Source organism: Streptomyces sp. NPDC029044, from assembly GCF_040637495.1.
Lineage (GTDB): Bacteria > Actinomycetota > Actinomycetes > Streptomycetales > Streptomycetaceae > Streptomyces.
The window spans coordinates 111,857-167,630 of record NZ_JBEZWN010000004.1 but is presented as its reverse complement, the minus strand read 5'-3'; the positions used below and the strand labels follow the sequence as shown (position 1 = coordinate 167,630).

The window sequence follows — 55,774 nt, the reverse complement described above, 5'->3', positions numbered from 1 at the left end:
GAGCTTCATCACGCAGCACATCCTGCATCCGACCGAGCGTGAACTGTTCGACACGGACGCCCGGATGCATGCAGACCCCCGTGAGTACACCGCAACTGACGGGTCCTCAGTTTCTGGACTGAGCAGGGAGGCGCGGCAGTGAGCCCCCGTGGGGTCTCGGGTTCCCGGTCCGGGCTCGTCCCCGGTCTCCGGCTCGGTGCGATCGAGGGCGCCGCCCCACTCCAGCGCCACCCGACGGCCGGCCCGGCCACGAGTCCGGACGGCGGCTCACCGGCAACTGACGGGAGCGACCGCCTCGCCGCAGCCCGGACCGAGGAGTTCACCGACCTGTTCCGCGAGGCCGTCACGGAGGACTTCGGCGCGGTGGCCCGCCTGCATCAGATGCTCGAGACCGCCTCCGAGTGGTGTCGCGTCCACGGTGCCCGAAGCAGCGCGTCCGAGTTGGACGCCATTGCCTCCCGGTTGACCGACCTCGGCGAGGAGCTGCATCTCGTCGCGGAGAACGTCGACCACGAGATCGACTCCCGGGCGCACCAAGCGGCAGCAGCAGCCCGTCTCTCGCCAGCGGCGTCGGCCCGGGGAACCTCCCCCGGCCAGCGGAACGACGCTCCATCTCCGGTCCCACCATCCGTCACGCGCCCGCTCCCGCGTTCGCGGTGAGGCACCCGTACAGAAACGAGTAACGAACATGCCCGCCTCTCCCGACTCCTCCGCCACCCCTGACTGTCAGCCGCAAGACTCCGCCGAACGAGCGGCATGGCGGGCGCGTGTCCAGGCCCTGGCCTCCGCCGCCGACGGCATCAGGCAGGCTTCGGACCAGTGGGACGCGGTCTCCGACTCGTACTGCGACGAGGACGGCTGGCCCGTCGATGAAACCGGCTACGCCGACGGCAAGGCGGCCCGGGACGCCGCCGCCTGGGAGCACGTCGAGACCTTCCTGGCCCACGGCCCCGAAGTCCTCTCCGGTGTCCGGGCCGCCGCGCAACCGGCCGACTACCTTGACGGCCCGATCAGCGCCGACCTGCTGCGCCTGCGCGGGATCGACTCCGTACTGGAGCGAGCAGGCGAGATCCGCCGCGAGTGGGATCAGGTCATCGCGCTCATGGAGGGGTCCATGCCCGGGTCGCGGGAGCTCTACGAGGAACGAGCCCGCGAGATCCGCAACTCCGAAGGCTGGCACTACGCCGACGAACTCAGTCACAGCGGAGCGGCGTTGGCCAGGGCTGCCGATCACCTGGCCGACCGGATCGGCGATAACCGGTCCGCGCACACCGGGCGTGTCCAGGCAGCCCTGGCCCGATCCGCCTCCGGCCAGCACGGTGCCTCCGCCGCTTCGCCGCCCGCCTCGGCGACGTCCGGCCCCCCTGCCGTGCGCCGCTCGCGCTAAAGCCTCCAGCACCGACGTCCGGCGAGGCCAAACCGTCCGATCGCCGGATCCTCGACGAACACCACCACCCCTGCAGTCCCCGCCCGGCTGCGGCGTCCCGCCGCCGTCGACCGCTGGGGACGGCCGCCCACGGAGAAGCCCATATGCGCCCCGATCAGACCCTGGTCACCCTCCAACGCGAGGGCACACGCATCACGGCGCGCACCAGCGAACCCTTCACCCAGGAAGCCACCGCTGGCACGTCGGAGCATGACCACCCGTACAGCCACGTGACCACGCCGCTTCGGCAGCGCGGCCTGGCCTGCACCGTCGAGTACGGCCTCAGCGACTACATCGTCCACGCCGAACTCCCCGACGGCAGCGCCCTGATCATCTCTCCGCCCCAGGAACCGCCCACCGACCACCCGTCCGGGTATCCGGAGAGCTGGTTGGTGACGCGTCGGCATCCCGACGACTCCACGCTCCACGAAGTGATCTACGACTCGGAGCCCGACGGTCCCCACGCCCAACACGGCGGCAGCATCCCCCGTCTGCTCGACGCCATCGACACTCGCCTGGACCAGCTCGGCCTGCCGACACGACCGGAACCGCGGCGACCTGCCCAGGAGAGCGACACCGACGCGGTGCTCCACCGTGCGGGCTTCGTCCCCGTCGTGCTGTTTCGCGAGCGCTTCCACCGGCTGCCCTCCGCCATGACCGACCCGGTTGAGCAGCGGCAGATGGTGACCCGGGCCGTCGACATGCTTCAGGCGGAGGGCTTCGACGTCTCGTGCGATCCCAGCCTCCTAGACCCCAGCCTGCCGCCTCCCGGCCATCAAGGGCTCAGCCTCGGCGACCGGCTCGACCACCTGGCCCAGTCCATCCAGTCGGCGGCGCACACGGGCGAAGTCGTCGCCGCACTGAGCGAGCTGACCGCTCCCGGTGACGGCGTTCTCCAACGCGTCGTGGACTCCCTCAACACGACGGCCGACTGGTGGGAAGGCCTGGGCGAACCCGCCGATCCCCACTACGCAAACCGGCTGCGTTACATCGCCCAGAAGGTCGACTCCTACGCGTTGGACATTCGGTCCATGCGCGGCGTGCTGGCCGACCGGCACACCGACCACCCCGGCAGGCTCCAGGCCCGGGTGGACCAAGTCACCCCGGAGGAACCGGCAGCGTCCCGGGTCGCCGCCGCTCTCTCGGTCTCCCCAACCGCACGGCGCACGACCCCAGCCGCGCTGCCGTCAGCTTCAGCCGCGCCTCCCTCCCTGCCTCCCGCCCGGCCCTCGTCCGCGCCCGGTCGCTGACCGCCGCCCAGCTTGGAGCCCGCCATGTCCCGCACCAGCAGAACCGTCCCCGCCCTCGAAGGCCCCGCTCCCCCTGCGCCCATCGGATGGATCCGCCATGCCCACCCTCGAGCACGACCCGCTTCCCGACATCGCGGTCGGCCGCCACCCCGACTTCGGCATCGTCGCCGCCAACCCCAAGCAACTGGCGGCAAGCACCTGGATGTTGAAGGGATTCGACTTCCACCCCGTTCCCGACCACCCCAACCTGTACGCGCTGGCCAACCAGCAGAATGATGGGCAGGGCCGCACCACCCGGGCCGTCGCGCTACTGCGCAAGGCCGGCTACCGGGTCGACGTGGACGCCGCGTTCGACCCCTCGCTGACCTCCCGACCAGCGCCCGCCCTCGACCGGCCCCCGCGCGTTGAGCCGGACGTCGCGTTCGCCGAGCACCCGCAGCTCGGTGTGGTCGCCGCCACCGCCGACGGTTCTTCCGCTCTCGGCGGCCCGTTCGTCCTGGAAGAGCACGGCTGGCGGCACTACCCCGGCCTGGACATCTACACGCTGCCCATCACCACGCACCGCAGCGAGGCGCTCGACAAAGTCGCTACTGCCACGCTGGCGATGCACCGGGCCGACCTCCAGGTGGCCGTGCAGCCCCTCCTCGCCCAGGACATTGCCGCGCGCCACTCACCCGCGCCCACGACGGCAGCGCGCCATCAGCGCGGTCAGGGCTTCACCCCTCACAAGCTCCCCATGAGCGCCACCGCGCTCGCCGCCAGTCCCGCCCGCGCTGGCCTGCCGGGTAAGGCGCCGGTGGCCGTGCCCGCCGCCTCCGGCCCAGCGGCCCGCCCGGTGGACCCGCGCATCGCGTTCTCCTGTAACCGCTGACCCAACTCCTGTAAGAAGCAGCTCCCATGGCTGTGAAGACCCTTTGACAGGCCTCCTGACACACTCCCGACCAGGCCACCGCCCTGCGACACCACCCGCTACGGCCCAGCCGAAGCTCTCGCGTGGGACCGGATGCACCCGCGTCTGACGGCACGTGGCCCCTGGCTCGACTGCAGCGGTGAACTTCCCCACAACGGCGCATGGCCACCTGTTCGCTTCTGCGCGGACCGGGAAAGCCGCAGGAAGCTTTCGGCTGTTCCACGGGGGACACATGCCGAGGTGCTGCATCGCTCCAGCACCTCCCCTTCTGTGCAGGTTGCCCCGCGATCAGCGGGTCGCGAGCTCTCTGGGCAGGTGGTCGGTCTTGATGAAGCTGCTCACGGCAGTTCCCCAAGGGACAGCGCGTGCAAATCCCTCCGGGAGATGCGTGCAGGGGCGTACAGGCTGCAGGAAGTGGCGATCGCGGGTGAAGCCCAGCATGCGGGCCTACGCCCGCCAAAGCCGGGCGTCGGGACTGAAGCCGACAGCAGCGTGTTGCGCGGCGAGCAGGAGGGCGGGCGGCGAGAGGGTCTTCGCCGCCTGCAGTGAAAGGGCAGCGCTGTAGCTGAAGTTGATCTTCACTCAGGCCGAGACGGTGTAGCTCCCCGTGACGTCGATGGCTGGCGAGGTCGCCGGTCGCCGCGGTAGCCGACTTGGTTGCCGAGGTTGAGAACCTGGCCGCGGCCAGTGTCCGTCGCCGAGCCGACGCCGAGGGTGGCATTCGCGGTGTCGGCGGCATCCGCGGCCGTGGTGCCGCTGCTCGCGGACAGGCCCCGCGTTCCGGCCAGTTGTGCCGGTACTCCATGGAATGAAATGATCTGGCCTGCAGCCCGAAGGATGGGTGTGGTCGTCTTCGGGGAGGGGCGAACGTGTCAGCACGAGACCAGGTCGGGGAGCACTTCACCCTGCTTGAAGTCGGTTCTCGCACCGGAAGCTTCGGCGTTGTTCGTAAGGGGATCGACAGGCGCGACGGCTCCTTTGTGGCCGTGAAGTTTATCAATAGCCAGGCCGACGAACTGAGCCAGCGAGTTTTTGAGCGCGAGCGGCGCACGCTCAAGGACCTGTCGCACCCCAATATCGTTCCCTACCGCGACTCAGGCATCGACGAGACCGGCAACTACTACATCGTGCTGGACTGGGTTGAACGCAACCTCGACGACCTGCTTGCGGACGCTGGCCCATGGCAATCGTGGGATCGCCTCGCGAAAGAGATCGCGCTCCCCATCGTCGATGCGATGGCGTACACCCACCTCAAGCAGGTTGAGCATCGAGATCTGAAGCCAGCGAACATCCTGATCACATTCAGCGGGGTTCCGATGTTGGCGGACTTCGGCATCTCCAAGATCCGGGGCGACTTCGAGGAGACCACCAACACGGTCGCCGACTGGCACTCACGGCCTTATGCACCACCCGAGATCAATGCCGACATCCGCTACGTACGTGACGTCTACTCTCTCGGTGTCCTTCTGATTCAGTGCATGAGCCCCTCGCGCCTCAAGACATGGGATGACGTCGAGCAGGCCGTCCTGGACATCGGGGTTCCGCCGGAAATCCGACGAATCCTGACCGCCTGTGTGGCACGTGTTCCGGGCGACCGCCCGAAGAACGCGAGCGACCTGCTCGCAGCGCTCACCGCCGCTCAGAAGTACCGCGTCACGAACGCAGCGGCGGCATCACCAAAACCGATCTGGCTGCGCATCACGGGCAAGGCGGCAGCAGGCCTGACCGGCGCGCCCGAGAAGCGCTTGGAGGCTCAGGCCGTCGTTCAGGCCAACCTCACCGGAGACGTGCACGCAACGTTCCTGCTCGACCGCGATTCGGGAGAACCGCAGCGCGACAGCATCTTCATCATCGGCGACTCGTGGCGCTTCAACATCAAGTCTGACGCGGACGGTGCCGTGATGGTGTCAGCGCGGCAGATGGAACTGGACGCGCTGGAGGGATACCGGCGCCGAGGGCTCCTCCTGCCGAAGAGCTACTCGTGGACGTTTCATCGGCCTGCGAACCTCGAGGCTGCCAAACAGGCGATGGCCGACTTGATCCATGGACTTGACGAATTTTACGCTGAGAAGGCCGAGCAGATCGCTGCTGGCACGGTTGATCGAGCGGGCGACGACCTCTTCGATACCTGGCTTCGGATTCTGACTGCCCGTGAAGAGCTGGCGCGCGGTGAGAAAAAGCCTCTCCCATACAAAGCTCTCAAGGTCCGAAGGCGCGAGGCGACCTTCACACTTGCGGAACCGGTCGAGCAAGACCTCATCAACACCGAGTGGCGCGTAAAGGACCAGTACACCGACCGTCGTTTCGGTTGGGGCGAGGTCGTCGAACACGATGGAGACACCGTCGTCATTCTTGGCAATCGGTGGGAGAGCATCCCAGATCGCGGTGTGCTCATCCCCCACATCGGGCCGGACGAAGTGGCCATCGGACGCCAGCGCGAAGCCGTCATGTCAGTCAAGAGCGGTACGGCGGCACGGCCGGAGCTGCGGGAGTTGTTGCTACAACCGGAGACTGCCTCGGCACCGACTCCAGTTGAGGTGACCGACTGGAGTCGCGACCTTGATCAGCGTAAACAGGAAGCAGTCAGCACAGCGCTCGGCGCCAAGGATGTGTACCTGGTGCAAGGCCCGCCAGGTACTGGCAAGACAAGCTTCATCGCTGAGCTGGTGGAGCAGTGCCTGCTCGCCAAGCCTGATGCCCGCGTTCTCATCGCCTCCCAGACGAACGTTGCGGTCGATAACGCCCTTGAGAAGCTCGATCAGGGCGGCTTCGTCCGCCTGGTCCGTCTGGCCAGCGCAGATCAAAGTCGGGTAAGCGAGCCGGTGCGCCACCTTCTGCTGGACGCACAGATGAGGAAGTGGGCGCAATCCGTCCGTCGTAAGGCGGAGTCGTACCTCAGCGCGCAGGCCGAGGCTGCCGGTATATCGGGATCACACCTGCGGGCAGCGCTCGCGCTGCAGCAGCTAGCGACGACCGTCCGTGAGATCCGGGCATTGCAATCGCGGGTCGTGGAAGAAGAGGAACTTCCCGAGCAGACGGAGCTCACGACCGCGCTGGGGGCGTCCGACTCAACCACTTCAGTACAGGAACGTGTCGACGCGCTGATTGACCTCCGCGATGAACTCTTCGAGGAAGCCCAAGCAGCTCTCGCCGGCGATCTGACGTTATCGCTCAGCATGTCGTCGGAGGAGGCACTCCACGCGGTCGACGCTCTCGTGGGCGAAGGCACCGAGTCGCGGGCACTGCTGACGCACCTTCGGCTTCAAGGTCAGTGGCTCCAGCGAATCGCATCCGACCAGCGCCTCACGGCAACGTTCCTGGATCAGGTCAGCGTCATCGCTGGCACTTGTACGGGCTTCCTTCGTCATCCTGCTGTGCGCCATCTCGACATCGACGTGTGCATTGTTGACGAGGCATCGCGGGCGACGCTGACTGAGGCGCTGGTCCCAGTTTCTCGGGCCAGCCGCTGGATCTTCGTCGGTGATACCAACCAGTTGCCGCCTACCGATGAAGAGCTGCTGCGCAGTAAGGAGCTCCTCGATGAGCACCAGCTCACCAAGGCGGACATCCAAGAGACGCTCTTCCAGCGGCTCGCCACCCACCTGCCGGAGCACTCCCAGATCCTGCTGAACCAGCAGTACCGCATGATCCGCCCCATCGGCGATATGATCAGTTCCTGCTTCTACGGCGGTGAGCTGGTCTCGCACCGGCAGACCGGTCTATCGGGCTACGTCCAGGCGTACGGCAAACCCGTCCTGTGGATTGACACGTCGTCGCTCGGCGGACAGCGTCGCGAGTCAGCGCCGCAGGGCACTGCGACCAGCTACGCCAACCGCGCTGAAGTGCGCGTGCTCACCGACCGGCTCAAGGTGCTGAACAAGGCCATCGAACATAACCTCATTCAGCCTGCGAAATCCGGCACACCCTTGGACGTGCTGGTGATCGCGCCCTACGTCAGTCAGGTGACGGAGCTGAACGTGCAGCTCGCCGCAATGCGCCAGCGGCTCCCCTATCTCGCCATAACCGTGATGTCGGTTGATGCGGTTCAGGGTCGCGAGTCCGACGTCGCCATGCTCTCGATCACCCGAAGTAACAGTGCCGGGCAGCTCGGTTTCCTTGGTGCGGACTACTGGCGCCGTATCAACGTCGCGCTCTCCCGCGCTAGGTATGGCCTGACCATCGTCGGCGACGCCGGGTTCATCAAGGGCACGCCCGGCGCCCTTCGAAACGTGCTGTCCTACATCGAGACGCACCCCGATGACTGCGAGATCAGGATGGCTGACCGATGAGCCTCACCGCGTCAGAACAGATCCGGCGGCGGTTCGGGAACCAGAGGCCTGGACTGGAGCTGCTCGGGCTCGTCGAGGCCGCCGTGCCCGTCACAGTCCTCCGCGTGGACGTGCTTGCCCAGGAGCGCAAGCAACTGCCGCTGCTCGACGAGTTCATCATCCAGTTCGTATACGAGGGCGTGCAGACGATCGATAAACTGGCGGCGCTGCTCGGGCTTGAACACGAGCAGGTGCTCAACGCCACCGCTGAGCAGGTCAGCGAAGGCAACATCCGCCGGAGCGACGGGCGTCTCGCCCTGACAGCGCAGGGGATGGAGGTTGCTCGCAACGTCGTGGCCATCCAGCCGGTGTTGAAGCAGCTGCCCGTCCCGTTCGACCGCATCGTCTGGAGCATCAAGAACTACGCGCAGATCAGCTTGATCAAGAAGAAGGTGGCGGAGGAACGTGGTTACCTCCTGCTCCCGCGTAAGAAGCAATCCAGCGTCGCATTGACGGACCTCACGGTCGAACAGTTCAATGAGCTGATCCGCCACCGCGAGGACCGCGAGCGGCTTATCGAGATCCTCCGCATCCGTAAGATCGCGTCCCAGACTCAGCACCTCTACTTGCCGGCACAACTTCTCGTCTACGGCAACCCCGAGCAGGGCGAGGCTGAACTGGAACTGTGCATCGATGGCGAGCTCCAGTCGGCGCATGGGCTCGAGCTTGCGGCCATTGGCGCCTCCGAGAAGCTGGGGTTCCAGGTCGGTCAGCCCGAGCCCCGGCCAACGCTCAGCCCGGAGCTCGAAGAGGTGCGTGTCCCGGCCGAACAGATCGAGGCACTCGTTCAGGGCGGTGTGAAGACGCCCGACGGACGCACCCCTGCGACCGAAGCACCGCAGACGGTGACGGAGATCCCCGTCCGGAGCGTCAGTATGTTGGAGCACCCCGATCACCTGACCGCTGCGCTCGACTCAGCCCGCAAGCGGATCCTCATCATCTCCCCGTGGGTCAAGGGTGGTGTTGTCAACACCCACTTCATAGAGCGGCTTGAGCGTCGGCTACGTGCCGGCGTCGAGATTCACATCGGCCATGGCATCGGTCCCGACGACCGAGGCAGCGACGAGTGGGTACTTCAAAAGCTGCGCAACCTTGCCCAGCGCTACGAAAACAGGTTCCACTTCGTGCGGCTGAACAACACCCACGCCAAGATCCTGATCTACGACGGGATCTGGATTAACACCAGCTTTAACTGGCTCTCCTTCAAAGGCGACCCGAACCGGACCTTCCGTATGGAGGAAGGCACGCTCGTGCAGATCCCGAGCGAAGTCGATAAGGCATACAGGCAGTACGTCGAAGTGCTAGAGACTGACGCCAAGCCGTAGCCTGACCGAGCACCGCACACCATCGTCGGCGACGGCGATGGGTCGCCTCACTCGCTTCCCGGATCACACTAGCCAGCTCAGTCACACACCAGCCACCGTAATGACTTTTCAGCCTGTCGGGACATAAAAGGAACAGTTCCCAATCTCGCTACCGGCCCAAGCACGACGACGAAGACTGGTTCGAGCTGACGCGCGAGGTCCTCGACGTCACCGGCATCGAGCCGGCCGGCGGCCCTTGCGCGCCACGACCGACGGACTCCACATCGGCGCCGCCGGCATCCGCCAGGACGGCCGCTGTGCCCTTGCTGCACAACGACGCCTACTTCTCCCGCTTCGCCAGCGCGGACTTCGCCTACGATCACGGCCTCGACAAGCCGAATTGACTCGGGGCGTCTACCAGCCATCTCCGGCCGGGCCAAGTGGCGGATTCTGCGGATCCTCTCTCCCTGAAGGCCCGGCCACCCGGGTTCCCGTTCGCCACCCCCTTCGAGGTAGACGTCGTGATCGCCCACCTGCAGCGCGCCAGCCATACCGCGAGTCTGTTCACGTGTCTGTACGGACCGGGCGAGCGCGGCAACCAGACCAACCCTCGCCTGATCGCGGGACAACCCACGGGACCCCGATCGAGATGCTCGCCCAGCTCGACGCCCGCCGTAAGTGGTCCACGTCGTCGACGCACCCGTCGAGCGCCTCGGGGCCCGCATGCCCGAGCGGCCGGTGTGGGTCTGCTCGGTCCGCTCCGACCTGACCTGGGCCCAGGTGGGCCGCCGGGTAGTGGTAACCACCGGCGTCGCCCCGGACGCCTGCCGGTTAGACGTCGTGCGCAACCAGTCCCGCTTGGTGCACGTCGTGGCCATCCTCGTCCGCGAGAACGGCGGCGTGCACCACGCTTACCGCGACGCCTTCCAACTGCAGACTGAGTGCCACCGCATCGCCTGCGAACTCGGCCACCTGCCCCGGCCCCACGCCCAACACCCCGCGCCCAGGAGACCCACGTGCCTGCCCCCCTGCATCACCATCAACATCGAACCCAGCGGCAGTGTCTCGGCGAAGGACGCCAGTGACGACTTGTCCGCCACGCTCCTCAAGCACGCCGGTCTCCAGCAGTTTTGAGGACACGGCCAACGCCACCGCTTGCTGGCCACCACCCCGCAAGCCGCCACCCAGCGGGCCACGCCGTCCTCCGGCGCGACATCCGAACCAGCTGCCAGCGCCCGATCGCCCCGGTTACCGCGCACCCGATGACCTCGGCCTGACCTCGACTGCCGCCCCCTTCCCGGAACAGGAGCTACCCCGATGACCACCAGAAGAGCGCCGCGCGCCCCGCCTCGCCCTGTCCGCTCTCCCTCCTTGGACCCGCCATGCCCGCCCCGCGTACCAGCGCGCCCTCGACCACCACCGGCTCCGACGCGCTCCTCTACCTCCTGTTCGGCGTCCTCGGCGTCGGCATCGCCTTCGGCTCCCTCGCCTGGCTAACCGGCAACCTCACCAACGCCCTCGTCGGCGCCGGCCGTTGGGCGCCGTTCGAGGCCACCAATGCGCTGCTGCACCCCGACGCGCTGTGGCCGCACCTGAGCCACACCGCTCTGCTGCTCGGCGCGCGGCTCGTTCCTGGGCTGCTCTCCGTCTGTCTCACCGTCACCGGCCTGGTTGTGTGGCTGCGGCTGCGCGGCGGTGCGAAGAACGGCCTCGCCCGAAGGCGGGATCTCGCCCCTCTGATGAACAAGGAGATCGCCGCCAAGGCGAAGAGCCTGCGGCCGAGCCTGTCCGGCCTCAAACCAAAGGAGGTCGCTCCCGCGGACCGCGGGATCCTCGTCGGCACGCACTCCCCGGGCCGGGCCGAGGTCCGCGCCTCCTGGGAGGACGTGATCGTCGCGATCATGGCCCCGCGCTCCGGCAAGACGTCAGGGCTGGCGATCCCCGCGATCCTCGCCGCTCCCGGCCCGGTACTGCTGACCTCGAACAAGGCGGCGAACGACGCCTTCACCGCGACGGTGGGCGCCCGCGCCGAGGTCGGCACGATCTGGACGCTCGACCCGCAGCAGATCGCCCACCACCCGCGCGAGATGTGGTGGGACATCCTGGCCGACGCCCGCGACCTGGCTGGGGCGAAACGTTTGGCCGGGCACTTCGTCGCCGCCAGCGTCGACGAGTCCAGCGGTGCCGACTTCTGGTCCACCGCCGCGAGCAACACGCTGGGCGCGCTGTTTCTGGCCGCCGCGAGCCACCGGCGCCCGATCACCGATGTCCTGGCCTGGCTTGCCTCCCCCGCTGACCGCACTCCGGTGGACCTGCTCACCGATGCCGGCCACGAGGCGGTCGCCGCCCAGCTCCAGGGCACCGTCAGCGGGGCCACGGAAACGCGGGACGGCATCTATGAGACCGCGCGGCAGTACGCGAGCTGCCTGCTCGACCCGGACGTCGCCGCCTGGGTCACACCCGACAAGCGTCTTCCCGAGTTCAAGCCCTCCGCGTTCGCCACCTCCCGCGACACGTTGTACCTGCTCAGCAAGGACGGCGGCGGCTCGGCATCGGCGATCATCGCGGCGGCGGCCGACGCGGTGATGCGCGCGGCCGTGGTCGTCGCCGAGCGCTCCGGCGGGCGGCTCGACCCGCCTGCCCTGTGCGTCCTCGACGAGGCCGCCAACGTGTGCAAGATCTCCGATCTCCCCGACCTGTACAGCCACCTGGGCTCACGGGGCGTGATCCCGATGACGATCCTGCAGTCCTACCGGCAGGGCCAGCGGTGCTGGGGCGAGGCCGGCATGGACGCGCTCTGGAGCGCCGCCACAGTCAAGATCGTCGGCTCCGGCATCGACGACATCGACTTCGCCGACAAGCTGAGCCGCGCGATCGGGGAGCACGAGGTGCGGACCATCTCCGTCTCCCGCTCCGACAGCGGCAAGTCGACGTCCGTGTCCATGCGCACGGAGCGGATCCTCGCCCCCGACGCGATCCGTGCGCTGCCCAAGGGCAAGGCACTGCTCCTGGCCACCGGCCTACGCATCGCGCTGCTCGACCTCAAGCCCTGGTACAAGGAGCCGTCGGCGAAGACCATCGCACCTGCCTCCGCCGCCGCCACGGCCACCATCACCGACCGCGCACTCGCGATGGCGAACAACTCCGGCCTCGGGCGTGCGGCATGAGCGGGGTCTGGGACGTCGCCGCCGCCGAACGCGTCGCCGCCCTCCGGCGCGAAGCAGCCCACCACCCCGAGTCCGGTGCACAGGAACTGTCGGATCTGGAACTCCTCAACCGGGCCTACGAGTCCGCCGTCCGCGACCGGATCGACACCCGCGACGCCTACATGCGCCTGCTCACCGATCTACGCCACCACGACGACCAAGTCCGCGCCGGGGCCGTGGCCGGCTTCCGCCCCCAGATCGACCGCATAGCCCGCCACGTCGTCAGCGAACACCTGAAGCCCTACTGGCAGTTGATCCACCGCGTCGAACACCTGCCGGAACGGCTCTCCGCCAGGGACATCGAATCGCTGCGGTCCCAGGCGGCGTCGGTGCGGCACTGGCTACGCCAGGACGGTCCTGCCGAGGACCGGCTCGACCCCGGCGACGCCCGGGAACACCTCAGCACCCTGCGCACCGTCCTGGCCGCGCTCAAGGGACGCCAGGACGTCTCCACGGACGACGCGCTGCGGCTCATGGACGCGGCTCTCAACGACGGACCGCTGCTCGACCTGTTCAAGGTCGGCACACCCGAACCGCTGCCCGAGCCCGCCCCACCCGCCTTCGCCGGACCCGGCTGGACAGTCCACGCCCACATGTGGACCTACCAGCCGGCACCCGAGGACGGCTTCGTCACCGCCGTCCGGCTCGGCGACGAATGGCGCATCGACCTGTGGTCCCCCGCCGGCCCCCTCCTCGCACGCGGCACCGCACCCGAGAACGACGTCGCCGCCCTCGCCGAAGCCCTCGTCGCCCGGGCGCCGGCCTGGACCGCGGACCGCTCCGACTACGCCTGGCGCCGCTTCACCGACACCGCCAACGCCCTCCAGCACACCAACGGCACCTCCCCACGAGTCCGAGCCGCCACCACGCGCACCACGACACCCCACCGCCCCGCACCGCACACCCCATCGCCCGCCACGTCGTCCCTCCCGGCGTCCGCGCAGACGGCTCTCGACCGCGGCCGTCGCCGCTGAAGGAGGGCACGCCGCTGCCCGGCCAGGCGTATCCGCACCGCAGCCGTCGGCCTCTGGACCAGGCACCGATCGACCGGTCACCGCCCACGAGTGGTCCGGACGTCAGGGCGACATCTTCGACGTGCTCGCGGACGCGGAACTGGAGAACGGCGATCCGGACGCCTGCCCGCCCTGGTCCTGCCGCTCCGGCACCCCCGTCCGGGCCGACGTTCGACCTCACAGCCTGCCCCTCCCCTCTACCTGCTCAGGAGTCCCCTCGTGTTCTCGCGCACTCCGTCCCCTCCTCTGGCGCGTTCCGAACGCCTCGCCCGGTCACCGGTCGTCCGACGCGGTGGCCAGTGGTGGCTGGTCACCGGTTCCGGATCGATCCTCGCCACCGATCCGACGTTCACCGGCGAGCTGGACCGCTTCGCCGACGCGATGACCGCCGCCGACCAGGCCGTCGCCGATCTCCGCTCGCAGCAGGACGACCCGCCGACTCCCCGCCCCGGGCGGCGGCGATGAACCCGCTGCTGAGTGCCGAGCAGGCGGTGCTCGGCTCGGTGCTGCTCGACCCCGGCCAGCTCGCGCACCTGGACTGGCTCGCGCCGGATCACTTCTACCGGCCCATCCACCAGGCTCTGTTCGCCGCCTTGCGCAAGCTCCGGACCGAGAGCCATCCCGCCGTGACGACCGGAGAACGCGTGCCGCTGTCCTGGGTGACGGACGCCGTCGCCGAGGCCAGCAACCACGTCCGAGGGCTGACCGCCGTGTATCCCCACATCCTGATTTCGGCCTGCCCGCGACCCGAGCACGCCCCGGTGTACGGCCGGATGGTGCTGGAGGGAGCGATCCACCGCAGCGTGACCGCGCACGCGATCCGCCTCCACCAGGCAGCCCGCGCCGACGCCCTCCGCGGTGAGGTGGAAGGAGCGCTGCACCATGCGGACGTCCTGGCCGGGGTGCTCGAAGACCTCGCGCGCCGCTGGGGGTCTGAACCGCGCCCGGTCGCCCCGACGACACCGCCCCCCACAGCTCCCGTCGCGCCGCCGTCGGTACGAGCGGAACAGGTCGCCGAGGACGAGCAGATCCTGCTGGCGGTCCTGGTCGAGCGGCCGAAGGCGATGGACGAAGTCGTCGGCTGGCTGCGCCCCGGCGACTTCGCCGACCCCGCCCACGGCCAGCTCTACCGCTGCCTGGGAGCGCTGCACCACCGCGGCGAACCCATGGACCGGATCACCGTGCTGTGGGAAGCCCAGCGGCGCGGTCTGCTCGCCGACGGCACTCTGACCACCGAACAGCTCACCGCCATCTGCGACGGCGTCGGCGTCGGCAGCGCCGAGTGGCTCGGCGAACAGATCATGCGCTCTTCCGTCGCCCGTACGGCCGCCGCCTCCGCCCGCGCCATCCGCACCCTCGCCGAGAACGAGACCCTGGCCCCCGGACGGCTCATCAGCCACGCCCTGCACGCGCTCGGGCCGCTCGACAACGTGCGCGCCCGCTGGCAGACCGCGAACGGCCACCCCGCTCCGGCGCCGCCGCCCGCGCCACCGACAGAGGGACCCCCGACCGCGCAGGTCCACGCCGCCCTCGCCCGCAGCACGGCGCGACCGGCCGCACGGCCCTCGGAACGCCCAAGCCTTGCCTCCACATCATCAGCCGCACGACCGCCCTCGCGCACCCACGGCTGAGCCGTCCTCCGCCCTCACCCGCTCACCAACCAACCCAGCCCATCCGACCGTCCCCACCTTGGAACGCCCCATGGACAACACCCCGCTCTCCGACGCCCTGGCCCTGCGCGCCACGGCCTCTGCCTTCGACGCCCAGCGCGGCAAGCTGCCGGTGCCGGGAGACCCCCACCGCTCGCCCGATGTCGTCGCCGTCGCACGCCAGATCTCCGAACTAGGAAAGCTGGTCACCGATCTGGGCGACGTGGTCCTCTTCCGCGCCGCCGACCAGGACCAGGCGCCCCACACCGCTCGCGTGATCACCAACTTCGCCGCCGCCGCCGAGCCCGCGGGCGAGGCGGCTTCCGCCCTGGGAGCGGTGGCCCACCAGCTCGCCTTCCTGAACCAGACCGAGAGCCTGCGCGACCAGCCCGAAGCCAGGGATGCCCGGGAGGCAGCAGTACGGGTGATGGAGGAAGCACTCGCCACCGCCGGCACGGCCCTGCACGACGGGGCCAACTCCCTGTACGCCGCGTCGGCAACGGTCTCTCCCCCGACCGCGCGGCTCCAGGCCGCCCGCAGCCGGTCCGCGATCACGGCGCATATTCCGGGGCACCCGCCGCCCAACATCACCACGGCCCCGGCGACCCCCTCGGACCGAATCGCACGTGGCCGGTGACATGGAACCCACCACCGCGCGAACGCCGTTGATCGGCTCGCTCTGCTCGGGTTACGGCGGTCTGGACCTCGGGGTCCAGACCGTGCTCGGCGGCGCCGTGGCCTGGCACGCCGAGATCAACCCCGACGCAGCGCGCATCCTGGCCCGGCACTGGCCCGGCGTGCCCAATCTGCGGGACATCACCGCCGTCGACTGGGCCGATGTGCCTCGGGTGTGCGTCCTGACGGCCGGCTTCCCCTGTCAAAGACGTCTCCGTCGCCGGCCGCCGGGCCGGACTCAACCCCCATACCCGCTCGGGGCTGTGGCTGCACGTCGCCCGTGCGGTCGAGGCCCTCCGCCCCTGCTTGGTGGTGATCGAGAATGTCCGAGGTCTCCTCACCTCGCCCGCCGGTTCCCCTGGCGACGTGGAATTCTGCCCGTGGTGTCTGGGAGACGACCCAACCCAGCCTCCTGTGCGGGCACTTGGTGCCGTACTCGGATCCCTGGCCGATCTCCGGTACGACGCGAGGTGGCTCGTGCTTCGTGCCTCCGACGTCGGAGCACCCCATCGTCGAGAGCGCACCTTCCTCACCGCCTGGCCCGCCGAGCACCCTGCTCAAGACCCCGACGAGCAACATCGGCAAGAACGGCGGCTCCCAGCACCCGTCGAAAAGGAAGAGCGGCGGCCACGGACCGAACCTGGCCGACGAGGTGGAGTGGCTGCTGCCCACGCCGAGGGCGTCGGACGGGACCAAGGGCTCGCCGAACCAGCGGCACGGCAACGGGGACATGACGCTGTCGAGCGCGGCAGCGTCGCTGCTGCCCACCCCGAGGGCGAGCGACACCGGCACACCAGGCCGCCGTCCGGGCAAGGGCTGGCGCCCGCCCCTGTCAGCGGTGGTCCTGCCGCTGTGGGCGGAGACGGCCCCGGAAGCGGAAGTACCGACGGGCGATGGGGAGCGTACGCCTCCGCCATCGCCCGGTGGGAGAACCTCACCCGCCCCGCGCCGCCGCCCACCGACGCCGCGGGACGCCTGCGCGCCGACTTCGTGGAGTGGATGCAGGGCTTGGCCCCCGGCTGGGTGACCGCCACTCCGGGACTCGGCCGACCGGCTCAGCTCACCGCACTCGGCAACGGCGTGGTTCCCCAACAGGCCGCCCGAGCCGTGCAGTTGCTGGCACCTCCCTTCCCGCGCTGCCCCCGCTGCACGGCCCCGTAGCACCCCACTACCCGGTTTCTCGGGCCGCGCCAAATCGCGGATTCTCCGCATCCTCCTGCCCATGCCGACCTGCGAAGGGAGCACCGCCGTGACCTCCAGAAGAGCGCGCCGCACCTCGCCCCCGCCCTGCTCGCTCACTCACTTGGATCCGCCATGTCCGACCCCAGCAAGGCCACCCCCGAGCCCGAGCCGTTCCGCGTTCCCGACGGCGACCTCGACGATCTCGCCAGCACCCTCGCCAAGACTATTGCGGAGGTACGCCAGCACGGCGTCATCCTGGACCGCCTCGGCTCCGAGCCCGTCTCCACCCCTCAACCCACCGCGGACACCTCCGCGGCAGGCTCTGCCGACGCCGACAAGGCCGACGCCCCGGCCTCGGTGTTCATCCTCGCCCTGGGCGGCGAGGCGTACGCCGTCGAGCTGGCCGCGCTCAGCGACTGGGTGAACCACCTGTTCCTGCCCGTCTACGGACGGGAAATCAGCACCACCCGGCCGTGGTGCGACCAGTGGCACGAGCACCCCGAGGCCGTTGCCCGGCTGCACGCGCTCTGGCTCGCGTGGCAGCAGCTCACCGACGCCGAGGCCGGCCTCTCCGGTCCCTCGACGTGGCACCGCGACCACCTCGACCAGGCCGTGGTTCATCTCCGTGCCCCCGACGGCCCCTTCGCCGCATGCACGACGAGCCCGACCCGGCCCAACCACCGCGTGCTGGCCACCCCGGCGCCCGAGCTGACGGGAGCCACCCGGTGATAGCCGAACCCGAATTCCACCTCGCCGACTTCGAGCCTGCCGACGCCGCCTCCGAACTCGCCGAGAGCAGCATCTGGGCCGCAGACCTGACCGTGCTGGCCGAGCACCACACCGCCCCGGAGGGGACGCACAGCTACCTCGTCGCCCACGACAGGTCGATGACCTGGGGCGTCCCCGGTGATCCGGCGCTCGTTGCCATCAAGATCACGCGGAACCTACGCGAGCGCACGTTCACCTTCGAGACCGCGAACCACGCCAGCCTGGCGTTCGCCCAGAACTGGCTGATCGAGCGTGGCTGCCCGCCCGAGCGGATCGCCCAGGCCAAGGGGGACTCCCTGAAGCCCGCCGACGATCTCACCCTCTGGGTCGAGCGGCAGATCCGGGAGTCAGGCTCTCGTTCCAAGGTCCTCGACAGCTGGACCTCGGACTTCGCCCCGTCCGAGACCTGGACGTTGACCCGTGACTCCAGCGCCGCTCAGGCACCGATTCGTGTCTTCCTCGAAGAGGGGAACCCCGACGCCCACACGTACACGATGCGCGAGGGCGCCTTCGCCGACGAGGCCGCTGCCCGGCACTGGCTGGAAGACCGCGGCAGTCCGCTGCCGCAGCCGCCGGACTACCGCGGTGAGGCCGCCGCCCGGCTGACCCGCGCCGCCCTCACCCGGTCGTCGGGTGCCTCCGCGATCCCGAAAGCCGGCCTCGACACGGGCAACGCGCCGTCGGCAGGAAGGGGTCAGCGCCCGACTCCCCGGAGGCCGATGTGAGCCGCGCCCGCTTCGCCTTCGCCGCCCACCCGGACGCCATCGCGGACCTGCGTCAACTCCCCGACGAGATCCGCGACCTGGCGCTGCTGGAACTGCAGAACCTGGTCCACGGCAGCGACGACTGCCTGCCGCTGACCGGTCGCCTCGCGGGCTTCCACAAGGTCTACGTCGACCCGGGCGTCTCCTACCGGATGGTCATCCAGTTCCGCCCGGCCCCGCCCACCTCGACCCACAAACTCGAGATCTACCTCGTCGCGGCCGGTGCCCGGGAGGACTACGCGGTCTACCGCACGGCCCAGCTCCGCACCAACCGCACCCGCCTCAACCGGCCCGCCGACACCGACGCGGCGGCCGAGGCCCGAGTCCAGGCGGCCGGGTCCCGCTCCCCCCACGCGATCGACCCGACCGCGTCCCTCCCGGCCACCGCACCGGCGGCAGCCAGCCCCGCCGCCCCGGCCGCCTCCCGAAAGGCCTCCATGCGATGACCGCCGACCGTGCGTCCCTCGACCGCACCGAACTGGCCGGACTGCTCACCGACGCCGCGCGGAGCATCTCGGAGGTCCTGACGACCGAGTACCCCACCTCCGCCGGCCGCTCCTACCTGCATCCCGTCCTCGGAGCGCTGTCCGCCGGTCCCCGGGTTGTCCGCGAACTGAACGACCGACTCGAAGAGTTCGTCGTCGAGGAGCCGCTGCCTTCCACCCCCGCCGGCCTGTTCACTCTGGCGTCCTACGCTTCCGCGCTCGGCTGGCTCACCGAGTCCCTCGCCGAGCTGACCGCCTCCGTCGACCAGATCTGCACGCGCGTCGGCATGCCCGCCGAGCCGCCGGACCCGGCCTTCGCCGCGCCCTCGCCAACGGACCAGGACGACGAGTTCGACTTCGCGTTCAGCGCACTGGAGTTGGCCGCCATCCGCACAGCCGCCAAGGCTGCCGACCTCAGCCCCGGCCACTACGTCGAGGTGCTCTCTCGGTCCCTGCTCGCCGCCTCCCGGATCACCGACGCCTGCATGGAGATCTCCAGCGGCCTCCTCGAAGACGCCGCGTACGTCCTCAGTGAGGCAACCGATCACGTCCGAATTGGCGAGGGCCCCGACAGCCTGCCCACCCTGGTGCGCTCCCTGCTCACCCGGATGGACGCTGCCGAATGAACCCCCACGACAGGGCGAAGCGGCCCGGCGCGCACCTGGTCGCCGAGAAGTTCTGCGTCGAGGCCCCTTGGCGCTGAGCGACGACCGTCCACCCCGCGACCCGCGTTCCCCCGCCGGCCCGACCGCCAAGCCCTCCTGCTCCCGCTCCCGCTCCCACTGAAATCCTCAGGAGGAAGACCCCCATGTCCACCGTGATCTACACCCGCCACCTGGTCGAGCACCGGTACGGCCGACCGCTGGAGGACCTCCAGCGCCACAGCGCGCATGGCGGTTCGGGAGATCCCGTTCTGCCCATCGTGCTGCGGCGGCTCGACGGCCTGGCCACTACGAACGCCCATGCCCGTGCCGCCCGCCGCAATCTCGACGCGGCCTGGCAGCGCTGCCGCTCCGGCCAACACGCCCTCGACGACCTCGTGCTGCGGTACGCGGCCGAAGTCGTGGACCTCGAACGCCGCGAGCAGTCGGAAGCCGAGGCAGTCTGGGACCTGCTGGACGTCCGCCTCCTCCTGGACCAGCCTGCCGCCCGCCGGCCTTCGACCGCCCGGCGAACCGGCCCCGCGCCGGGCGATGAGGACCTCATAGCCGTAGCCCGCCAGGTCGCCGCCCGTCTGCCCCGGCTCAACCGCGAAGCCCTGCGACAGGGCCTACGCGCCCGCGGCATCCACGTCAGCAACCGCCGCCTCGGCACGGTGCTCCAGCGTCTCCGCGCCGAGCGTGACCTCCACTGATCCGCACCCCGCCGCCCGATTCCCCAACGCCCTAACGGAGTTACCGCCATGTCCACCCCCACACAACCCGCAACCTCCCAGATCGGCTCCGTCGACGCCCAGCGCGTCGAGGACGCACTGTCCCTCATAGCGCCGAAGTGGACCACCTGGTCGGCACAGACCATGGCCCAGCATGGCGGCCCCATGCGTGTGCGTGATGTCGCCGCCCGCCTCCCCTTCGTCAGCGAGCAGTTCGTCGGCAAGCGGCTGGCCCAGATGCACGATGACGGGCTGGTGATCCGAGCCGGTGATCGCCACGGTGCCCCGTACCAGCTCAGTGGGTTCGGCAACTCCCTGTCCTCGGTACACCGTGCGCTGTCCGACTGGTCCCACGCGCACCTGTCGCTCGGCAAGGTGGCCGGTGCCGAGCGCGTCGAGGACGCCGTGCGCCGGCTGCACCTTCGCCACTCGACCGCCGTGATCCAGGTCCTCGACGCGGGCGGGCCCATGCGGTTCGTCCACATCGCCGAACAGGCAGGACTGGACAACAGCTTCACCCGGCAGCGCCTGATCCGGCTTCAGCTCGACGGCCTGGTCACCCGCACCGGACCGCGCCACGGCGATCCGTACGTCCTGACCGCAGCCGGGCGGGCGCTCGGCCCGGTCTACGCAGCCGTCGAGCACTGGAGCAACCCCGTCGCCGCACCGCGTCCCGCCCCTGTCCGGGTCGCGGCGGCCACGCGCACCCACACGGGCACCCCGCCGGGGTCGGACGGCATCCGTACCTCAGCGGCCCTGCGGCGGAGCACCGCCGCGCCCAGCTCCCTGTTCAGCCACGCCCCGCAGCCACAACCGCGGGTGCCGGTGGCCGTGGCCGCTCAGTCGGCCTCCTCCTGGGGCCGGTGATCCGGGTGGCGCTGAGAGTCAGCCGCTTCACGCCGTTGCCACGGCGCCCCCGTGCAGTCCAGCCGTTCGTTCCTCCGCGCACGCGGGCGCGTTCCCCTCCTACACCTCGGAGTCCCGACTGTGAACACCCCAGCCCTACGACCAGCATCCCTATCAAGAGGTACTGGTCAGCCCCATGTACCTGGCCGGCTCCAACGGGACCGGGGACGCCGGCTTCGCCCCTGTCAGTCACTGGCCGCACCACTATCTCGACGAGGGCCCCTGCCAGCTCCTCGTCACCTCGCCCGACCAGCGAATACGGATCGGCTGGTTCGGCGACGACTTCGAACTGTGGAAGATCACCGCCGCCGAGGACGCCGTCTCCGCACCCCGCTGGACGGCAACCTTCAACCACGTCACCCCGGCCGAGATCGTCGCCGGGCTCACCAGCGCTCTGGCCCGCGACTACGCCGAAGCCGAGGCCACCGAAGGCAACGCGCGCTTCTTGACGAGCCCGTCGTTGTACTGGGCTGGTGCCGTCCGGCCGCTGACCAATGCCGGCTGGACCACCGACGGGGCGGCCGAGCGCGGCACTGTCGAGATCATCGCCCCCGACGGACAAGCAGGCATTCTGATCGACAACCGCCTCTCTGACTGGGACGACGAAACCGTCAGGCTGTGGGCCGGTCCTCCGGGTTGGGGCACGCGCGCGGAAGCGGTCTTCACAGCCCGCACCCCGACCCACCTGGTCGCGGCGACCGCAGCCGCCATGTCGGACTCAGCCCCGGCGATTCGTGAGCGGCACCAGATCAACCGCAAGGTGGAGCACCTGGTCACGCTGGCTCCGGTCGGCCAAGCCGCCGATCCTCAGATCTCTCGTGCTCCGACCCCACTCGACGTGCGCCGCACCGCTGTCGCCCAGGCCGTCCACCGCGCCGCACGCGCCCCTCAGACAGCAGCCGACCTCCGCGTGGTGGCCGCTCGCAGTCGCACCGCGACTTCGGCACAGAATCTGTCGGGCAACCCCGCACACGCAGCCGCGGCCAGGCCGCCGGCCAGCCCGTCGGCCCCACGGCACAGCCGCTGACTCCCGCCCCCAGCCCCTCCGAGACGTCGCCTCTGACCGAAGCAGCACCTCCGAATACCGGGAGTTCCGCCATGCCCGACGCCACCGCACTCGACCAGGCCGACGCGATGATCGAGAAAGCCTGGGGCCGCCCCATCGAGGCGCTGGAAACCCTCGCGGTTCGCCGCCCCGTCGAGGATCCGCTCCTGCGCTCGGCGATGCATATCCGTTCGAGCCTCGTCGTCTCGAACAACGCGGTCGCCGTCCACCAGGACCGTCTGCACGCCATCACCCGGCCCGATCATGTGCCGGCCTTCCACGACCTGGAGCGGATCACCAGCTCGGCGGTGGACCTGCGCGTCGCGCAGGCCGAAAGCCGCATAGCCCTGCAGGCGATCAGCCACGTGATCGAGGCCCGCGAAGCCGCCGTGACCACGGACCGGGCACCGTCGCTCAGCCTGGCCCAGGCCGCTGTCGCCCGCTCCGCGCACGCGCCACGTACCCTGGGCCAACCACCGGACCAGCCCGCCCCGTCGGCCGCTGTCCGCCCCACGGTGGCCACGACCGGGCCCGGACGGTAACCGGTCAGCGGGAGTCTTCGTCGCGATGGGCCGCGCCGGACCAGGAGTCCATCGCGCGGGCCAGCTCCACCAACGTCAGCTCGACGCGCCGCCCATCCGCGATCCGACGCTCCACCACGGCTTCCCCGCCACGCTGCCTCCCGGCCTGGATGCCCACGGCCCACTGCCTGTCGGCCACCATCGTTATGTCGCCCACCGTCCACGGCCGTCCGGCGCCACGGATCTTGCGCTCCAGCCCGGCACCGTCCCAGTGTCTGCTCGACTCCGCCATGGCCTGCCCCTTCTGCTCCGTACGGCCCCGCGCCGCAACCCGGTTACGACAACCGGTCGCGCCGATCCATTCCCCGGCCCGCCGGCCTCCGCTCTCCTCGACGGCCAGTTCGCCCACGGCAGACCTCACCTTCCGGGAAACAACTACGTACTTCGGCACACCGCATGTCAACGTACGGACGTCGGGAAAACCCGCAGGTCAACGAAGGGACGCCCACTCGTGAACGCCTCCAGCACCCTCCTGCCAGCCGTCGTCCGCCCCGCCGTGGAGGAACGCGCCTGGCTCTCCAGCGACCACTGTGCGAGCCCGGTCCTCGAACTGCTCGGCGGGCTCGGCTGGGCGATCGTCGACACCCCGGAGGCCAACGTGCACTGCACCAGCCCGGACGGCCACGTCTACGTCGGCTGGCTCCCCGAGGACACCACCGCTTGGAAGCGCGGCATCGTCTGGCAGGTCCGGGTCCACCCCTCCGACGCCGAGCCCTGGATCCAGGAGTTCGGCCCCGACACCCCTTCCGAGGGCGTGGCCGGTTTCCTCGCCGCGCTCATCGCCGCACTTCCCCGGACCTCTCAGTAACGACGGCCAGACCGCCGCACTGCCGTCCGGCCCGACCTCGCGAAGGAGTCATCGTGGCCCGCATGCTCGGCGCTACCCGCCCCAACTACCGCCGGACCTGCCGATACCCACGGAAAGGCTGCACTTGCTACCTCTACCCCTCCACCATCGGATCGAAGGCGAAGGTCCTGCGCCGCCGCGCACAACGGCACGCAGAGAAGCGACGACTCCGCACCTTCTGACCTCGTCAAGCAAGCCCCCCACCAGCGCAGACCCGTTGCACATGTGCACGGTGACCTGCTCCGCCTCGACGCCTGGTGACCATCCACCAGCCGCACCGCTTCACCCTCTATCTCGCTCTCGGAGATCTCCCGTGCCCCAGTGCCTAACCGTCGGCCACCTGCTCCGTCAACTTCAGAACCTCGACCCCGACCTGCCGATCCGCCTGGCCGTCAACCCCGACTGGCCCTTCGCCCACTACCTCGGCACCGACGTCGTCGTGGGCGACGGCGTGGCGTTCATCGCCGAAAACGGCCAGGAGGGCTACCTCCCGGCCTCGGTCCGCAACGCCCTCGCCTGGGCCTGACCCTCCGTACGGACCTGTCGAGGAGGCCCCGATCTCACCGCGACCCCAACCTTCCACCGCCCACCCGCTGCACGCCCTCGCCGTGCGGCCCATGCCTCCGGGAGTGCGCGGCGCACTGGTCCAGCGCGTCTCCGCCCTCCCGGAGGGACCGCTTGACATCTCCTGGCTTCCGGCGGGCACCCCTGAACTCCCGCTCGGTCGTATCCGCCTGCACTGGGAGCCCGTCTCCCGCGCGGGCTGGGACGTCACTGCCCACCTCGGCCTGGCCACCACCGAGGTCCTCCTCGCCTCCTGGCCCGCCGCCCCCGACGACTGGCCGCGCCTGGTCCGCCCCACCATCCACGAGGTGACCGGCCTGTGCGCCGCCCTCGCGGTCGCCACCAGCGCCCTGGACCTCTCCAACCGCCTCGCCGGGGTATGACCGCAACCGCGCTGGAGGCCCGCCACCTGGCAGGGCTGGCAGCCGGTCGGCCGAGGGTCCCGCAGCGACCCGCCCGACCCGACGGCACCGCATCCGACTGACCGGCAGTCGGTCCCGCCCATAGGCTGCGGCCATGACGACCGACTCGCCGATGCCGTCCCCACCGTTCCCCTCGCCCGACAGCGCCGTACTCCGGCTGATTGTCGGCAACGCCATCGCGGCGGTCCGCAGCGGCGGAGCCTCGGTGGAGGAGGTGATCCTCCACGCAGCCGTCCACGGTTGGTACGAGGGCCACGTCCAGGGCGAGGACAACTGCCTCGGCTGCGACTTCCGGGGCGAGCTACCCAGGTACGGCAACCGCGGCTGAGCGTGGCCGGATCCGTTCACTCCTGCTCTTCGTGCTCGACAACAAGAGGGTCGTTCCGTGGCGCGCCATGGGCCCTGGGAGCGTGGACGGCATAGCCCACAACCAGCGGGCACGCACGCCCGTGTAGGCGCGCGTCCTTCCCCCAGCGCCGGTGGGCGTACGAGGATGACCAAGTGGGCGTCGGAGCCACGTGACCTGTGGCAAGCTCATCCCCTTGGGGGAGAGGGACAGCTGATGACCCATTACCAATGCGGATCGTGCTCGTTTCAGAGCGACCATCTCGGCGAGACTGAACAGCACTCGCAGCAGACGGGCCACGTTTGCATCGGCAAGGACGGTGCCGGGCCGGCCGGAGGTAAGTTCGGCAAAGCCAAGGTCCTGGTCAAGGCCGGCGTCGGCGTTCTGGCCACCACCGCCATCGGGGTCCTCGCCTGGAAGTACAGGGGACTTCAGGAAGAGCACGAAGGGCTTCAGGAAGAGCACGAGGAACTCCAGACGAAGCACGAGGGGCTCCTGTCCATAGCTGCCGGACTGGTCACGCAGTTGGCGGAGTCGACGGCGGAGAAGGAGAGTCTGAAGTCGGAAAACGACTACCTGAAGTCAGCCACCGGTGCCTCGAAGACGCTCAAGAGCTACGACTGCTGAGTGAGGGCTTACCTCGGATGGTGCCACTGGGTGGACGGGTGCCCCCAGTGCTCGATGCCGTTGAAAGGTCGAGTGGGTTGTGATCTCGTGGCCCCCCGGTCGGGGAGGGACGGCGGCCACGAGATCACAACCCCGCACAGACCCTAGGAGGGCCTGTCTGTCCGTTCTTGGAACTCTGCGAGGGCGGATGCTGGCCCAGCCGCCACGGCGGCCTGGTAGCGCTCCTCCACCAGGTCGACGAACGTACGGTCACGGCGATCACCCGCGCTCATGGTGCGGCGCCATCCAGGCCCTTCGCGCTCCCACTGTTCGCGCGCGATCTCGCCGCGGAAGTGGCTGTCGAGCTTCACGGCGAGCTTCTGAGCGGGTAAGTGACCGATGCGGAAGCGCTGCAGCAACTCGCCGAGAGCAAGGGACGTGATCAAGTGCTGCTGGTGCCTCTTCAAGGAGACCGGCGCGGTGGGCGGTGACCACGCTTGGAGCAGATCCGGGTTGCTCAGCGCAAGCGCCGCGAGTTGGAGGTGGCTATCCCTGATGGCCTGCTCGTTGCTCGTACGGGCCTGGCGAACCTGGTAGAGGAGCGAGAGTGCCACGCCGGCAAGGGCTACGGCCGAGAACACGACAGAGACGGCCCCGTACGTCTGACTGACGTCACTGAGCTTTCCCCAGTCCGTGCCTGGGGGAGCCATCGCGGCCAGCAGGAACGGGGTGAACGCGATCAGTCCTATCACCCCGAGTCCGAGTAGGCCGTACGCTAGGCCCGTCGAAAGCCTCCGGGCGCGTTGAGTGCTGCCCCTGCCGGTCGTCACATGTCCCCCTGGATACCCGATTGGCGACGCTCGCCGACCAGGATGAAGCTGGCTCCGACCCGCGACAAGTAGGCCCGGCGAGCCAGCCAGGGAGCTGACGATCAATAACTCCTCCGTTTCTGTGGCCCTGTTGGTCCGTAGGGTGCGGGTGTTACGGAGGGGTTGAAGCGGGACCGTAGGCGCGCACGCGAACAACGAGATCAAGGGGTTGTTGATCGACCGCTCCCTGCCGTGATCAAGCTCGGAAGCTGCGCAAGAGAGTCACCCGTGAAGTACGAGCTAGATTCCGGTGCCCGCGGCTCGGCCAAGCGCTCGTGCCACCCGCCGCACCAGTGTGGTGGGCTTCAGGTTCCGTTCCACCCTGAGCAGGTAGCTGACCGGAGAGCCAGCGAGCTGAGCGTCGCGTGCCTCGGCCGTGGCCTGGCGCAGGGTTGCGGCGGCGATCGCGAGACTCCCTCCGGCGATCGGCACGTTGCCTGCCCAGCCGCTTGCCGCCGCAGCGAGGGCGGGCACTTCGAACTTGTAGTTCAGCGCGCTGTAGAAGGTTTTGAGGTTGAGGCCGCTCATAGCCTTGCGCAGGTCCTCAAGTGGCTGGGCGATGCTCTCGTCGACTGTCATCCGAAGGTGGTGTTCGAAGGCTGCGCGGTCTTCGATGCCGCCCACCTGCTCCCGCAGGTCTGCCGCAGCCTTGTCGACTGCTTGCCTGAAGGCACTGAATTCTGCCTTGTAGTCGTTCCGCAGTTGGATGATCTTCGCCACCGGCACCGAGCGCAGGCCGTCCGGGAGGACGCACTGCACGGCCATCAGCCCAAGTCGCGTTGTCTCATCGGAGCTTGCCGGTCGGGGCGGCTCGCCCAACATGGCAGCAGCGATCCGGTCGCTGTCCCAGCCGTCCGTGGCGCTGTGGGACGCGACCTGGTCGGTGATCGGGGCGTAGCACGTACGGCGGGCCAGCTCCTCGGTGAGTACACACTTGTAGATCCAGGCCAGGACCGGGTCCATGGCCAGCCATGTCACGGACGCGGATCGGGCGATGCGCGACCGCATGGCCGGCACGGCGAGACCGGCGCCGCGTAGGGCGTCGACAAGCCCTGGCTCGACCTCGTGCGGGTAGAGGCCGGCGAGGGGGCGTTCGTCGCGCGGAAGCGTTCGCAGGTCGTCGGGCGAGGTCGGCTCGGCGTTGATGATCCGCTGTCCCATCATCAACGGCTCGGGCCGGTTCCTCTGTTGCGTGTGGAAGGGTCGGGTGTCGGCAGTTGCCAGAAAGCGCTGCCGCAGTTCGGCGCCGTGGTCCTCGACGGCCTTCAGGAAGGCGGGGGCGACAGCGGCTGCGGCTTCCCTGGGGTCCATGTCGGTGAGGAAGTTGTCCAGCCCGTCGCGCAGGGCCTTGACCAGGTCCGGGTCGCTGACAGGAAATCCGCGTGGGACGACTCGGGCCAGGCCCGGCCAGTAAAGGGCGGCGGCCTTGATCCACTGCTCCTTGCGGAAGTGCACGTACGGGTAGTAGAGGCCGATCCGCTGCACTGCTGCCCTTTCACCACGTCCTGTCGGCCTCGCCGGATGCGTCCGGGGGCCGACAGCATGCTACGCAAGCGGTGTTCGCTCCTAGTGCATAGAGCGGAACCGCGCTGCTCTACTCCAGGTAGGTGTCGGCGAAGGCGCCGTCGAAGCCGAGTGCGATCAGGCCCTGTTCGACGCTGGGGTAGGTCGTCCCGTCCGGGATGGCGATCACGGCGTCGAAGTCGGCGCGGCTGATCTCGGGCTCGAGCCACTGGTTGCCGCAGCGGCAGCGGACCCAGACGTTGCGGCCGTGGTTGATGAGCAGCCAGTCGCGCCGGGCCCGGCAAGCCGAGCACATCACGGGGATCCCGCGCAGGGAAAGCGCCGGCGGGTGGCTGAGGCAGCGCGTTGCGCCGGGTCCGCTGGGCGGCTGCGTCTCGTACTGGAGTTGCGACAGCGGATCGCGTCCGGCGGGGGCGGCGGGCAGGACGGGGGTCGGCTCTACGTGGTGGTCGGTCGTTCTTAGCACGAGCGTCATCTCCCGGTCGAGGGCCTTCTCTTCATCCGTAACAGCCGGTGGAGCCGGTTGTCCAGACGTTTCGCGTGGTCCGGCAGGCAAGTGGCGGGCCTGCCGGACCACTGGTCAGCGGCGCGGCGGGCGACTGCCCGGGCCCGGTGCGGCGGGCCTGGGCGCGGCCGAAGGTGCGGGCCGGACGCCAGCCTGGTTGGCGGGAGCCGGGGCGCGGCCGGTGCCGGCCTGCGGACGTCGAGCGTCCTCGCCGGGGTGGGCGGGGAGCTGGGCGAGGCGGCGCAGTCGCCAGACGAGGACGTCGTTCACGTCCTCGGCCGTGTCGAGTTCGCGGATGGCGACGGCCTCCTGCAGGAGGGCCTCGGGGTCGTGGCCTGCCTGCTCGGCTTGGGCCAGGGTGGCGGCTAGGGCATCGTTCTTCGTGTTCGTGCCGGGGCGGGTGCCATTCTCGGGCAGTGCGGCGCGGATGGTGGTCTCGTAGGTGCGGCGCTGGGCTTCGGGCAAGGCTCGTCCCTGCTCGCGCAGGGTCTGCATGGGTGCGGCGGCGGCTTGGTGGTAGGCGGCGCGAAGGTGCTCGGCGGCCTGCCGGGAGGCTTCGGCCTGCTGGGCGTGACCGCGTGCGGAGTGCCAGCGTGCTGCGGCCAGCGCCACCAGGACCAGGGTGGAGACGAGCATGGCTGTGGTGCCGCCGTCTTCTCCTTGGCCGAGCGCGCCGCCGGCCTGGATGATGCCCCGGGCCGCGGAGCGGATCGCCCGGGTGTCGGCGCGTTCGGCTCGGATGTGGCTGCGGGTGGCGCGTTCGAAGGAGCGAGCGGCGGCGCTCAGTTCGGCTCGTGTGGCGGCCGGAGAGGTCTGGGCGACGGCGTCGAGGAGTTCGCCGACTCCGACGAGTTGGGCTGCGGCTTCGTCGTCGTCGGTGTCCAGGAGGACTGCGGCGCGCTCGGCGATCCCCGTGGCGGTGCGTCGCCCCCTCGCGGGCAACGACCAGTCCGAGCGGCTGCTGTCGGCTTCCGGCAGCGGGCTCGTGTCGGGGGTTCCGTCGGCGAGGCGGCGCTGGATCTTGGGATAGGAGAGGTCGGGGGCCAGGGTCGATCCCGCGAACCAGACCGGCTCGCGGTCGCGGTTGCGGTCGCCGGGCAGCGCGACCGTGTAGCCGAGGACGTCACCGGACGGGGCGTGCCGGAGCCTTACGCGCAGGCCCGCTTCACGAAGGCGGGTGAAGAACTCGGCTTCGCTGGCGGCTCCGGCGACGGCCTGGCGGACGGCTTCGCGAAGCGTTTCGCGCGGTGTCTCGGGTCGGCCGGTCCGCTCGGCTTTGAAGCGCTCGGCGCTGGTGGGCGTCTTGGCCCCGGTGCCGTCGCCGGGCTTGAGCCGACGCAGGCCCATCTCCTGTTCGATGCGACGGCATTCGGCCTGTGCCTTCTTGAAGTCGTAGTTCATCCTCGGGCGGCGCAGGTCGCCTCGGACCATGGTGGCCAGGATGTGGATATGGTCGTCGGCGTGGCGCACCGCGACCCAGCGGCAGCCGTCAGGATCGCCTTCGGGGGCGAGGTTGACCGCGTGGACCAGGCGGCGGGCGACGGTGTTCCACTCGTCGTCGGTCAGGGTCCGGTCGCGGGGGTCGGTACGCACCGAGCAGTGCCAGACGTGATGGGCCGGCGCCTTGTCGCCGGCCTGCTTGACCCGCAGGTCCAGGGCTGCGGCGAGCCGGGCCAGGGTGACCTTGGGATCCGGGTCGGGGCTGGTGTCACGTCCGGGGTCGGGGGCGAAGCCGTCCCAACTGCCGACGAGGTGGGGGTCGGTGTGCTCGTCGCGCTTGCCGGGGCCGTACAGGTAGACGAGCAGGCCGTGGGTGCGCGAGCCTCGTCGGATCTTGGGGACCATCAGAGGCGCTTCTCCACCAGAGTGTCGGCCGCGTTGTCTACGCGGGCCAGGACGCGGTTCACGGTCGTCAGGGCGCGGTCGAGTTCGCCGGGGCGGGGCTGTCCTCCGGCGTTGTAGACGAAGGCGATCTGGTTGATGTTGTTGCCGACACGGGAGATGGCGGTGCGCAGGGCGACCAGCTCGTCGATGGCGGCGTCGAGCTGTTCGTTGGTGTGCACGGTGGTCGAACCGCGGGCGACGGCGAGGCCGGCGGCGGCGAGGAATCGGGCGACGGTGACGGCGCGCTGCTTGGCGGCGGCGGCGATCTCGGTCTTCTCGGTGTCGGACAGGCGGGTGGTCGTCTTGTGGGTGCGCTGGCTCGGGTTGCGGGTGCGGCGGCGTGGCTTTCGGTCGGGGAACGCAGGTTGGCTCGGGCTCTGCTGCTCGCGCGGCGCGCGGTCGTCTGCTTCTCCTCCCACGACAGGCGCCCCCTGGTGCCGGGAGTCCGGCTGGTCACCGTGCGCCCTCGCTCGGGGACCAGCCGGACTTCCCCCGCCCTCCTGGGCGGGGGCAAGTGCATACGACGGGCCGTAGGACCGTCGTATGCGACAACTTGCTCCGCCTGGAGCCGAGTTGGAGTCACGCGGCGGTCCGGAGGTGCTGGCCGTCGGGTCGTTGGCGGTCACCGGCCCGTCTCCGCGTCCTGCTGGTGGATGTCGCGGACGATGTCCTCGATCCAGTCCATGGCGAGGACCGGGTGGTGCAGGGTCCAGGGGCGGCTGTGTCGATGTCGTTGCACGGTCCAGGCGTTGTCGGGACCGGATTCGGCGCGGTGGAGGTGGCCGCGCTGATGCAGGACGGTCAGCCAGGTGTCCACCTCGGCGGGTGTCGCGGGTTTCGTGCGCATGGCGGTGCTCTCCGGTTCACGGGAGGACGTCGTGGGGCGGGCCGTCCGGGGCGGGTGACCGGCCGAGGTGTCCGACCCGGTCACCCGCCCCATGGGTGTGCGGTCAGTTCCGGGGGGTGGTGACCGACTGTCCGTGCTGCTGGCGGAGCTGGACCATCAGGGCGGTCAGCGTGTCGCTGGACAGCGGGATCTGCTGACCGCGGATCGCCTGGGCGACCACCTTGCGGGTCAGTTTGTCCTCGGCCCTGACCGCTGACCGGGCGATCTCCAGCAGCTCCTCGGTGTCCGGGTCAGGTCGCCGGCCACCGGTCGCCCGGGGGGTGCCGTCAGTGACCGGTGCCGGAGTGACCGGCCGGTCGTTAACCGGCGAGAGGTTGTTCGGGTAACCAGTGACCGGCTCGGTGACGGTCTGTCGGTCACTGACCGCCGGGGTGGTGTCCGGCTGTCCGCCCAGGTCAGCGGCCTTGGGCTCCCAGCCATGGTGACCAGTGTCCGGACTGCCGCTGTCCGCCGGGGTACTGTCCCCGCTCGGTGTCCGGGCATCCGGGGTTTGCTTCTCCAGAGACAGGCGGGGCCGGTCGGTCAGGGCGGTGACCGGCTGTCCGGCGCCGACCTGACCGGGCTGCGGCTGCTGCTGACCGGCCCGGTCAGTCCGAGTGACCGCGATGCGCTCGGGCTGACTGGGGTGACCGGCCTGACCGAGGTCATCGCGGTCACCTCGGTCACTGTCCTTGACCGGCCCCCGGGCGATGAGGATGTACAGGTGCACCGCACCGGCCAGGGCCAGCGGGGCGATGGTGGACAGCACCGCGACCACTGCGTCTCCGAGCCGCAGGCCGGTGGCCGAGGTGTGCTCTTCGTTGAGCCTGACCGCGTGCAGCGCGTTGGCCCAGATGCTGGCGGCGGTGGCCGTGCCGAAGAGCGTCCACACGTAGAACCGGGCTCGCAGGGGGGCGTTGCGCAGGACCAGCAGGGCACGGATGCCGTACGCGATGAACCCGTCGATCACCAAGGGGAAGAGGTAGGTCAGCAGACCCCGCACGTGGATGGCGACGGCCATCTGCTGCAGGGCATCGTAGGACAGGGCGCATCCTGCGCCGCCGAGGGCTATGACGACCGCGCGGTCCCAGCCGGTGACGTGCGCCGTACTTGGCGCGCTCGCGATACTCACGCCGCCGTCCCGAAGTCGTCGCGGCCCAGGTGCTTGCCGTCGGTCTCAGGGGGTGAGGCGGTCTTCGTGTTCTTCTCCAGGTCGCGGTTGCGCAGGGCTCGGCGGGTCTCGCGGTAGAGCTTCTGGGCGTGCTCCTCGCTGATCTTCAGGAGCCAGGCCAGGCGTTGTTCGGTGATGCCGTGGCGGTAGGCGGCGCGCACGACCGCGCGGCGCTCGGCCTTGGTGAGGTGCACGTCGCGTCCGGCGATGGTGGCGTTGACCCGGCTGTAGTCGAGGCGGCTGGCGAGTTTCCCGTGCAGCGGCTCGCGCTCCTCCTCGGTCATCCCGCCCCGGATGCCGTGGGTGTCGCCGCCTTCCAGGGCGGCGTCCAGGCAGGTGCGGCGGACCGGGCACTGGCCGCACAGCGCCTTGGCTGCTGTGATCTTGACGGTCTCGTCGGGCTCGGGGAAGAAGATTTCGGGGTCCACCGGGTTGTACTCGGTGCTCTGGCAGACGGCCTGGTCCTGCCAGGTGTGGTCACCGAGCGAGCGGTGGCGGGCAGGGCTGATCGTCGTGGTGGTCATGCGGGTTGCTCCGATCGCTCTCCGCGCGCAGGGGCGTCGGCGGAGGGGTGCGCTTGGTCGGGAGGTGCATGGGGCGGCGCGCTGGAGGCGCGGCCCGGCGGTACGGCCGGCGGTGGGTCAGGCGGCGGGGCGGTGGCGTCTGCGGTCGACCGGCTCGAACTCGACCCGGGTGGTCATCTGCGCGAGCCGGGAGGTGACGCGGTCGCCGAGGTAGCCCCGGAGGTCCTTGATCGCCAGGTTGGTGGTGATCAGCGTCGGGAGCATGTGGTTGTACCGGCGGTTGATCAACCGGTAGGTGACTTCCTCGACCCACTCGGACGCCTTCGCCGCGCCGAGGTCGTCGATGATCAGCAGTGGGCACCGGCTGACCGCCGCCAGCTCCTGCTCACTGTCCACCCCGGGGCGAGGGCGCAGGTCGGCGTACAGGTCGGCGGCCGTGGTCGCGCGCCACCGCACGCCCACTCCGGTCTGCACCAGCTGTCGGACCGCCCCGTACGCCTGGTGCGTCTTGCCCGCGCCGACCACCCCGGCCATCAGCAGGCTCGGGCCGGTGGTGACCTGCCGCCGGGCTCCCCGGCTGGGGGCGACGGCCTGCTGGGCGACGTCCCGCGCCCAGGCCAGGACCTGCGGGTGGTCGGCGACCGCGCCCTGGTAGCGCGGGGGCATTCGTGGCCAGCAGGGCGTCCAGCGGGGAGAAGGGTTCGGGCTCGTCGGCCAGGGCAGCGACGGCGGCCGGGTCGATGTTGCGGGCGGCCAGGATCCGGGCCATCCGGTCCAGGGTGCCTGCGCCGCTGAGGGTCTGCGGGTCGCGGGTGTGGGTGCGCATCACAGCTCCTCGGCGTAGGCGGCGGCAGCGTCGACGGGGTTGGTCCACGCCTGGTGAGCGGGCACGTTAGGCCGGATTCCCGGCCGCGCCAAACCGGCCGTTCGTGCGTTCATGGCGTCGTTGACCAGGCTCGGCAGGCGGCTGGGGTGGCCCTGTATCTCCGCGAAGCGCTTCAGTCCGGCGCGGACGTGCTCCGGGGCGATCCCCTCGCCGAGGAGCTTCTTGGCGATGCGGCCGAGGTGTCCGATCACGTCGCTGGGCGGACGCTCGTCGCACGCGGCGACGTACTCGCCGATCAGGTCGCTGACCGAGACGGTGGTGGCGGGCGCTGTGCGCCCCGTAGGGAATGAAGATCCAGGATCCAAGATCCTTGATCCAGGCGCCGAGCCCTCTCCGAGACTTCGGGGAGGCTTCGGGGAACCTTCGGCGAATGCCACCTGACCTGCAGCTTTCTTGTCACCGCGATCAGGGGTCCCGGCGAGGCCGACCAAGGGGTCCTGCCGGGCGGCCGGGGCCCCGCTTCGGGGTATGGGAGGTGTCGGAGCGGGCTGCGTGGGCGGGTCGAGGGTTCGGGGAGCGTTCGCCGAAGTCTCGGCGACTTCTCGGGTAGGGGTGGGCGACGCTTCGGGGTGTCGGGTGCAGGTCCCCTTGCAGGGACCGCACCGGTCCGCCGCGTGGTGCTGCGGGCAGGAGGGCAGTCGGGACTGGCTGGGCTTGTCGATCTTCTGGTGCTCGGACCAGGTCACGACGTGGAGGTAGCGGCGGCCGTCACAGCCGGTGTATCGGCAGAGCAGGCCGGCGTTGGCAAGCTGCTGGAGGTCGTCCTCGACGTGGACCGAGGTGTGCTCGGCCCGCAGGGGCCAGAGCAACCCCGCGATGATCGCGGCGTTGTCGCGATGGCGGCCGTGGTCGTCGGCCTGGGTGAGGAGGCCGAAGAACGTCCGCTCCGCCTCGACGCTCACCTCGGCGAGCGACTCGGAGAAGAACGCCTCCGGCTTGATGGTCCGGATCCGTGCCATGTCAGCGGCCCCGACCGACGAGGTCGCTGCGGGTGAGGGTCGCGGTGGCGAGGTCGAAGGTATGAGGGCGGGTCCAGTTCACGTCCGGCCAGACCCGCATGATCCAGCGTGCCGCGACCCTGGCGGTCGTCCGGCTCAGCTCGACCGTTGCCCCGCCCGCGTCCTTGGCGATGGTGTGGGGGTGGGGCCACGTCTGGGCGGGGTCGGTGAGGCTGACACGGATGGTGGCCGCACCGGGGATCATGTCGGCGAGCTGGGCCGCAAGGCGGTGCTGGCGAGCCGTGTCCGGGCATGCCGGCGTTTCGCTCGGCGTGGCGAGCATGCGATACTCCGTTGTTCGTAGGAGTGCGGTGCGGCGGTTCTCGTGCAAAAGCCCCGCCGCCCGCGAGATGTGAATCGGTGCCCTTCGGAGCGCCGGCCCGGCGCTTGGGAGTTGGTAGCTCCCGGGCGCCGGTTTCATGTGCGGCTCGCACTGCGGCCTCACGGCCCTCTGAGCGGCGGCGTTCGCACCCGCTTCCCCCCTTCGCTTCGGTCTGCTCCTCGGAGGCCACAGCCTCCCTATTCGCGCCAGTCGATGGCGACGCGACGACACTAGACCAGCAAATATGGATCACGTCAACTGAGGAGAATGGAACGACCGCAGCAGGACGTGTATCGTCCACAGCAGTCGATACAACAAGAAACCAAGCGAGCTACCGAAGGACCCCGAAATGAGCGACGGAGCGCCCGCCGAGCCGCGCACCCTCGCGCAGAAGCTCGACCATCTCTTCAAGACGGTCCACCCGAAGAGCCGCGGTGAGTACACCTACGAAGAGGTGGCGCAAGCGATCCAGGAATCAGGGGGGCCAACCATCTCGGCGAGTTACATCTGGACCCTTCGGAAGGGCAAGAAGGACAACCCGACCATGAAGCACCTGGAGGCTCTCGCCGGCTTCTTCGGTGTCGCCCCCGCCTACTTCTTCAGCGACGAGTCGTCCGAGCGGATTGCCGCCCAGCTGGAACTGATCGAGACCATACGAGACAACGATGTGGTCGAGGTCGCCACCAGGGCCTCCGGCCTGTCGGTGGAGACCCTCAAGACGATCAAGGGTTTCATTGAGCGGGCCCGCCAACTGGAGGGACTGACCGACAGCGAGGCGTCCGGCCAGTGAACCCGCGGCGACGCCGGGATGTCGGTATACAATCCGACAGAAGGTGTGACGCAGGTCACCCACGCGGGTCCACTTACGCAGTTCGCGGAGCCATCCACGCGCACGGCCGCCCAATTCAGCCTTGATCAAGTGACGTCGAATCAGGCCCATTTCTTGATCGTCGCGGCGTTGAGCATGGTTTGAGCATGCTCCCGGCATATTCCCTTGAAGGTTGCCGTATCGTTCCCGTGCCGGAATGTTGGATTCCGGGGCGGCCTCTGCCGCAGACACGTACAGCGCCACCTGCGGAGCCGAGTTGTCGTTGCGTAGCCGAAGACAGCAACCGGACGACGGACGTCAGGACCGCCCGGACATCGGGGATGTGCTCGCGTCAATCGACATCCCGGACCCGTTCGACATCCAGGTCCTCTGCGACCGGATCGCTGCACAGCGCGGTCGTCCGCTCCATCTGCACAGTGTCCCCGGCGTCTCCGGCACCGACGCCCCGTGCGGGGTATGGATCGCCACCGAGAAGGCCGACCACATCTTCCACGAGGCGGCGACCAGCCCGCTCCACCAAGACCACATCATCCTGCACGAGATCGGTCACATGCTCCTGGGCCACCGGTCGATCCTCGACGGCGTCCAGGCAGACGGCGGCGGCCTGTTCCCGGACATCGACCCTGCCACCGTGGTCAGTCTCCTCACCAGGGCCAGCTACGGCACCGAGGACGAACGGGACGCCGAACGCCTCGCAGGACTGATCGCCGGCAGAGCCGCAGCCTCCCGCTCCAGCAAGACGCCACGCAGCAGTGTCCTGCGGCGCCTGGGCGACGCGCTCAGCGACTCGTAAGAACGTCCCGGAATGATCGACATAATTCCTGCGGTCCTGCTGTGGCTAGTCACGGCGTGGCGCACCCCGGCCGCATGGCGCGATCCCAGCAAGAGAGTGCTCTGGATCGCCTTACTAGCTCTCGCCGTCGCTATCACTCTCAGGGTGCCCTCCGTCGCCGCGCCCATGGACGCCGCAGTCGGAGTCAACAACCTGAGTGCCCTGGGCAAGCACCTCGGCTGTATCGTTGCCGCACATGCCGTGCTGACCTTCGTCCACGACATGGCCCAGGAGAATGCATCCGGACTGAAGTCCTTCCGCCTGCACCTCGTCTTCCCGTCGGCCGCGGTATCCATCGTCACGGTGCTGTTCTTCGCCACCCCGCAGCCGCGCGAAGCGGTCGACCTGCTGACCGAGTACTCCTCCGACTGGCACATCGCCGCCTACGGAGGGGTGTGGACGGCGTACCTCGGAGCGGCTCTGTTCAGCGCCTCCCGGCTGTGCTGGCGCTGGGGCCGACAGCCAGACGCCGGCCTCCTCGGCCATGGCCTGCGTCTCACCGGCATGGGCACCACCATCGGCATCGTCTACGCGACGCAGCGCGTGGTCGTCATCGTTCTGGGATTCCTGGGGTTGAGCCCCGTTCCGGCCAGCACGAGCGAGACGATCGGCGGCCTTCTGCTCTTCGGTGCACTGCTCTTCATCGTGACTGGCAGCACGCTGCCCGCCGCCGGGCGACTGCGCCGCTGGAGCCGCGAGTACCTCGACCTGCTGCAGCTGTACCCGCTCTGGCTCAGCCTCACGGAGGCCGTGCCCTCCGTACGCCTCGACCCGGCGCGACGCAGAACCACCGAGATACTCCACCCCCGCCGCGTTCACGACCGGCTGTATCGCCGCACCATAGAGATCCGAGACGCCGTCCTCACACTCAGCGACCACGCCCCCAGCAGCCTGCGTGACCAGGCACGCGACCACGTCGTGGCCTCCGGCCTCATCGGAGCCCAGGCGGACATCGCCGCCGAAGCCTGCTGGATCATCGGCGCCCAACAAGCCCGGCAGCACAACGAGCCCTTGTCCGGTGAGGCTCTCCCGCCCGCCAGCGGCGGCCGAGACCTGCCCAGCGAGATCCATGCGCTCAAGCAACTCGCAAAGGCCTACGCCTCTGATCTCACCCGCGCCTTCGCCGCCAAGCTCGACGATGCCCGAACCCTGGAGACGACGCAGTGACCCTGTCCCGCACGGCCCGCCTCATCACCGACACCCTCGCGCCGGCCAACCTCGTCATCGCGATACTTCTGATCATCGGCTGGCACAGCACGAGCAGCGTCACGGGGCTCGGATGGGGCGTGCTGGCGGCCCTGTTCTGCGGCGGCATCCCGTTCGCCGTCATCATGCTCGGCGTGAAGCGCGGCAGCTGGACCGACAAGCACATACGAGTCCGTGAGCAGCGAACCGTTCCTCTCCTCGCCACGATGACGTCCGTGCTCGTCGGCATCTCGCTGCTTGTTGCCTTCAAGGCACCCCGCGAGGTGTTCGCCTTGGTCGTCGCCATGCTCGTCGGCCTCATCGTGACCATGATCGTGACCGTCTGGTGGAAGGTCTCGGTGCACACCGCCGTCGCCAGCGGGGTGGTTGTGATCCTGCTGCTCGCCTACGGCATGAGCGTGGCGCCGTTGCTGCTCGGGATCGCAGCCATCGGCTGGTCCCGTGTCGCCCTCCGCGATCACACCCCCGCTCAAACCGTTGTCGGTGCCCTGCTCGGCGGGCTGGCAGCCGCCGTTGTGTTCAGCCTGATGCGCTGACACGCCCGCCCTTCAGCCTGACCCCGGCGTCCCTTCTGATGAGCGGAATTCGGCGAGCGGGCTGGTGACGGCCTCCCGCCATCGCTCCCGGTGACCGCTGGCGTGGAGCCGGTAGTACACCGTCTCGCGTCGCCCCTCGCCGGCCGCGCCATCGTGGCCGCCGATGTTGTGAGCGAGTAGGTAGTGGGCGAACAGGACGCTGCCGGCGGGGCCGACCGCCTGCGTCGGCTCGCCGAGCTCGATCTTGGGATACGGGCCCGGATTCATCTCCTCGACGCGCGCGAGGGCGTCGGCGCCGCGTTCGGCGAGGTACTGACCGAATCGCAGATGGGTGCCGGGCCACACCCACAGGTTTCCCCGGTGCCGATGGTCATGACCGGTGAGCCACACACCGGCCAGCAGTGAGAAGGATCCGGGACGTCCGTCCGGTTCGGTCGGCGTCAGACCGTCGACGTGTGGGCCTCCCGGCCGATGCGGCCAAGGCGGAATCGTGGTGGCCACCTGCGCGAAATCAGGGTCCTGCACATCCAGATCCGGACGCAGCAGCTGGCCGGCCAGATCCCCGACGCCTGTCTCCCGGTAGAAGTCAAGCAGTGGATGGCCCTCGGCGGCGAAGCGCGGCCACAGGAAATACGGTCCGACGTGATCGTCGGCGTGAGGCTGTCGCTCCAACAGCGCAGCGACCAGTTCGCGCCCGTCGGCAATCTGCTCGGCGCCGAGAACCTCGGGAATCACGACGAACCCCTGCTTGCGGAACGCGGTCCTCTGCTCGGCGGTGATCGTCACCATGCGGTTCAGTGCAGCAGGTGGCTCCTTCTCCAGCAATCGAATTATCGAGCGGGCGCTGCCCGCTACGGAGCCCTCCGCAGTTCTTCGCCAGCTGTGCCGATCGGCGCACTAGATGTCGGCTTGACCATCAGGGTCTACAACTTCGCCGGCCGCCCAGCGGTCGTCGCTTCCCATGCCGATGACCCTGCTGTCCACCAGCTCCGGAGAGCACGTGCGCCTCGTTCCGTTGGGGCGACGCTTATTAGGTTCCGAGCAACCGTGGCACGCCGAGACCGCACGCCTGATAGCGGAGTTGATCCCGTGCGAAGCCTGGCTGGTGGTAGTTGAACGCTTCTGCGTCTCAGGTGCCTCGGACGTCGCGTCCCAAGGCTGCCGAAATGGCGCGCTGATGGACGAGGCCGGTTCGCACCAGCTGAGCCTCTGGCGTGAAGCAGTCCACGATCGTCATGTGGTTGGCAGCCGGGCAGATGCCGCCGTCCACGATCACCGATGCGACCGCGCCCGTTGTTGTCAGGAAGTGGTTGACCTCGTCGAGGGTGATGGCCGGGCCGGGGTCGTCAGGTCCCGCGTCGCCGGAGATGTTGACCGTGGTCGCGGCGACGGGGGCGGTGGAAAGGGATGCCAGTCGGCCGAGGAGACCGGAGTCGTAGGTGGTCAGCGCGGGGGAACCGACGGCTGTATGCCTGGCGGCGTCGGCGGGATCGCGCCATGCCAGGAGGAGTGCGAGATCTCCGGGCCAGAACGCGTCGGCAAGCCGCCTGGCCTCCGCCGTGAACTGGAAGCGTTCCTCGCATGCCTCAAGGGAGGGCAGGACGAACGCCAGTGACTTGCCGGGCGGGCGCTTCTTGCCGTCGAAGATGCGCTTGCAGGCATCCGGGTTTCCGGCGTCGGCGCAAATCATGTACCAGCGCTTGGTCGGCACGATCACCAGCTCGCCAGCCTCGATCGCGCGTGCGGCGATGTCGAGGTCGGTGGGGTGAATCAGGCGCATGGATGGGCTCCTCACAAGGTCGCGGTCGGTGGTCATCGGGCCGTCGGGGCGGTAGCCGTGACGGCGGCGAGGGGTGGGTAGTCGAGCCACGGGTCGCGGAGGGCTTCGAGGCGGTGTTGGGCGTGGCGGGGGTGCGACACGCGGAAGTACGCCATGACTCTCGGCGTCGAGGTGTGGTTCCGTCCCACCGAGTGCGGGACGAGGTGGTGCATGAGCAAGACGTCACCCGGCTTGCCCAGGAAGGGTGTTCCGCTCTCGGTGTCGATCTGTGGCGGAACCTGCTCGGTGACGCCGAGGGACCACTCGGTGCCGAACCACCGGGCCATGGCCTGGTGCCCGCCGGGCAGGTAGCGCAGCGCCCCGCCGTCAGGATCGCTGATGTCGGAGAGCACCACGCCGACGAGCAGCGAGAACGTGCGCAGTTCGTCAGGATCCAGATGCGGGCAGGCGACTCCGTCGACGTGCATCGCCTTCTCGGGCTGCGACGTCGCCAGCGCGTCCTCGGGTAGTCGGATCTGGATCTGCGTTGAGGTGACCGGCTGGATGTCGCCGAGTAGCTCCGTCGCCAGTTCCTCCGCTCCCGAATTGGAGAACAGCCCCAGCAGGTCCGAGTGTTGGCCGAGTTCGGGTGCGAAGGTGCGTTGTGTGTATGCGGAGATCTGCGAGGAGTCCATCTGCTCGCGGACCCATCCGTCGATGAGGGACGCGGCTGGGGCGATCAGGTCCTCGGGGACGAGGCCGCGTCGGACGGCGACGCCGTCCCGTACGAAGCAGGTCTTCTCTTCAGGGGTGAGGGACATGGGTCCTCCGGAGAGTGTCCGGGACATCGGTGAGGCGGGCGAGTACCTCGGCGCCCGCTGCCAGGGCGCTCACGATGATCGAGTGGCCGGCGGGGGCGCTGGCTTTTCGGGGGTCGCCGCCGATGATGCCGAGTGAAGAAATGGCCGGGTCTCCGGATGACCATGGCCATGTGGTGCCGCGTCGGAGTATGAGCCGCTCGATTTCCTCGCGTCGGCCCGGATCGGGGGTGTGGTCGGCGGGGATACGGCCGAGGTGCACCGTGTCCGGGGCGAGGGCGAGCATCATCGAGGTCTCGCGGACACCCGCGTGGATCTCGGGCAGTTCGCTGTCGGTGGCCTCGAGCGAGAGCGAGACGGGGTGAATGACGCAGACCGCGATGGCGTAGGCCCGCTGGAGTTCGCGGGCCAGTGTTTCGAGGACGCCGCGGTTTCCGCCGTGCCCGTTGACGATGAGCAGCCGACGCGCGGCGGTGGCACTGACGTACTGGCCGACGACGGTGTCGATCAGGCTGCTGAACGTGGCGATGTTCAGCGAGACGGTGCCGGCTGCCCAGGCGTGCTCAGGGGAGAGTCCGTACGGCAGGGCTGGCAGGGCCCACAGGTCGTGGTGGTCGCCGTAGCGTCCGACCAGCATCTGGGTGAATCGGTCGGCTATGACGGTGTCGGTGTTGAGCGGCAGATGGGGGCCGTGCTGCTCCGTCGAGCCGATCGGCAGGACCAGGACCGAGTGGCGGCTGAGCCGCGCCGGGATGTCCGGCGCGGTCAGCAGGTCGTACCTGCGGGATCTCCCGGTTGCGCTCATGTCCGGTTCCGGCGGCCGATCCTGATGAGGAACTCGTTCTCCTCGCCGAAGGTGTCGTCGTCGCTGAACTCGGCCAGCGTCGTCTTCACCCTCGACTCGAACTCGCCCAGGCGGGCGCCGAACAGGTGCGGGGCCGCGAAGGAGGTCGAGTACAGGTATCCGAGGATGCTGTCGGTCGTCCAGGTGCGCTGGACCGGAACTCGTACTTCCTCGACCTGGTTGAAGGGTGACTCCTCCATGATCTCGCTGTAGGGGCGGTTGTGGTGCTGGAAGGTCCCCTGCCCGGCCCGCCGTTCCTCGCCGAGGAACTCCTTGATGACGCCGCGCACGGCTTCCTTCCAGGGGCTTCCGGCTGCCCAGAAGCTGTTGTCGCCGAAGACGGCGACGGCTCCGTCGGGGGCGACCTGTGCGTCGAGACCGGCCAGGACGGCTGCCTGGTCGAGCCAGTGGAAGGCCCGGCAGATCGTCACGAGATCCGCCGTCCACCCGGACGGCGGGTTGAACTCCTCGGCCGTGCATTCGACGAGGGACAGACTCGCGCCTTCCGGAAGTGCCGGGCGGAGCGCCGATTCGGCGGCGGCGAGCATGTCGGCGTCGTTGTCGATGGCGATGATGTCGTCGAAGCGTTCCAGGAGCGCTTCCACGACAAGGCCCGTCCCCGTACCGACGTCCAGCAGCCGGCGCGGGCTGTTGGTGGCCGTCGCCCGGTCCAGGACGTCGGCCACTTCGGCCGGGATGCCCGGACGGTACTGCCGGTAGTAGCCGACGGTGCCGGTGAACAGGCTGCTCATGGGTTTTCCTCCGTGCGTGAGAGTGCTTGGACGTGCTGGCCCGCGGCCGAGAGGTCGTCGACGACGAGCACGCCATGATCAACGATTAGATCCGGCTCGGGAGTTGGACGGCCACGCGATATCCAGACGGCCCCGACTCCGGCGTTGACGGCCCCAACCACGTCGCAGGCCCAGTCGTCACCGATGTGGAGGATGTGCGCCGGATCTACCGCGCAGTGTTCGGCTACTGCGTGGAATGCTCGCCGGTCCGGCTTGGCGTACCCGATACGGCACGAGGGGAAGAAGTCGCTCACCCATGGCGCTGTTCGGCGCCGGAGCCCGTCGGTGTCGGCGTCCGCGCAGGTCACATTGGACAGGGTCACGACCGTCGCCACTTCGCTCAGCATGCGCAGGGCGTCCATGGTCCCGGGAAACAGCGTGAGGGGAGCCGGTGGTAGATCCCGGGGGAAGTCGGCGGGTGCGACCTGAAGGGCCTCGCACACGTCGGCCACGACGGCGTCGCCGAGTGACGGCTGCGTGTGCAGGCGGTCGCGCATGATCTCGCGCGCCTGCTGCGCCGGCAGGGGGGATGCCGCGGTCAGCCGCATCGCGAGGCCGGGGCCTTCCGCAGTTCCCAACGTTCCGCCGACATCGACGCTGATGAGATGGGGACGTCGGCGGGTCACGCGGCGCTCCTCGCGGGAGGCAGTGCTGAGATGATGGCCGCGATACGAGCCGTACGGATCTCGCGCGTTGTGGCCTCGGACAAAAAGGTGAGGGCGTAGCGCAGTTCCGCGTCGTCCAGAGCTCCGAGGGTCCGCCCCTCGGCTTCGGCGGCCGACTCCAGGTCCCCCGGCGCCGATTGCGGACGCAGGCCATGCGGCAAGTGCAATGTCCCGGACCAGCATGCTCGGAGCACGGGCAGGGTTTCGGGGTCCGTGGGGTGCAGGACGGTGACGTCGTCCAGGGTCATGATGCGTACCGGGATGTTCGTACCGTCCAGGTCGAGACGTCCGGACAGAAAGGTGTCGTGCCCGCCGAGGCGTTCGGCCAGCACCAGGAGCGGCCCGTCAGGCGTGCGCCCCACGCATCCTTCCACTGGGAGGCTTACGGATGTTCGCGGCATGAAGCCCTCCTCGGGGTGGTGCCGAGACCCGGAGATTCCGGCAGGCGTAGGTGTCCGTGTTCGGGAAGCCAGGCGTGGTCGTAGATGCGTTGTCGGCCCGGCTCCCACTGGAGGCGGTACTCGGTCGCGGGGATGGCCTGGGGGAACGCGGCGGCAAGGTGGATGCCGGGGATCAGCGAGCGGCCGTGCGGATAGACCGGCACCTTGCGGGCGCGAGCAGCTGCCAGGACGTCGAGAGTCCTGGTGAGCCCGCCGCATCCGACGACGTCGAGCGTCAGGGCCACGGGGCGAATCGTGTCGAGGACGGTGGCGGGGTCCTCGCGGAGCGAGAGGCGCTCGCCTATGGCTACGGGCACGGGCGTCGCTGCCAGTTGACCGTATACCCGGAGGTCGTGGCGTGGCAGAGGATCCTCCAACCAGATCAACGCGGACGGATTGACCCGTTCGGCGAATGTTAGGGCCAGGGAGGGTGTCCACGTGCCCACAGCGTCCGCGGCAATCCGGACCCCTGTTTCCTCGGCCGCGTGTTCCACGGCCCGGGCGAGAGTCCGCGCCGCCTCCGTCGGGCTGTGCGGTGATCGGCAGCGGAGCCCCCACTTGGTGAAGGCCCAACTGCCTGCCAGGACTTCGCTCAGGACGTCAGTCTCGACAGAGTCGGTCAGTTCCTTCGTCAGCCACGACGCGTAGGCCGGTACGGTTCGGCGCGCGGTCTTCGGAGTCAGGAGGTCCGCCACCGGATGACCGTCAAGGCGCCCGTGCAGATCCCACGCCGCGCAATCGATGGCGCCCATGGCCCACGGGGCATGCGGGTCCGGACTCGCGACCGCCGGCCCCAACAGGCGCTGGAGGAGGGCCTGATGGTCTGTGGCATCGGCTCCGATCACGGTCGGCGCGAGGACCTTGTCGGCGTAGGAGGCGATGGCAGCGCTGACGGGGCCGTACCAGCCCGTCTCACCAGCTGCGTGGAGGGCGATGAAGGCCGTGTCATCCCCCGCGGGTTCGTCATCCCGTACGTCGACGACTTCGATCCGGTCGATGCAGATCGCGCTCATCAGGCCGGCTCCCGGGATGCGGAAAGACGATTCGCCGCCTGGAGCAGGCCGGTGGGGGTCAGGCCCAGCTTGTCGGCGAGTTTCGCCTGAGGCATCGGGCCCGCCGGCTCCTGCCAGCCGATGACCTCGGTCGGACGGCGGAGCCTTCCCGCCAGCAGCCCCCAAACAGCAGCTGGATGGCCGAGGGTGACCACGAGTACAGCGGCGTGCCGGCCGAAGTATTGAGCGATGTCCCTGTCGGACAGCCCTCGCGGCCAGGTCGCGGGATCACCCAGCACGGTCAGGTCGAGGAGATTCACCGCCCGGACGCGGTAGCCACGGTTTCCGCGAAGCAGCGGGATCGCTTCGGCGGCGACGGTGGCCGGGAGGTCGCCCGCGGTGACGATGGTGATGTCCGGTTCGCCGTCATCGCTCAGATGTGGCCAGATGGCGAGGCCGTACGCCTGCTCCTCATGCATGGTGTCGGTGGGGTGGGCGGTCGCGGTGTGCTTGCCCGCCACGACGACGTTGACGCGTCCGTCCGAATGGAGCGCCTCTTCCAGAGCGGCTGCGGTACGGGTCGGGTCGGCGGGTGTGAGAACTCGGACAGTGTGGTCGCCCATGGCTAGGAGTGCTGTGGCGAAGGACGGATCGCCGTGTGTGAAGACGTTGTTCCAGCCGTACGACGTCAGCAGCAGGTTCAGGCTGGGCAGAACCGGCGCCCCCGTGAGGCGGCGCTGTTTGAGGTGAGCGGCGACCCCGCTCAGGAGCAGCGGAGCGAAGGCTTCGTAGGAGACCAGGACTCCGCGACGACCGCTGGCTGTCCAGCCGGCGAGCCACTCCAGCAGGACCTCCTCGGCCAGCAGCTCCTTGGTCCACGGTTCATCGGCCAGGTCCCCGAGACGGTTGGAGGCCAGCTCGTCCGGGCTGAACACTTGGAACCCGCCGTCCGCGGCGTGGTCGCGGAGCACGGTGGTCACGGCATCGGCGAACGTGCCGAAGTCCTCGTAGCCGAGCGGTGTTCGGCGCTTGGCCGGCCCCTGTTCGGCGTGCGTCGGGCGTAGTCGGCACCACCTGGCCGCCGCCATCGCACGAGCCAATGAGCCCTGCGGGCGGCCGTCGGGATCGAACAGCTCGTGGGGCGCGTACTGGGCGAGCCACCGCTCTAGGAGTTCCAGCTGGTCGGCCACGCGTCCGGGGGCTGACAGCGGGGTCTTGTGGGCGCGCGGGGTACCGAGAATTCGGCGGCCCTCCACCGTCTCCGGCCCACCCCAGCCCTTCGTGCACCGCAGGAAGACAGTGACACGGCAGCCACGGATGGTCGCATCCAGGGCCTCCTGGAACACCTCGTGAAAAGCCGCGTGCTCCTCCTCGGAGCCCTCGACGACATGCACCACTCGGCCGTCCCAGCCCTGGCCGGTGGCGTACGCGCGCAGCTGGTCGTCGGTCATTCCTCCCAGCAGGCTTCGACCACCCATCCGGAATCCGTTGACGTGGATGACGGGGAGCACCTGTGCGTCCGGCACGACGCCCGCGGCCAGCCACGAGGCCGCCGTCGTGGGCGTCTCGCATTCACCGTCTCCGACGACGGGGACCAGAACGCGGTCGGGCGTGTCGAGCGCGGCACCCTGGGCGAACGCGAGCGCACCTCCGAGCCGTCCTCCGAGGTAGTCACCGGCCCACAGGGCGGGATGGGCCTCGGCACCGAGTCCGTCGACGTGTGGGAACGCCCGTACAAGCCGGGTCAGACCGTCCGCATCGGGCGTGAACTGGGGGCGGATCGAGTGGAGTTCTCCGCTGAGCCAGGCCATCGACAGCTGGACGATCCCCGCATGGCCGGCGCCGAGGATCGGCACCACGACCCGTTCCGGGGACGTTTGGCCTGCGGCCAGCGCGACATGGGCCAGTGCCCAGGCTGTTCCCGGAACGGTGCCCCAGTGACCGGAGGGGTCGGGCTTCACGTGCTCGTGGGACAGGGGCTCGGAGAGCAGCACGTTCCCACGCAGGTGCAGCTGGCACACCGAGGCGTATGTCGTGGCTCGCCAGAGGGCGTCGGCCAGGACCGCGACGTCGGTCATCGCCCACCGACCAGGCTCTCGCCGGCGAAGGTGAAGTACCACAAGGGCCGGTAGCACTCCCAGGCCACCGGACGCAGACCGCTGGAGCCCATGATCTCCTCGATGGCCCTGCGGGCCTGGAGGTAGAACTCCAGGTCCTGGGCGCCTTCGGACCGCAACCCGGCCATGATCGAGTTGTGGGCCTGGTACACCTGGAAGTTCGGGAACTCGGTGACGTACGGCGCGAGAGCCGCGACGCCATCGCGGAGTGCTTCGAGGCTGTCCAAACCCACGATGTACGTGAACGAGGTGCCGTGGCCGACGCGCAGCGCGCGCTGTAGTACCTGCGCCATCTCGGAGGTCGCGAGTGTGGCCTTGCTGGCCTTAAGCAGCAGGTCGCGCCGGGTGAAGCACTCGGCGGTCAGGCGCAGCACAAAGGGGGACGCTTGCGCGGCGATCTCCTCGAACGCTTCCTCGGTGCGCAGCACCGAGGTGAGGAAGCCGATCCGTGCGTTGATGTTGTGCTCGGTGAGCACGCTCCGGAGCGATCGGAGGTGGTCGGTCGCTGCCCGCTCGCGTTCGAAGCAGCCGGTCGAGACTGTGATCTCACGGAGTTCGGTCAGGTCACCGCGAGGATGCTGTTCCGACATCGCGGCCAGCAGTTCGGTCAGCTCCCGCTCCTCCGACAGGCGGGGATCGGCAGCGGCCTCCAGGGTGTTGGGGCAGAAGGCACATCCGACGCAGCGGCTCCGGGCGTTCGGGTTGAGCGTCGCCGCTCGGCCGCCGTCACGGAAGTACCCGCCAACGGCTTCGTCAGCATCGATGCGTTCGACACTGCCGATCGACTCACCGCCGATCGTCAGCTGTCCGCTCTCCAGACGGAACGGCGAACGATCCGCGTTCAGCGGGACGATGACCTGCCAGGGCACGGACGGAGCGGTGGCGAGGCGCACCAGCACACGTGCCCGATGGCGTGGGATGTCCGACGAGATCCCGTGCAGGTTGATGGAAATGAGCAGCGAGTCCTCGATGGGAACGCCGTATCGGGCCGCGAGGCGCTCAACAGACGTGAGCGAAGCCGTTGATGCGGGTAGTTCGCCAAGCACTGCGGACATGCGCACACTCCATCCCTGCCAGCCGTAAGGGAGTTCTGGTCCTGCATCGGCGGCCCGTTCCACCTCGGGGCCGATGAGAGAAGAGCGTGCAAGAGAACACCGGGACGGCTAAACCGCCTCCCGGGACGATCCGAGGACGTCTTGGGACGTTTCAGGGGCGAGCGAGCGCGCGAAGGTGAGCCATGAGGGCGTCGACGTCGCTCAGGTCCGGGAGAACAAGGTGGGCGCCGGCTTGTCTCAGCTCGTCTTCACCGTGGACGCCGGATGCCACCGCCACGACGTGCGCGCCTGATGTGAGGGCTGCATCGACATCGCGGGGAGTGTCGCCGACGAGCACCACGGCGGTGTCGTCCGGAAGGTCGTAGACGGCCCGGACCCTGCTCCTCGCTACGTCCACCAACGCCGCCCTGTCAGGGGAGTCGGCGCCGTAGGCGCCGACTGCGAGGTCCAGGAGGGCGTCCAGGCCGAAGGCACCGAGTTTCACCCGCGCGTTCGCGGCGATGTTCCCCGTGAGGACGGAGGAGACCATGTCGTCCTCCTCGGACACCGCCTTGAGAGCTTGACGGACACCAGGAAGAACCCGGCCGCGCAGGTTGAGGTCCGCCTCGCGGCCCGCTCCTGCCGCCTCCAGCGCGGCCAGCGCGTCTTCCCACGCAGGCGGTTGCAGTCCGTGATCGTGGAACATGTCCACGATGATCAAGCGGTCTGTGCGCCCCTCCGTGCGTGCGGGACGTACCGGCGCCCGACCGGAGAGAGCCGCGAACGCGGCGGCGTAGATCTCTTTGCTGACCCCGGAGTTGTCGATGAGGGTGTGGTCGATGTCCCAGAGCACGATGAGCGGCATCCTGCCAGCGTAAGCACACCGCCCGCGTACTCTCGATGAGCCGGTCGTCCTTGCGAGTGCGACCACGGGTGCGATTGGATTGTCCGAGTGAATGAACGATTGCGCTCGGCACTCGTCCAGCGGGGGATCACCGAAGAAGATCTCGCCGAGCTCTGTTCCGTCGACCCCAAGACCGTGGGCCGCTGGCTCTCCGGCCGGGTGCCCCATCGCCGGCATCGCTTCGTCGTCGCCAAGCACCTGCAAGTGGACGAGGTGTACCTCTGGCCGAACGACGGCCAGAGACCCGTGCACCTCGAAGCCCTGAGGTCGGAGATCGTCGAGGTCTACCCGAACCGGGCCAGCGTCCCCAGGGACGTCTGGATCTCTCTCCTGCTCGGAGCCGTGAAGCACGTCGACGTCCTTGTCTTCTCCGGTACGTTCTTCGCCCAGACCAACCCGCACATCGCCCGCATGCTGCAGGAACGTGCGCAGGCCGGAGTCAAGATCCGGCTGTGCTTCGGGGATCCGTACGGAGAAGCGGTAGCCGTCCGGGGCCGTGAGGAAGGGATCGGCGACACCCTCGCTGCGAAAATCCGGGCCTCGCTGACGTATTACCGCGGCCTGGTCGGCGCCCCCGGCTGCGAGGTGCGGCTGCACGACACGACGCTGTACAACTCGATCTTCCGGTACGACGACCAGTTACTGGTCAACCCGCACATCTGGGGCCAGCCGGCGAGCGCCAACCCTCTCTTCCAGCTCCGGCGCACGGACGGCACCGACTGGTACGGCCGCTACACCGAGAGCTTCGAAGCCGTATGGAACACCGCGCGCCCCTGGGCGCCCGACCGTCAGGAGCACAACCAGCGTGGGCAGGACTGAGTACTACAACGACCCGAAGGCCCCCAAGCCCAACACCCTGATCCCGGCCAGCAACCTCCTGGTCGTCAACAGCGAGGGCGCGATCCTGCTCCAGCGGCGCCGCGACACCGGGCAGTGGGCCCTGCCGGGTGGCGCCCAGGACTTCGGGGAGAGCCCCGCGCAGTGCGCCGTGCGCGAATGCGAGGAGGAGACCGGCATCGTCGCCGAGATCACCGGGTTCCTCGGCGTCTACTCCAACCCCGCGCACATCATCGAGTACTCCGATGGAGAGATCCGGCAGCAGTACGAAGCCGCCTACATCGGCCGCCCAGTCGGCGGCGCACCCACGGTCAACGAGGAGGCCGACGGCGTGCGCTGGGTACTGCCGGAGGAACTCGACGGCCTCGACATCCACGCCAGCATGCGGGAACAGATCGGCCACTACCTCTCCGGCGAGTACCCCTACCTGGGCTGAGCACGACCTATGCCGTCAGCCCAGCTGCGTCGGCTCGCGCCCGCACCCGCGCCACACTCTCGTGGATGGAGGGTGCGGCCCGACGGATGAACCGTCCGACCACGCTGTCCGAGCCGTAGCGACCGAGGATCTCGTCGATCCGCGCGTACGACGTCGTCGGCGATCCGTCGGGAGTGGTGGTCATGTCGCAGTACACCAGGGCATCCACCAGGACTTCGTCGTCCAGTTGCGGAAACTCCGCCTCCAGGGTCTCCCGCAGCCCACGCTCCTCGGCTTCGAGCAGAGCCAAGGAGTGGTTGGCCACCAGCCGCACGACCCGCTCGTCCAACCCAGGCAGCATCCGCAGGTGACGAGCCCCGTCCAAAGGGTGAAAGCCCGTCACCGCCACGACCGGCGCATACCCGATGTCGTGCAGCACCGCGGCCGCAACCAGCGTCTCGCCATCATCTCCGAGGACCGGCGCCAGCGACTCGGCGCGGGCCGCCACTCCGCGGGAGTGAGCCCACCGGCGAGGCAGGGGCTCAGCGAGCAGGGACTCCGCGAGTTCGTATGCCCAACCGACCACAGCCATGGCAGCGAGCGTACCCATCGATCGGCTGTGAGCGCTGCGAGGGTAGCCTCTGCCATTCTTTCCGGCGTCCGCTGTCCGGGGCCGCCCGTGTCCCGATGCGGGATACGGGCGGCTGCGTGTTGGTGCTCAGCGTCTACGCGTCGATGCCGTTGGCGGCGTTCAGGATCTCGACGCTCTCGGGGTCCTTCGGCGCCGAGCGTCGGTACTGGGGGTGGCCGAGGTCCATCTGGAGCGCCGCGTGGAGCGGAGCGGGGTATCGAGTCCGGTCTGACCAGGAGATGGCCTGGTGGCTGAGCCGGGCCGCGGCGACGGCCAGGATTTCCCGGTCGTACCCTTCCCGCGTGTACATGGGGGTGATCTCGCGCGTGGTCATGCTGTACCACGGCGAGTTCAGCTCGTTCTCCCGGCGCTCATCGGCGTTCTTCGACGCCTTGCCCGGGTCGGCGCGCCAGCGGGTCTTCCACTGTCCGTGACGCTTCTTGCCGTAGTTGCGGGGCACGGTGAACAGGAACCAGGGGTGGCCTTCGGGTCGCTCTTCCGGGTAATACAGGTCGCTTGAGGTCTTGAGGGTGACGGACTTGCCGTTCTTCAGATTCTCGGTGACGGAGACCAGTCGCGGCATCTCTGCCTGCATGCAGTTCATCCGAAGGATGCTGACGGGGTTCCAGGAAAGAGGAAGCCCGGTTCCGGGAAGCCACAGGCGGGGGTCGTCGGGATCCTTTCCGAGACCCTGCCTCATATTCTGAAGGCCGGGCCATACACGGCGGCATGCGTGGCCGTCGATCATCAGGGCATACGGGAGTCCGTCGAGTTCCTCGTGAAGATCCTTGAGAGCCGCTTGGACGTCTTCGCCGGCCTGTGCCCAGCGCTGGAAATCGCTGTCCCCGTCCTCCGTGTGAAGGGGGTAGTTGGCGGCGTGGAAGTTGCTCTGCGCCAAGGCGTAGTGCTCCCACTCCGGGTGGATGTTGCTCCAGCCGAGCATGCGCCAGGGGCCGCCGGGCTTCCGGGAGGGGATGATCGCGCTGGCGCAGATGATCCTCTTTGGCTCCCCCTTGAACTTGCGATCGGTGGCCTGCTTGCGGATGTGGATACCGACGAACGCCATGCGGGGCAGCGGGTAGGGGTCGTCGTCCGGGTAGAGGGCTCGTTCGAAGCGGTCGTCCACCACTCCGCACGACCGGTAGAGATCCAACAGGCCCATGTAGACGCGATGGTCCTCAAAGGCCTTCCTGGGCTTCTTGACGATGCTGAAGGTCTTGGTGAAGGGGTCGTACACCCTGCCGATGAGGAACTGGGACGGCACCGTGACCTTGGCCAGTTCGCGCACGACCTGGTGCTTGGCGTCGCTTTCCTCTAGGGCCTTCTTCACATCGGCGGGCTTCATTCCCTCGTGCTCTTCGCCTCGCACGGGGATCTCGGTCTCGCACCAGGCGGCAAGAAGAACGCCGGGCTCCGCGAACCTACTGGTGATCTTTTCTGTGTCCGAGGCCCGCTGGGTGGCGGGACCGTGTGCCAGAAGCTCCTCGGCGTTGCAGAAGACGGCCTCGATTCCAGGCGCGAGGGGGACGGATTCACCGTCGATGGGGTCGAGTCCGTCCGGGTCGAGCCCATAGGAATGGGCCAGGCCGTGGATCATCCGCATCCGGGTCTCGTCCCGGTACCAAAGGCACAGGATGCGCAGGGTCTTGTACCCGGCCGCCTCGATTGAGCGACGGATGCTCTCGGGCGAGGGCTTGCCGACGAGGTCGACGTACTCGCCGTTCTCCTTCTTCCGCGTCTTGTCCTTGCCCTCGGCGGAGGTTGCCGGCTCATGGGCTCGCTTACCGAAGATGTTCCCCTTCGACTTCAGCTCAAGGGCGGACACCTTGTCGCCGAGAGCACGACCGATGTGCTCCTGGAGTAGCGCCAGGTGGTGGGTGCCGGCACCCGTGCCGACGGCGAAGGAGTCCGTCTTCGGCATCGTGGGCCGGATCACCCCGGGCGGTGGCGTCAGGATGTCGATCCTCTTGCCGTTCTCGTCCCGGACGTTGAGCAGGCTTCGCTCGTGAGCGACACGTTCCTCGATGGCGTTAAGTGAGGTCCTGTCGGCGTCCATCTTCGCGAGGATCTCCAACGCGTGCCTGTTCGTCTGACGCAGGCCACGCCCGTCCAGGGACAGGGAGAGCAGCGGCCGGTCCTTCCCCTGGTCCACCAGGACGGTGCTGGAGTGGATCACGGTGTTGTTGACACGGCGGATGTGCGCGTTCAGGTTCAGGACGGGGTTGGGCTCGGCCGTGTAGGTGGCCATCTTGACCGACAGACGGGAGAGCGCGTACTGGACCTGCGCCCGGGTGGGGTTCTCAGGCCGGGCCTTGACCGCATCACCGAGGTCCACCGGATGGGCGAGACCGGCGAAGACCGGACCGATGGGGTTGTCCCACGCGATCAGGTCACCGTTGCTGACAGGCCGGTAGTCCAACGACGCGACGTTTCCTGAGGGCTGCCAGTCGACGGTCCTGTGCTTGATCTCACCGTTCTTGCCCTCGTACTCCTCAAGGACCGGCTCCATCTCCCGGTCCTGGAACGACACGGAAGCCAGCTTCTTGGCGATGTGCCACCTCACCGCCTCGTAGGCCCAGCTGTCGGGGCTGGCGGGCTTGCCGTCGTCCTTGGGCAGGATGTTGTCGGCGAGGCTCAGGCGTTGGGGAATGGTGTCCGCGATGCGCTTGGCCAGGTCGGGGACGTCCCTCAAAGGGATCTCGTCCACAGGAACCTTGCGGACGATTCCTTCCAGGTAGGCGAAGACATCCCTGAGGATCTCGGGCTTCACGGGGTTGAGCGTCACCATGAACGCCAGATGCTTGTCCAGGTAGACATAACCGTCAGTGATCTGCTGGAGAACGGTGACGGCGATGGAGTACGGAACGAGGAACGGGTCGGATTCCTGTTCGTTCTTGATCCATTTACTGTTCTGCGCGGCCGTACCCCTCAGTTCCCTCCACGCCTTGCGTGTAGGCGAGTGGTAGTCCCCGAAGTCCCAGACCATGGCGGTCATGCCGTCCAGGAGTTCCCTGGTGCACCTGATCGAGGTGGTGCGTGCGGTGAGATCCCGCTGGTTGTTGCTTCGCCCCATTGGGCGTTACCTCGCCTTTCTGGTTCCTCTCCCCGGGCAGAGGGAAGCGGTCGCGACTCCGTCTCGAAAGGACGGAGATTGGCAGTGGGCGGTTCAAATCATGTCGCGGTCGAGACCCGCATAGGTCAGGAATGCCTGAAGCGCTTGACCGTAGAGCTCGTTCATGATCTCGCGCTGCTCCGGATTCCAGTCGGCGTAGATCTGTTTGATGATCGTGGCCAGGTCCGAACTGAACTTCTTGTCGTGGATGGAGTGGTCCACGATGTGCAGGGTCATGTCGGTCTCGCCGCGGCGGGCTCGGCCGGCGAGTTGGATGAGCAGGACGAGCATGCCTGCCACGAGTTCCTTGCGGAGGTCGTGGTCCATGTTGGAGAACCGGGCCGGCGAGCGAAGGATCTTGGAGAGCTGCTTCCACGAGGCTTCGCTGGCTTTCCGCAGGACGGGAAGGGGCTCATCGCTACCGTCTACGGGAAGGGTGTTGACTCCGGCGGCGTTGACGCTCGCGTGCATCCAGTCGGTGTCCTCGATGCTGAGGACGGGACGCACGCACAGGTAGATGTCGCGGACCGCCGAGCGGGTACCGACCACGATGTTCAGGCCTCGCCCGATGACTGCGAGCGGGGCGATCAGGATCTCACCGCGGTCGGGGAACTCCTTCAGCTCCTCCCGGACCATCCTGTCCACGTGGGCGGGGAGATGCTCCTCGTAGTTCTGCTTCTCCGGTTTCTTCACCAGCAGGCAGACCCTGTGGTTCAGGCCGTCTGCCTGCGCCACCCCCGAGGCGAGGTAGGCGGCCTGCTCATAGGAGTTGACGGCGAGGATGACGCGGGCTCGTTCCGGTTCCTGCTTCTCCAGGCGGGCGAGGCGCTTGGCGAGTTGCTGCTCGTACAGACCCCTGCCGAGGTCGCGCAGAGCGTTGGGTTTCAGCTCGGGCGGGAGTCCTCCGATCCTCATGGCGTCGCCGTTGCCGCCTCGAACCGGGGTGGGAACGGTGACGATGGACTCGGGGCGGGTGTCGGGCAGCCACCAGCGCACGGGGGCATGGATGTGCTCCTGTACGGCCTGAGGAAGGTAGGCGGTCGCGGACAGGCCCATGACCGATCGCTGCACTCCGGCGGTCAGCAGAGCGGTGAGGCCGCCGAGTTCGGAGACGAAGGTGTGCGGGTCACCACCGAAGGAACGGGAGAGAAGTTCCGCCTCCTTCTCCTTGTTGTCCATTCCCTTCACCTGGTAGCCGTGGATGGACCGACCCAGCATCGCCAGGGGGTAGAGGGTGGCGACCGTACTGCTGCGCATGGTTTCGAGGATCTTGCGGACTGACCCGAGGTCCAGGTAACGCAGGGTCTGTGCCCGCTCGCGCAGACTGTCCAGCGCAGCGTCGAGTTCCCGGAGCACAGTACGAGTGACCAGTAGGTTCACCACCGCTGACCGCTTGTACGCATCCGGCACGATGGCGGCTAGGAGCTTGCGCATCTCCTCGCGTGTGTCGGTGAGATGGTCTTGGCCCCGCTGGGCGGTAAGCACTGTCAGGGCTGTCTGGACGGCCTCCCAGTCGGCTCCCTCTGGGAGTTCGGACTCCTCATGAAACTCGGACTCATGCCGGTGGGCAGGCATGACCTCTTCGAGAAGGACGAAGAGCTCCGGGGGGATGTCCTCGCCGGCCGTCTGGTCGGGGAAGAGGAGCTGGAGGATTTCGCGGTCCCGGGAGCGGGCCAGGCGCCAGCCGGTGTTGTCACGGCTGGCGCCGTCGGGGTTATCCGTCTCGTTGCCCGGGTTCAGCTTCAACCCGCTGCCGGAGCAGAGCCACAGCAGCAGCATCTCGGCCATCAGCCG

At 68.9% G+C, this 55,774-nt stretch carries 59 protein-coding genes and 3 pseudogenes (2 of these 62 cut by a window edge); 35 read left to right on the top strand and 27 right to left on the bottom strand.

Going from position 1 to position 55,774, the window contains the following annotated elements; genetic code table 11:
• From AB0E85_RS05735 to AB0E85_RS05715, 5 genes are all read left to right on the top strand, one after another.
• Positions 1–142, top strand: partial view of an ATP-binding protein gene (locus AB0E85_RS05735; RefSeq protein WP_361922818.1) — the 3' end only. The gene continues 1,430 nt to the left of window position 1, outside the view; the window shows 142 of its 1,572 coding nt (coding positions 1,431–1,572); the start codon falls outside the window, past its left edge; it ends in the stop codon at positions 140–142.
• Positions 139–660 carry a hypothetical protein gene (locus AB0E85_RS05730; RefSeq protein WP_361922816.1) on the top strand — a complete coding sequence of 174 codons (522 nt, stop codon included), beginning with the start codon at positions 139–141 and terminating at the stop codon, positions 658–660. The genes AB0E85_RS05735 and AB0E85_RS05730 overlap by 4 nt, the downstream gene beginning before the upstream one ends.
• A 28-nt stretch (positions 661–688) precedes the next feature.
• On the top strand, positions 689–1,387 hold the full coding sequence (locus AB0E85_RS05725) for a hypothetical protein (protein ID WP_361922813.1): 699 nt from the start codon (positions 689–691) through the stop codon (positions 1,385–1,387).
• Positions 1,388–1,530: 143 nt separating this feature from the next.
• A complete protein-coding gene (locus AB0E85_RS05720) occupies positions 1,531–2,676 on the top strand; it encodes a hypothetical protein (RefSeq protein ID WP_361922810.1) in 1,146 nt (381 codons plus the stop codon).
• A gap of 97 nt (positions 2,677–2,773) precedes the next feature.
• Positions 2,774–3,547, top strand: a complete 774-nt coding sequence (locus AB0E85_RS05715) for a hypothetical protein (RefSeq protein WP_361922807.1) — start codon at positions 2,774–2,776, stop codon at positions 3,545–3,547.
• 486 nt (positions 3,548–4,033) lie between these two features.
• Here AB0E85_RS05715 and AB0E85_RS05710 read toward each other — a convergent pair whose 3' ends face one another.
• Positions 4,034–4,168 carry a hypothetical protein gene (locus tag AB0E85_RS05710; RefSeq protein WP_361922804.1) on the bottom strand — a complete coding sequence of 45 codons (135 nt, stop codon included), beginning with the start codon at positions 4,166–4,168 and terminating at the stop codon, positions 4,034–4,036.
• A 287-nt stretch (positions 4,169–4,455) separates the two neighbouring features.
• Here AB0E85_RS05710 and AB0E85_RS05705 point away from each other — a divergent pair, with 287 nt between their 5' ends.
• The 19 genes and pseudogenes from AB0E85_RS05705 (at position 4,456) to AB0E85_RS05615 (ending at position 22,825) form a co-directional block, all read left to right on the top strand.
• Entirely contained in the window at positions 4,456–7,875 is a 3,420-nt protein-coding gene (locus AB0E85_RS05705) for an AAA domain-containing protein (RefSeq protein WP_361922800.1), read from the top strand.
• Positions 7,872–9,239, top strand: a complete 1,368-nt coding sequence (locus AB0E85_RS05700) for a hypothetical protein (protein WP_361922798.1) — start codon at positions 7,872–7,874, stop codon at positions 9,237–9,239. Before AB0E85_RS05705 ends, AB0E85_RS05700 begins: the two co-directional genes overlap by 4 nt.
• Positions 9,240–9,896: 657 nt before the next feature.
• Entirely contained in the window at positions 9,897–10,352 is a 456-nt protein-coding gene (locus tag AB0E85_RS05695; RefSeq protein ID WP_361922795.1) for a hypothetical protein, read from the top strand.
• A gap of 248 nt (positions 10,353–10,600) precedes the next feature.
• Positions 10,601–12,385 (top strand): TraM recognition domain-containing protein, encoded by a 1,785-nt coding sequence (locus AB0E85_RS05690; RefSeq protein WP_361922793.1) that lies wholly within the window; start codon positions 10,601–10,603, stop codon positions 12,383–12,385.
• Entirely contained in the window at positions 12,382–13,398 is a 1,017-nt protein-coding gene (locus tag AB0E85_RS05685; protein WP_361922790.1) for a hypothetical protein, read from the top strand. Before AB0E85_RS05690 ends, AB0E85_RS05685 begins: the two co-directional genes overlap by 4 nt.
• Before the next feature lie 258 nt (positions 13,399–13,656).
• Complete coding sequence (locus AB0E85_RS05680; protein ID WP_361922787.1) at positions 13,657–13,902, top strand: hypothetical protein; 246 nt, start codon at positions 13,657–13,659, stop codon at positions 13,900–13,902.
• A complete protein-coding gene (locus AB0E85_RS05675) occupies positions 13,899–15,068 on the top strand; it encodes a DnaB-like helicase N-terminal domain-containing protein (RefSeq protein WP_361922784.1) in 1,170 nt (389 codons plus the stop codon). The genes AB0E85_RS05680 and AB0E85_RS05675 overlap by 4 nt, the downstream gene beginning before the upstream one ends.
• Before the next feature lie 70 nt (positions 15,069–15,138).
• The gene (locus AB0E85_RS05670) at positions 15,139–15,723 is read left to right on the top strand and encodes a hypothetical protein (protein WP_361922782.1); all 585 of its coding nucleotides are present in this window, start codon (positions 15,139–15,141) and stop codon (positions 15,721–15,723) included.
• Between the two features lies 1 nt (position 15,724).
• Positions 15,725–15,907 (top strand): annotated as a pseudogene (locus AB0E85_RS05665) (DNA methyltransferase); the annotation flags it as partial.
• 115 nt (positions 15,908–16,022) lie between these two features.
• Positions 16,023–16,301 (top strand): annotated as a pseudogene (locus AB0E85_RS05660) (DNA cytosine methyltransferase); the annotation flags it as partial.
• A 312-nt stretch (positions 16,302–16,613) separates the two neighbouring features.
• On the top strand, positions 16,614–16,922 hold the full coding sequence (locus AB0E85_RS05655; RefSeq protein ID WP_361922780.1) for a hypothetical protein: 309 nt from the start codon (positions 16,614–16,616) through the stop codon (positions 16,920–16,922).
• A gap of 153 nt (positions 16,923–17,075) precedes the next feature.
• On the top strand, positions 17,076–17,672 hold the full coding sequence (locus tag AB0E85_RS05650) for a DUF4913 domain-containing protein (RefSeq protein ID WP_361922777.1): 597 nt from the start codon (positions 17,076–17,078) through the stop codon (positions 17,670–17,672).
• Positions 17,669–18,436 (top strand): glycosyl hydrolase, encoded by a 768-nt coding sequence (locus tag AB0E85_RS05645; RefSeq protein ID WP_361922774.1) that lies wholly within the window; start codon positions 17,669–17,671, stop codon positions 18,434–18,436. Before AB0E85_RS05650 ends, AB0E85_RS05645 begins: the two co-directional genes overlap by 4 nt.
• The gene (locus tag AB0E85_RS05640; protein ID WP_361922772.1) at positions 18,433–18,921 is read left to right on the top strand and encodes a hypothetical protein; all 489 of its coding nucleotides are present in this window, start codon (positions 18,433–18,435) and stop codon (positions 18,919–18,921) included. Before AB0E85_RS05645 ends, AB0E85_RS05640 begins: the two co-directional genes overlap by 4 nt.
• Positions 18,918–19,586 (top strand): hypothetical protein, encoded by a 669-nt coding sequence (locus tag AB0E85_RS05635; RefSeq protein WP_361922770.1) that lies wholly within the window; start codon positions 18,918–18,920, stop codon positions 19,584–19,586. Before AB0E85_RS05640 ends, AB0E85_RS05635 begins: the two co-directional genes overlap by 4 nt.
• A gap of 182 nt (positions 19,587–19,768) precedes the next feature.
• Positions 19,769–20,314: a hypothetical protein gene (locus AB0E85_RS05630; RefSeq protein ID WP_133910642.1), complete on the top strand. Its 546-nt coding sequence runs from the start codon at positions 19,769–19,771 to the stop codon at positions 20,312–20,314.
• 48 nt (positions 20,315–20,362) lie between these two features.
• Positions 20,363–21,199 (top strand): winged helix-turn-helix transcriptional regulator, encoded by an 837-nt coding sequence (locus tag AB0E85_RS05625; RefSeq protein WP_361922766.1) that lies wholly within the window; start codon positions 20,363–20,365, stop codon positions 21,197–21,199.
• Positions 21,200–21,374: 175 nt separating this feature from the next.
• The gene (locus AB0E85_RS05620; RefSeq protein ID WP_361922763.1) at positions 21,375–22,265 is read left to right on the top strand and encodes a DUF317 domain-containing protein; all 891 of its coding nucleotides are present in this window, start codon (positions 21,375–21,377) and stop codon (positions 22,263–22,265) included.
• A gap of 71 nt (positions 22,266–22,336) precedes the next feature.
• A complete protein-coding gene (locus AB0E85_RS05615; protein ID WP_361922760.1) occupies positions 22,337–22,825 on the top strand; it encodes a hypothetical protein in 489 nt (162 codons plus the stop codon).
• Positions 22,826–22,829: 4 nt separating this feature from the next.
• Here the strand turns inward: AB0E85_RS05615 and AB0E85_RS05610 are convergent, their stop codons facing one another.
• Positions 22,830–23,213 carry a hypothetical protein gene (locus AB0E85_RS05610; protein WP_361922757.1) on the bottom strand — a complete coding sequence of 128 codons (384 nt, stop codon included), beginning with the start codon at positions 23,211–23,213 and terminating at the stop codon, positions 22,830–22,832.
• A gap of 102 nt (positions 23,214–23,315) precedes the next feature.
• On the opposite strand from AB0E85_RS05610, the gene AB0E85_RS05605 reads away from it, so the two are divergent.
• From AB0E85_RS05605 to AB0E85_RS05585, 5 genes are all read left to right on the top strand, one after another.
• On the top strand, positions 23,316–23,672 hold the full coding sequence (locus AB0E85_RS05605) for a DUF317 domain-containing protein (protein ID WP_361922754.1): 357 nt from the start codon (positions 23,316–23,318) through the stop codon (positions 23,670–23,672).
• 352 nt (positions 23,673–24,024) lie between these two features.
• Complete coding sequence (locus AB0E85_RS05600) at positions 24,025–24,237, top strand: hypothetical protein (RefSeq protein ID WP_361922752.1); 213 nt, start codon at positions 24,025–24,027, stop codon at positions 24,235–24,237.
• Positions 24,238–24,328: 91 nt separating this feature from the next.
• Complete coding sequence (locus tag AB0E85_RS05595; RefSeq protein ID WP_361922749.1) at positions 24,329–24,658, top strand: esterase; 330 nt, start codon at positions 24,329–24,331, stop codon at positions 24,656–24,658.
• 133 nt (positions 24,659–24,791) lie between these two features.
• Positions 24,792–25,025, top strand: a complete 234-nt coding sequence (locus tag AB0E85_RS05590) for a hypothetical protein (RefSeq protein WP_361922746.1) — start codon at positions 24,792–24,794, stop codon at positions 25,023–25,025.
• 234 nt (positions 25,026–25,259) lie between these two features.
• On the top strand, positions 25,260–25,670 hold the full coding sequence (locus AB0E85_RS05585) for a hypothetical protein (RefSeq protein WP_361922744.1): 411 nt from the start codon (positions 25,260–25,262) through the stop codon (positions 25,668–25,670).
• Between the two features lie 143 nt (positions 25,671–25,813).
• Here AB0E85_RS05585 and AB0E85_RS05580 read toward each other — a convergent pair whose 3' ends face one another.
• The 11 genes and pseudogenes from AB0E85_RS05580 to AB0E85_RS05530 all read right to left on the bottom strand — a co-directional run bounded on the left by AB0E85_RS05580 (position 25,814) and on the right by AB0E85_RS05530 (position 35,179).
• Positions 25,814–26,401, bottom strand: a complete 588-nt coding sequence (locus tag AB0E85_RS05580; RefSeq protein WP_361922741.1) for a DUF6082 family protein — start codon at positions 26,399–26,401, stop codon at positions 25,814–25,816.
• 357 nt (positions 26,402–26,758) lie between these two features.
• Positions 26,759–28,003, bottom strand: a complete 1,245-nt coding sequence (locus tag AB0E85_RS05575; RefSeq protein WP_361922738.1) for a DUF6236 family protein — start codon at positions 28,001–28,003, stop codon at positions 26,759–26,761.
• Between the two features lie 109 nt (positions 28,004–28,112).
• The gene (locus AB0E85_RS05570) at positions 28,113–28,517 is read right to left on the bottom strand and encodes a hypothetical protein (protein WP_361922735.1); all 405 of its coding nucleotides are present in this window, start codon (positions 28,515–28,517) and stop codon (positions 28,113–28,115) included.
• 105 nt (positions 28,518–28,622) lie between these two features.
• Positions 28,623–30,392 carry a mobilization protein gene (locus AB0E85_RS05565; protein ID WP_361922732.1) on the bottom strand — a complete coding sequence of 590 codons (1,770 nt, stop codon included), beginning with the start codon at positions 30,390–30,392 and terminating at the stop codon, positions 28,623–28,625.
• Complete coding sequence (mobC, locus tag AB0E85_RS05560; RefSeq protein ID WP_361922730.1) at positions 30,392–30,850, bottom strand: plasmid mobilization relaxosome protein MobC; 459 nt, start codon at positions 30,848–30,850, stop codon at positions 30,392–30,394. Before mobC ends, AB0E85_RS05565 begins: the two co-directional genes overlap by 1 nt.
• A 203-nt stretch (positions 30,851–31,053) precedes the next feature.
• Positions 31,054–31,278 carry a hypothetical protein gene (locus AB0E85_RS05555; protein WP_361922727.1) on the bottom strand — a complete coding sequence of 75 codons (225 nt, stop codon included), beginning with the start codon at positions 31,276–31,278 and terminating at the stop codon, positions 31,054–31,056.
• A 103-nt stretch (positions 31,279–31,381) separates the two neighbouring features.
• Positions 31,382–32,449, bottom strand: coding sequence for a DUF2637 domain-containing protein (locus AB0E85_RS05550; RefSeq protein ID WP_361922724.1), 1,068 nt, complete (start codon positions 32,447–32,449; stop codon positions 31,382–31,384).
• A complete protein-coding gene (locus tag AB0E85_RS05545; protein ID WP_361922721.1) occupies positions 32,446–33,012 on the bottom strand; it encodes a WhiB family transcriptional regulator in 567 nt (188 codons plus the stop codon). Before AB0E85_RS05545 ends, AB0E85_RS05550 begins: the two co-directional genes overlap by 4 nt.
• Before the next feature lie 117 nt (positions 33,013–33,129).
• A pseudogene (locus tag AB0E85_RS05540) lies at positions 33,130–33,838 on the bottom strand (ATP-binding protein).
• Positions 33,838–34,857 (bottom strand): hypothetical protein, encoded by a 1,020-nt coding sequence (locus AB0E85_RS05535; protein ID WP_361922718.1) that lies wholly within the window; start codon positions 34,855–34,857, stop codon positions 33,838–33,840. Before AB0E85_RS05535 ends, AB0E85_RS05540 begins: the two are co-directional and overlap by 1 nt.
• Position 34,858: 1 nt before the next feature.
• Positions 34,859–35,179 carry a transcriptional regulator gene (locus tag AB0E85_RS05530; RefSeq protein WP_361922715.1) on the bottom strand — a complete coding sequence of 107 codons (321 nt, stop codon included), beginning with the start codon at positions 35,177–35,179 and terminating at the stop codon, positions 34,859–34,861.
• A gap of 388 nt (positions 35,180–35,567) precedes the next feature.
• Between AB0E85_RS05530 and AB0E85_RS05525 the strand changes: the two genes are divergently transcribed.
• The 4 genes from AB0E85_RS05525 (at position 35,568) to AB0E85_RS05510 (ending at position 38,621) form a co-directional block, all read left to right on the top strand.
• A complete protein-coding gene (locus AB0E85_RS05525; RefSeq protein WP_361922712.1) occupies positions 35,568–36,008 on the top strand; it encodes a helix-turn-helix domain-containing protein in 441 nt (146 codons plus the stop codon).
• Positions 36,009–36,369: 361 nt separating this feature from the next.
• Positions 36,370–36,840 carry a hypothetical protein gene (locus tag AB0E85_RS05520; protein ID WP_361922709.1) on the top strand — a complete coding sequence of 157 codons (471 nt, stop codon included), beginning with the start codon at positions 36,370–36,372 and terminating at the stop codon, positions 36,838–36,840.
• 12 nt (positions 36,841–36,852) lie between these two features.
• Positions 36,853–38,046, top strand: a complete 1,194-nt coding sequence (locus AB0E85_RS05515) for an MAB_1171c family putative transporter (protein ID WP_361922706.1) — start codon at positions 36,853–36,855, stop codon at positions 38,044–38,046.
• Complete coding sequence (locus AB0E85_RS05510; RefSeq protein WP_361922703.1) at positions 38,043–38,621, top strand: phosphatase PAP2 family protein; 579 nt, start codon at positions 38,043–38,045, stop codon at positions 38,619–38,621. Before AB0E85_RS05515 ends, AB0E85_RS05510 begins: the two co-directional genes overlap by 4 nt.
• Before the next feature lie 12 nt (positions 38,622–38,633).
• On the opposite strand, the gene AB0E85_RS05505 is transcribed toward AB0E85_RS05510, so the two are convergent.
• From AB0E85_RS05505 to AB0E85_RS05455, 11 genes are all read right to left on the bottom strand, one after another.
• Positions 38,634–39,410 carry a phytanoyl-CoA dioxygenase family protein gene (locus AB0E85_RS05505; protein WP_361922700.1) on the bottom strand — a complete coding sequence of 259 codons (777 nt, stop codon included), beginning with the start codon at positions 39,408–39,410 and terminating at the stop codon, positions 38,634–38,636.
• Positions 39,411–39,750: 340 nt separating this feature from the next.
• Complete coding sequence (locus AB0E85_RS05500) at positions 39,751–40,401, bottom strand: Sua5/YciO/YrdC/YwlC family protein (RefSeq protein WP_361922697.1); 651 nt, start codon at positions 40,399–40,401, stop codon at positions 39,751–39,753.
• 32 nt (positions 40,402–40,433) lie between these two features.
• Positions 40,434–41,201 (bottom strand): phytanoyl-CoA dioxygenase family protein, encoded by a 768-nt coding sequence (locus AB0E85_RS05495; RefSeq protein WP_361922695.1) that lies wholly within the window; start codon positions 41,199–41,201, stop codon positions 40,434–40,436.
• Positions 41,185–42,003: a creatininase family protein gene (locus AB0E85_RS05490; protein ID WP_361922692.1), complete on the bottom strand. Its 819-nt coding sequence runs from the start codon at positions 42,001–42,003 to the stop codon at positions 41,185–41,187. The genes AB0E85_RS05495 and AB0E85_RS05490 overlap by 17 nt, the downstream gene beginning before the upstream one ends.
• Positions 42,000–42,794, bottom strand: coding sequence for a methyltransferase domain-containing protein (locus AB0E85_RS05485; RefSeq protein ID WP_361922689.1), 795 nt, complete (start codon positions 42,792–42,794; stop codon positions 42,000–42,002). The genes AB0E85_RS05490 and AB0E85_RS05485 overlap by 4 nt, the downstream gene beginning before the upstream one ends.
• Positions 42,791–43,459 (bottom strand): HAD family hydrolase, encoded by a 669-nt coding sequence (locus AB0E85_RS05480; protein ID WP_361922686.1) that lies wholly within the window; start codon positions 43,457–43,459, stop codon positions 42,791–42,793. The genes AB0E85_RS05485 and AB0E85_RS05480 overlap by 4 nt, the downstream gene beginning before the upstream one ends.
• Positions 43,456–43,860, bottom strand: coding sequence for a hypothetical protein (locus AB0E85_RS05475; protein ID WP_361922683.1), 405 nt, complete (start codon positions 43,858–43,860; stop codon positions 43,456–43,458). The genes AB0E85_RS05480 and AB0E85_RS05475 overlap by 4 nt, the downstream gene beginning before the upstream one ends.
• A 20-nt stretch (positions 43,861–43,880) precedes the next feature.
• A complete protein-coding gene (locus AB0E85_RS05470; RefSeq protein ID WP_361922680.1) occupies positions 43,881–44,951 on the bottom strand; it encodes an enolase C-terminal domain-like protein in 1,071 nt (356 codons plus the stop codon).
• Positions 44,951–47,008: a hypothetical protein gene (locus AB0E85_RS05465; RefSeq protein ID WP_361922677.1), complete on the bottom strand. Its 2,058-nt coding sequence runs from the start codon at positions 47,006–47,008 to the stop codon at positions 44,951–44,953. Before AB0E85_RS05465 ends, AB0E85_RS05470 begins: the two co-directional genes overlap by 1 nt.
• Positions 47,005–48,102, bottom strand: a complete 1,098-nt coding sequence (locus tag AB0E85_RS05460; protein WP_361923097.1) for a hypothetical protein — start codon at positions 48,100–48,102, stop codon at positions 47,005–47,007. The genes AB0E85_RS05465 and AB0E85_RS05460 overlap by 4 nt, the downstream gene beginning before the upstream one ends.
• Before the next feature lie 151 nt (positions 48,103–48,253).
• The gene (locus AB0E85_RS05455) at positions 48,254–48,946 is read right to left on the bottom strand and encodes an HAD hydrolase-like protein (RefSeq protein WP_361922674.1); all 693 of its coding nucleotides are present in this window, start codon (positions 48,944–48,946) and stop codon (positions 48,254–48,256) included.
• 87 nt (positions 48,947–49,033) lie between these two features.
• Here AB0E85_RS05455 and AB0E85_RS05450 point away from each other — a divergent pair, with 87 nt between their 5' ends.
• Together AB0E85_RS05450 and AB0E85_RS05445 are read left to right on the top strand one after the other, a co-directional pair.
• Positions 49,034–49,804: a helix-turn-helix transcriptional regulator gene (locus AB0E85_RS05450; protein ID WP_361922671.1), complete on the top strand. Its 771-nt coding sequence runs from the start codon at positions 49,034–49,036 to the stop codon at positions 49,802–49,804.
• Positions 49,791–50,258, top strand: a complete 468-nt coding sequence (locus AB0E85_RS05445; RefSeq protein WP_361922668.1) for an NUDIX domain-containing protein — start codon at positions 49,791–49,793, stop codon at positions 50,256–50,258. The genes AB0E85_RS05450 and AB0E85_RS05445 overlap by 14 nt, the downstream gene beginning before the upstream one ends.
• A 7-nt stretch (positions 50,259–50,265) precedes the next feature.
• Here the strand turns inward: AB0E85_RS05445 and AB0E85_RS05440 are convergent, their stop codons facing one another.
• The 3 genes from AB0E85_RS05440 to AB0E85_RS05430 form a co-directional block, all read right to left on the bottom strand.
• Positions 50,266–50,829: an HD domain-containing protein gene (locus AB0E85_RS05440; RefSeq protein WP_361922665.1), complete on the bottom strand. Its 564-nt coding sequence runs from the start codon at positions 50,827–50,829 to the stop codon at positions 50,266–50,268.
• Positions 50,830–50,962: 133 nt separating this feature from the next.
• On the bottom strand, positions 50,963–53,941 hold the full coding sequence (locus AB0E85_RS05435) for an RNaseH domain-containing protein (protein ID WP_361922662.1): 2,979 nt from the start codon (positions 53,939–53,941) through the stop codon (positions 50,963–50,965).
• 93 nt (positions 53,942–54,034) lie between these two features.
• A protein-coding gene (locus tag AB0E85_RS05430) for a hypothetical protein (protein ID WP_361922659.1) crosses the window boundary here: on the bottom strand, positions 54,035–55,774 show its 3' portion. It continues 1,560 nt past the right edge of the window; 1,740 of the gene's 3,300 nt are visible here — the last part of the coding sequence; the start codon falls outside the window, past its right edge; the stop codon is at positions 54,035–54,037.

Excerpts from the sequence above, each read along its gene's own strand:
- AB0E85_RS05725 (WP_361922813.1), top strand. The coding sequence starts at position 689 with ATGCCCGCCTCTCCCGACTCCTCCGCCACCCCTGACTGTCAGCCGCAA.
- AB0E85_RS05720 (WP_361922810.1), top strand. The coding sequence starts at position 1,531 with ATGCGCCCCGATCAGACCCTGGTCACCCTCCAACGCGAGGGCACACGC.
- AB0E85_RS05715 (WP_361922807.1), top strand. The coding sequence starts at position 2,774 with ATGCCCACCCTCGAGCACGACCCGCTTCCCGACATCGCGGTCGGCCGC.
- AB0E85_RS05700 (WP_361922798.1), top strand. The coding sequence starts at position 7,872 with ATGAGCCTCACCGCGTCAGAACAGATCCGGCGGCGGTTCGGGAACCAG.
- AB0E85_RS05690 (WP_361922793.1), top strand. The coding sequence starts at position 10,601 with ATGCCCGCCCCGCGTACCAGCGCGCCCTCGACCACCACCGGCTCCGAC.
- AB0E85_RS05685 (WP_361922790.1), top strand. The coding sequence starts at position 12,382 with ATGAGCGGGGTCTGGGACGTCGCCGCCGCCGAACGCGTCGCCGCCCTC.
- AB0E85_RS05675 (WP_361922784.1), top strand. The coding sequence starts at position 13,899 with ATGAACCCGCTGCTGAGTGCCGAGCAGGCGGTGCTCGGCTCGGTGCTG.
- AB0E85_RS05670 (WP_361922782.1), top strand. The coding sequence starts at position 15,139 with ATGGACAACACCCCGCTCTCCGACGCCCTGGCCCTGCGCGCCACGGCC.
- AB0E85_RS05650 (WP_361922777.1), top strand. The coding sequence starts at position 17,076 with ATGTCCGACCCCAGCAAGGCCACCCCCGAGCCCGAGCCGTTCCGCGTT.
- AB0E85_RS05635 (WP_361922770.1), top strand. The coding sequence starts at position 18,918 with ATGACCGCCGACCGTGCGTCCCTCGACCGCACCGAACTGGCCGGACTG.
- AB0E85_RS05630 (WP_133910642.1), top strand. The coding sequence starts at position 19,769 with ATGTCCACCGTGATCTACACCCGCCACCTGGTCGAGCACCGGTACGGC.
- AB0E85_RS05625 (WP_361922766.1), top strand. The coding sequence starts at position 20,363 with ATGTCCACCCCCACACAACCCGCAACCTCCCAGATCGGCTCCGTCGAC.
- AB0E85_RS05620 (WP_361922763.1), top strand. The coding sequence starts at position 21,375 with ATGTACCTGGCCGGCTCCAACGGGACCGGGGACGCCGGCTTCGCCCCT.
- AB0E85_RS05615 (WP_361922760.1), top strand. The coding sequence starts at position 22,337 with ATGCCCGACGCCACCGCACTCGACCAGGCCGACGCGATGATCGAGAAA.
- AB0E85_RS05595 (WP_361922749.1), top strand. The coding sequence starts at position 24,329 with ATGCCTCCGGGAGTGCGCGGCGCACTGGTCCAGCGCGTCTCCGCCCTC.
- AB0E85_RS05590 (WP_361922746.1), top strand. The coding sequence starts at position 24,792 with ATGACGACCGACTCGCCGATGCCGTCCCCACCGTTCCCCTCGCCCGAC.
- AB0E85_RS05585 (WP_361922744.1), top strand. The coding sequence starts at position 25,260 with ATGACCCATTACCAATGCGGATCGTGCTCGTTTCAGAGCGACCATCTC.
- AB0E85_RS05570 (WP_361922735.1), bottom strand. The coding sequence starts at position 28,517 with ATGACGCTCGTGCTAAGAACGACCGACCACCACGTAGAGCCGACCCCC.
- AB0E85_RS05565 (WP_361922732.1), bottom strand. The coding sequence starts at position 30,392 with ATGGTCCCCAAGATCCGACGAGGCTCGCGCACCCACGGCCTGCTCGTC.
- AB0E85_RS05555 (WP_361922727.1), bottom strand. The coding sequence starts at position 31,278 with ATGCGCACGAAACCCGCGACACCCGCCGAGGTGGACACCTGGCTGACC.
- AB0E85_RS05545 (WP_361922721.1), bottom strand. The coding sequence starts at position 33,012 with ATGACCACCACGACGATCAGCCCTGCCCGCCACCGCTCGCTCGGTGAC.
- AB0E85_RS05535 (WP_361922718.1), bottom strand. The coding sequence starts at position 34,857 with ATGGCACGGATCCGGACCATCAAGCCGGAGGCGTTCTTCTCCGAGTCG.
- AB0E85_RS05530 (WP_361922715.1), bottom strand. The coding sequence starts at position 35,179 with ATGCTCGCCACGCCGAGCGAAACGCCGGCATGCCCGGACACGGCTCGC.
- AB0E85_RS05525 (WP_361922712.1), top strand. The coding sequence starts at position 35,568 with ATGAGCGACGGAGCGCCCGCCGAGCCGCGCACCCTCGCGCAGAAGCTC.
- AB0E85_RS05515 (WP_361922706.1), top strand. The coding sequence starts at position 36,853 with ATGATCGACATAATTCCTGCGGTCCTGCTGTGGCTAGTCACGGCGTGG.
- AB0E85_RS05505 (WP_361922700.1), bottom strand. The coding sequence starts at position 39,410 with ATGGTGACGATCACCGCCGAGCAGAGGACCGCGTTCCGCAAGCAGGGG.
- AB0E85_RS05500 (WP_361922697.1), bottom strand. The coding sequence starts at position 40,401 with ATGCGCCTGATTCACCCCACCGACCTCGACATCGCCGCACGCGCGATC.
- AB0E85_RS05495 (WP_361922695.1), bottom strand. The coding sequence starts at position 41,201 with ATGTCCCTCACCCCTGAAGAGAAGACCTGCTTCGTACGGGACGGCGTC.
- AB0E85_RS05490 (WP_361922692.1), bottom strand. The coding sequence starts at position 42,003 with ATGAGCGCAACCGGGAGATCCCGCAGGTACGACCTGCTGACCGCGCCG.
- AB0E85_RS05485 (WP_361922689.1), bottom strand. The coding sequence starts at position 42,794 with ATGAGCAGCCTGTTCACCGGCACCGTCGGCTACTACCGGCAGTACCGT.
- AB0E85_RS05470 (WP_361922680.1), bottom strand. The coding sequence starts at position 44,951 with ATGAGCGCGATCTGCATCGACCGGATCGAAGTCGTCGACGTACGGGAT.
- AB0E85_RS05465 (WP_361922677.1), bottom strand. The coding sequence starts at position 47,008 with ATGACCGACGTCGCGGTCCTGGCCGACGCCCTCTGGCGAGCCACGACA.
- AB0E85_RS05460 (WP_361923097.1), bottom strand. The coding sequence starts at position 48,102 with ATGTCCGCAGTGCTTGGCGAACTACCCGCATCAACGGCTTCGCTCACG.
- AB0E85_RS05455 (WP_361922674.1), bottom strand. The coding sequence starts at position 48,946 with ATGCCGCTCATCGTGCTCTGGGACATCGACCACACCCTCATCGACAAC.
- AB0E85_RS05440 (WP_361922665.1), bottom strand. The coding sequence starts at position 50,829 with ATGGCTGTGGTCGGTTGGGCATACGAACTCGCGGAGTCCCTGCTCGCT.
- AB0E85_RS05435 (WP_361922662.1), bottom strand. The coding sequence starts at position 53,941 with ATGGGGCGAAGCAACAACCAGCGGGATCTCACCGCACGCACCACCTCG.